The organism is Peribacillus frigoritolerans (genome assembly GCF_030676415.1).
GTDB classification, from domain to species: domain Bacteria; phylum Bacillota; class Bacilli; order Bacillales; family DSM-1321; genus Peribacillus; species Peribacillus frigoritolerans_A.
Genome location: NZ_JAUUTW010000016.1, coordinates 57,672 through 115,342 on the forward strand (window position 1 = coordinate 57,672; position 57,671 = coordinate 115,342).

The window sequence follows — 57,671 nt, forward strand, 5'->3', positions numbered from 1 at the left end:
GAAAACAGTCGCCAAAGAACGAGTATTAAGCTTATTCAGTGACTTGAACGAAGAGCAAAAACAACTGCTGGATCCAGTCGATACCATTAAAGATTCCGCACAAGCCGAAGTCTTTCTCTTACAAGTAAAGCCATTTGTGATCCCATTTAAAGAAGTAACCGAAAAAACGATAAAAAAACTATTTCCTAAAGCAAAGAAATTAAAAACTCCTTTGTTGGAAAACATCGATTTGAGAGAGATTTCATACTTGGGATGGGATGATGTCGGATCTGGAAAGAAATTCATCATCGCACCCCATCATAATAAACTCACCGGATTGCATGGAACCATTAAACCTGCCAACAAAAAAGGGATCTGTGCCATATGCAGCCGCTTTGAAGAAGTAGGGATGTTTATGTCTGAAACAAAAGGAACCGTCCAAGGGACATTCATTAAAAAAGGGAATTATATTTGTCTGGACAGTATGAAATGCAACCAGAACATAACCACTTTGGATAAAATGACCGACCTAATCGAGCGGCTGAAATAATACGGAAAAGCAATCCTTCAATGGCGAAGGATTGCTTTTTGTTTGTTAAGCACCGAAGCCGTCAGTTAAAAAACTCTCATTTTGTCCTGCTTATAGAATTCCAGTATAATTAAAGAGATACATGAAAGAAGGAATGATATATTGAAAAGCAAAATGAAACAGTTGTTCAAAGACCAAAAGAGCGTTCATGTGCTGTATTCCTATAATGAAATGGAAAATTACATTAAACAAGTTTTGAATTTTATCCAAGATGGCATCGCGGCAGGAGATTATATCATTCTTATTGAAAATGACCGTATTTACCCCATTATTCATAAAGAACTGAGCACTCGGTTAACGAAAGATCCAATGGAGTTCATTCACTTTGTGAACAACTTCGATTTCTATTGCTCAAGCGGCAGTTATCATCCTCCTGCAATCGAAGAATACTTTAATAAAACGGTACAGCCCTATGTGGAAAATAAAATCTCTTTCCGATCATGGGCACATGTGGAATGGGCAACCATGGAAGAACCGCTGCATATCATAGAGGATTTTGAGAGAACAGTAGATGAAGCTGTAAATCTGCTGTCGTTTCCATTAATTTGTGCCTACAAAGGTGAGAGGATGCCAGAATACCTCAAAACCATATTGTCGGAAACACATCCTTATGTTCTAAAAGACGATGATATCATCATCTCGGAACAATACTTGCCATCTAGTTTGAAATAATGAACAACACGCTTAGGAATTCTCCTAAGCGTGTTGTTTTCGCCGTTGCATTATTGAATGATCATCATGAATCCCTCGTGTATTTATACGGCATTAATTAACCGGTTTTCACCTTGACCGTTTCCCCATTAACAGTCAGTAGGACAAAGCAGTCTTATGCATAATCCGAGATTAATTCCCGACACATCCCACACGGTCCAACCACTTTTATGATCCGAACCATTCATTGGATAGGTTTTGATGCTAGCACCTCCTCTTGTAAACTATTTGATCACTGGAAGAACTTTATTGTGAATTTTTAGTTAGTTACTTCTGAGTTTTGCTCTTTACTTATGAGTTTCGGGTGCTTTACTCATGAATTCGGTGCATTTACTCGTGAGTTTCGGGCGCTTTACTCGTGAATTCGGTGCATTTACTCGTGAGTTTTGGCGCTTTACTCGTGAATTCGGTGCATTTACTCGTGAGTTTTGGCGCTTTACTCGTGAATTCGGTGCATTTACTCGTGAGTTTTGGCGCTTTACTCGTGAATTCGGTGCATTTACTCGTGAGTTTTAAGCATTTACTCGTGAATTCCGACCATTTACTCGTGAGTACCACATTTCCCACCAAAAAAAAGAAGCGCCATAATAGCACTTCCTTTTTTTGCAATTAAGGCAATACCGTTGCGCCCATCAAGTAACGGTCCACTTCTCGCGCTACTTCACGGCCTTCATTGATTGCCCAAACGATGAGGCTTTGCCCTCTCCTTGCATCTCCGGCAGCGAAAACTCCTTCGACATTCGTTCTGTATTCGCCATAAACGGCATCAATTTTTTGATTGACTGTTTCTACGCCAAATTGAGTTAATAACGGCATTTCCGTTCCTTCAAATCCGATTGCGATGAAAACGAATTGGGCAGGCCATACTTTTTCAGTTCCGGGAACTTCCCTGAAAATGTACATTCCGTCATCGCCTTTGATTTTTTCCATTGAGATTGTGTGCAGTTCTTTAACGTTGCCATTTTCATCGGCTACGATTTTCTTTGTTTGAATTGAATATTGACGCGGATCTGCACCGAATTTCGCTTCCGCTTCTTCATACGCATAATCAAGGGAAAAAACATTCGGGTAGGCTGGCCACATATTATCAGATGTACGGGCCGTCGGAAGGATTGGGTGCTTCCCGAATTGTACGACGCTCTTACATTCCTGGCGAAGGGCAGTTGCGACACAGTCAGCTCCTGTATCCCCGCCGCCGATGACGATGACGTCCTTCCCCTTTGTATCTATAAACTTGCCGTCTTCAAAATTGGAGTCCAACAGGCTTTTAGTCGAAGTGGTCAAGTAATCCATTGCAAGGTGAATGCCAGTTGCATCACGTCCTTCAATTTTCAGGTCACGCTGCTTTTGGGCACCTGTGCAAAGGATGACTGCATCATATTGATCTTGCAGTTCTTCGGCAGAAATATCTTTGCCTACTTCCGTATTGGTAATGAAGTCGATGCCTTCCTGGGTCAATAATTTGATTCGGCGTGCAACGACATCTTTTTCAAGTTTCATGTTCGGGATGCCGTATGTCAACAGCCCGCCTGCACGGTCTGCGCGCTCATAAACCGTGACCGAATGACCTGCTTGATTCAACTGGTCGGCACTCGCCAATCCTGCCGGGCCTGAACCGATGATGGCAATTTTCTTGCCGGTCCTGCTTTCAGGGATGCGAGGCGTGATCCAGCCATTTTCAAATCCTTTATCGATGATGGTCCGTTCAATGTTCTTGATAGTAACGGCAGGATCGCTTATCGCTACCGTACAAGACCCTTCACAAGGGGCCGGGCAGACGCGCCCGGTGAATTCAGGGAAATTATTCGTTTTCGATAAACGGTCCAATGCTTCTTTCCATCTGCCGCGGTACACCAAATCATTCCACTCCGGAATCAGATTATGAATCGGACAGCCCGTCGTGACCCGGTTCAATTCCATGCCCATATGGCAGAAAGGGGTGGCGCAGTCCATACACCGCGCTCCCTGTGTACTTAACTTTTCATCAGAGAAAGGAGCTGTATATTCTCTCCAGTCGCTTAAACGAGTGAGAGGATTCCGGTCTTTTGGTTTTTCTCGCGGATAATCCATAAATCCTGTTGCTTTTCCCATCTTTCTCTCCCCTTCCTTACTGCATCACAGCTTGTTTAGTGATTTTTTTATCTTGAACGGCATTTGCTTGAAATGCACTCATGATCGCTTCTTCATCCGTTAGCCCTGCACGCTTCTGCTCATTGATGCTTTTGATCATCCGCTTGTAATCTTTCGGAATGACTTTTACGAATTTCTTAGCAAAATCCTCCCAGTTCTCCAGTACATACGATGCTTTGGCACTTTCTGTATAATGAAGGTGGCTGTAAAGCATTTCTTTTACCTCGTTTGCATCATCCAGATCATCAAGCGTCTCGAATTCTATCATTTCACCATTGCATAATGCCTTGAATTCTTCCGCATCATCGGCAAGTACATAAGCGATGCCGCCTGACATGCCTGCCGCAAAGTTTTTACCGACGTCGCCCAGGATGACCACGCGTCCGCCTGTCATATACTCACAGCCATGGTCTCCAATTCCTTCAACGACGACATTGACTCCACTGTTCCGTACTGCAAATCGTTCTCCAGCACGGCCATTAATGTAGGCCTCGCCGCTTGTTGCACCGTATAAAGCGATGTTTCCAGCAATTACATTGTCCCCAGCCTCAATCTGATTGCCAGCAGGTGCCGTGACAATGATCTTTCCGCCAGATAAGCCTTTCCCAACATAGTCATTGACATCACCTGTCAAATACATCGACATCCCTTTTGGAATGAACGCACCGAAGCTCTGGCCCGCCGATCCCGTAAAACGAAGTGTGATCGTATCTTCAGGCAACCCTTCTTCCCCATAGCGTTTGGATACTTCACTGCCGACAATCGTTCCGACCACACGATTCACGTTTGTAATCGGGAAGCTGACATCCACCTGGGTTTGATTATTTAAAGCAGGTTCCACAACTGGTAAAATCTCACGGATATCCAAGGATTCTTCAATTTTATGGTTTTGAGGAAGTTGATACGTACGTATCCCCTCCGGTTGGAAAAGAAGTGTCGTCAAGTCCAGATGCTTCGCTTTCCAATGGTTTTGTGCCCGCTCGCTCACTTGTAAAACATCAGTGCGGCCGACCATTTCTTCCAGTGTTCTAAAACCAAGCTCAGCCATCGTTTCCCGCACTTCCTCAGCGATGAAGCGCATGAAATTCACGACATGATCTGGATCTCCAGTGAATTTGCTGCGAAGCTCAGGGTTTTGAGTAGCTACCCCGACTGGACATGTATCCAAATGGCAAGCACGCATCATGACACAGCCAAGGACCACAAGCGGTGCTGTAGCAAAGCCGAATTCTTCCGCTCCAAGGATAGCTGCCATGACCACATCGCGTCCCGTCATTAACTTTCCATCCGTTTCAAGGACTACACGGCTGCGCAGGCCATTAAGCATCAATGTTTGGTGTGCTTCGGCAAGGCCCAGCTCCCAAGGAAGACCTGTATGTTTGATACTCGTTTTTGGTGATGCACCCGTACCGCCATCATACCCGCTGATAACGATGACATCCGCGGCTCCTTTGGCCACACCGGCTGCAATCGTGCCTACGCCTGCTTTTGACACAAGCTTGACGCTGATCCTGGCATCACGGTTCGCATTTTTCAAATCATGGATCAGCTGTGCCAGATCTTCAATCGAATAGATATCATGATGCGGTGGCGGTGAAATCAGGCCGACACCTGGTGTCGAACCACGGACCTCTGCGACCCAAGGATATACTTTGTTTCCGGGCAGCTGGCCGCCTTCACCCGGCTTTGCACCTTGCGCCATTTTGATTTGAAGTTCATCGGCATTAACGAGGTAATGGCTTTTCACTCCAAAACGACCGGACGCAATTTGTTTAATTCCGCTGCGGCGGTCATCGCCGTTTTCATCCAGTTGGTAACGGCTAGGGTGCTCCCCGCCTTCACCGCTATTGCTTTTTCCGCCTAAACGGTTCATCGCAATCGCTAATGTTTCATGTGCTTCCTGACTCAATGAACCGAATGACATCGCGCCCGTTTTGAATCGGCTGACGATGGATTCCACGGATTCCACTTCGTCTATTGAAATGCTTTGACGTTTTTGATCGAACGAGAATAAATTCCGTAAAAACCCGAGTCTCTCTTCATTCGCCAAGTTTGAATATTGCTTAAATAAATTATAATCGCCTTTCCGGCAGGCCCATTGCAGTGTATGGATCGTTTTAGGATTGAAAGCATGATGTTCCCCTGTTTTTCGCCATTGAAAATCACTTCCGCTTTCAAGAGTTTGGTCAAGGGAATCTGCTGCAGCTTTCCTATGGCGAATCAACGCTTCATCTGCGATCGTTTCCAAATCGATCCCACTAAGCTGTGATGCCGTACCGCTGAAATAGCGTTCGATCACATCAGCACCGATTCCGACCGCTTCGAAAATTTGTGCGCCTCGATAACTTTGAACCGTTGAAATCCCCATTTTAGACATCACTTTTACGATGCCTTCTGTCACCGAGCGTACATATTTCCTTACCGTTTCTTCGTAGCTGTTGGCCAAACTGCCTTCCAATACCGCCTGCTTATATGTTTCATAAGCAAGGTACGGGTAAATCGCATCCACTCCATACCCGATTAGGGACGCATAATGATGGACTTCCCTTGCTTCCCCTGATTCAACGATAATGCTCACTTTCGTACGGTTCCCATGACGGATCAGCTCTTGATGAAGGGCGCTGGCAGCCAGCAGGGAAGGAATCGCAGCTCTTTCTTTGCTCATATCCTTGTCAGATAATATCAAAAGGCTGACACCATCAGCGATCGCTTGTTCCGCTTCACGGCAGATGCGGTGGAGTCCACTCTCTAAATCTTCTGAAAATAAAGTGTGAATGACTTTGCTCCTGAATTCAGGATAGGCATTTTCTTTCAACTGCTGCATTTGACCTGGCGTCAAAACAGGTGAATCCAATTGAATGCGGCGGCTGTTCGTTTCATCCGGTTTCAGCAAATCTCCTTCTGCACCCAGAAATGTCATCGTTGACGTGACGATCTGTTCGCGAAGCGAATCGATCGGTGGGTTGGTTACCTGTGCAAAGGATTGTTTGAAATAGTTGAAAAGCGATTGCGGGCGATCTGATAAGACCGCTAACGGAATGTCATTCCCCATGCTGCCCAGTGGATCTTTGCCTTCGTTAATGACCGGCAGTAAATATTTTTGGACATCTTCATACGTGTATCCGAACGCTTTTTGCCTGAATAACAAATCACTCAATGGCTCCCCTTCGAGCACAGGTTCTTCGTCACTTAATTGAACAAGCTGTTCGTCCAGCCATTGCTGGTATGGATTTTCCTGAGCCATTTCCGTCTTGATCTCTTCATCGGAAACAATACGGCCTTCCTCTAAATCTATTAAAAGCATTCTGCCTGGGCTTAAACGATCTTTATATAATACATTCTCCGGATCCACATCGATCACGCCGACTTCAGAGGAGAAAATGATGTAATCATCTTTTGTCACATAATACCTTGCTGGCCTTAAACCATTTCGATCCAGGATGGCACCGATTTGCTTCCCATTCGTAAATGATATGGCCGTCGGACCATCCCATGGCTCCATGAGCATGCTGTGATATTCGTAAAATGCCTTCTTTTCCTTCGTCATATGCGGATTTTCCGTCCACGGTTCAGGAATGAGCATCATCGCCGCATGTGCCGGTTTACGCCCTGCAAGCACGAAGAATTCAAGTGCATTATCTAGAATCGAGGAATCACTGCCGTCTATATCCAGAATAGGCAGGACCTTTTGCAGGTCATCCCCGAATGCTTCCGAAACAAACTGCTGCTCACGAGCTTTCATCCAATTCACATTACCTCTAAGCGTATTGATTTCTCCATTATGGATCAGGTAACGGTTTGGATGTGCCCGTTCCCAACTAGGAAAAGTATTCGTGCTGAAGCGGGAATGCACTAAAGCGAATGCAGAAACAAAAGACTCCTGTTGAAGGTCAAGATAAAAAGCATCCACCTGCTCTGGCGTCAACAATCCTTTGTATACGATCGTAGCACTTGAAAGGCTGGCAAAATAAAAACGATTGCCGCGTTCACGAGCCCAGTTTTCAGCTTGTTTTCTGATAATGAACAATTTACGCTCAAAAGCTAAATCATCGGTCATCCCATCGCTGGCCCCGATGAATACTTGGCGGATCGTCGGACATGTCTCCTTGCCGACCTCCCCGATTTTCGTTGCATCAACAGGAACCGTTCTCCAGCCTAATAACGTTTGGCCCTCTTGTTCGATAAATGCATTCAAACGAGCTTCGATTTCATTCCGTTCATCATCATTGTTAGAGAAAAAGAGCATGCCTACACCATAGCGTCCTTTTGCCGGCAAGTTCATTTCCGGGCATGCCAGCCTGAAGTATTCATCAGGAATCTGCACCATTAACCCTGCGCCATCTCCTGTAAGGGGATCGCTGCCTTGTCCGCCGCGATGATCTAATTGGCACAGCATATTCAGTCCTTGTTTGACGATGTCATGTGTAGCAAGCCCTTTTAAATGAGCGTATAAACCGATCCCACATGCATCATGTTCAAATTCAGGATGGTAGAGCCCTTGTGCTTTTGGTATTTGATTGTATGTCATATTAATCGCCCCCATCGTATTCTTACACCGGTATGTCACTTACATTTATTCTAGGTTTTCAAATCGATATAAACAATATATAATTCTAATAGAATCTATCTCAATTTGAGATGAATGGCAGGAGGATGAATAAATGGAACTACGACAATTACGTTATTTTGTTGAAGTCGCCGAGAGAGAACACGTCTCTGAAGCCGCAGAGCACCTGCATATCGCACAATCAGCAATCAGCCGGCAAATCTCCAGACTGGAAGATGAGCTTGGCGTTCTTTTATTCGAGAAAATCGGCCGGAATATCCAGTTAACTCCAATTGGTAAAATTTTCTTGATCCATGCCAAAACGGCGATACAAGCGATAGAATATGCCAAATATCAAATTGAGGAGTTTTTGGACCCTGAACACGGAAGCATTAAAATCGGGTTCCCGACCAGCCTTTCCACCCATTTACTGCCTACCGTCATTTCCGCTTTTAAAGATGAGCAGCCGAATATCGGCTTCCACTTAAGACAGGGATCTTATTCCTCTTTAAAGGAAGCTGTCAAAAATCGCGAAATCGGGTTAGCCTTCCTTGGACCGATTCCGACAAACGATCCAGATATCGAAGGTCATATCCTGTTCACGGAAAACATTTCCGCTTTACTGCCCATAACTCACCCATTAGCTGAAAGGAAGAGTCTGCGTCTAAGTGACTTACGAAATGATCCCTTCGTCTTGTTTCCAAAAGGATACATCTTTCACACTATCGCTCTCGAAGCGTGCAAAGCAGCCGGTTTCGCACCGAACATCGCATCGGAAGGTGAAGACATGGATTCCATAAAGGGCCTCGTATCTGCCGGAATCGGAGTCAGTCTGCTCCCTGACAGTACCTTTTATGAAGTCATTCCAAGACTGACTGTCAAGATCCCGATCGATACACCCGAAGTCAAACGGACTGTCGGCATCATCACTCCCAAAAACAGGGACTTGGCTCCATCAGAAAAACTTTTTTACCAATTTGCCAAAAAGTTCTTCTCTGTTCTCGAGCAATATCAATAAAACATGGCTATTTCTAAACTGTGAATGTGAAAATTAAGACGGGACAGCTCTTCCCATAAATGATTTCACTAGACAACTTACAAATAGCCCACTGTTCGAATAACGTATCAAGATTATTCGTTCAGGAGGAATTTAAATGAAACCCACCCATTCACATCTTGCTTGGCATGAAACACTCGAGCTTCATGAATTGGTCGCCGCCCAGTCCAATGCCCTTATGAAATTTAAAAAAGCTTACCCAAAAATAAAAGACCCCATTTTAAAAACGATATATAGGCAAACGATCGATACCCTTACCCAAAACATCATGGAGCTGCTGCAATTTTATCCATTGACGCCTAAGACGGGCCGGGATGACGATGAATTAAGGGATGACGCATCGGCCGCCGCTGCTGGGGAATTGCTGGGCTTTGCCAAATCATCTATCAAAAGTTATGCACTTGCCATTACTGAAACAGCCACCCCTTCTCTTCGAAAAGTATTTAAGAAACATTTAAATGGAGCCATCGATACCCATGCCAAGATTTTCAACTACCTTTATGAAAGAAACCTCTATCCTGCTTACGACTTGAACCAATTGCTTCAAAATGACGTCGATGTTGCCAATAAGGCTCTTTCCCAACCATTCTAAATGCAAAAAAGGCAAGCATACGATTGCTTGCCTTTTTTCCGCGTTCCGATTCCGTTTTTTATTATAATGTTATAATATATAAGAATTGGTTTTAATTGGTTTGAAAGTTTAAGGAGATGAAAATCATGAAAAAGATCTTTTTATCCATCTCCCTATCCCTGCTCTCACTTTCTTTAGTCGCCTGTAAGGCTGATGATCCAAAATCCGAGAATAACCTTTCAGTTCCTGAGCTGACAGCAAGGGAAAAGGCCATCTTGGAGAATACAGCTGAACATTCCTTTCTTATCGATATCAATGTTGATGATACATACAAGGAGATGTCCGTCTGGGTCGAAAAATATGAATTTGGCAAACTTGTCGAACCTGAAATGGGACGCATGACAACTGCCGTCAAAGATAATGGGACGATCATCTTTACGACTTCCAAAACGGTTGCTGACCAAAAACTATCGATGTTCAACATCAGCATTCAAAACGATGATGGTACGGATACAGTTACTTATCCTGAAACCATTGATAAAATGGATTCCAGCGTATGGGGCAATGCTGGGAAACTCAAAATAAACAGCACAAAAAAGCTTGCATTGGCGAGTATTTGTTACTCAAGCGGAAATGGAGGCATACGTTCACTTTCCACTGACTTTTATGGTGATATGGATAGCCATATGGACGAGTTGAAGGAATTCGATGTTGTCTATCTCCTGAGAATTGAATTCACTAAATGAGCTGTCAAGTGCAGGGGCAAGTTGAACCGGACTTGCCCCTGCCTATTTTGTTTTAGCACGATAATACTGCAAAACTCTATGATAGGAAATAAATGAGGCATTTGTAGATTCAAAAAAGGGGGGTTCCCATCAAATTAGTGAAGTGAAAAAGTCCAAGCAAATGCTGATTTTGCTCATGCGATATATGAGCAAGTCCAAATTATGGGTATGGAAAAGTTTAAATGAAGTGAATTTTTTGCATTTTAAAAAGGGGTTGAAGGAAGAGGTATTTGGGTGTAATCTTTAAAAATAAAAAACGGAAAGAAGATATTAAATTGAAGAAAATCATCATCCTCTTTGCAGCAGTAGTCATTGCGAGCTCTCTCGGACATCAAATAAACGGCGGATATAATGACCCTCGAAAATCCCGCCCTAGGCATATACATTTAAAATAAGGAATCCGTTATATAAGATTGATTCCTTATAATGCATAAAACAGGTAACGTTAACATTTTAAGAAACGATCATGGGATCTGAATCTATGCATAAAGACAATATTGGTTGATAGGATATCAAACTTATCACTCAAATAAGCTAGTATTAAATCCCCTTAAATGACTCACTATCCTCATTATTTCTCTCCAATATCAGATCACCCTCATTTGATATAAAGCCATCTTTTCCCGTTTTATCGATATACACGTTATATCCATTTTTCAGTTCAATTTCGATTGGCTTTTTTACTTTTTCATCAATTTCCCATTGAATGGTTTGCAAACTTTCGGTTTCCGTTTTATCCTTTATATCGACAAACACTCGGATTGTATGAGATGTCTTGGATAGTACATAATTCCCTTCTTGTATTTCTGTACCAACTTCATAATAACCGGGATCTTTAATGATGTATTTTTGACCCTTTTTCTCTTTTTTTTCAAATTCTGAAGGCTTGAATTCTACTCTCCCTTTAATAGACAAATTCCCATTCATATGAATGGGCACTGCATGTAAAACTGCATTATCGTGCATTTTGTCACCAAAAAATTCTGCTTCATTATCGAGAGCTTTGATATCATAATAGCCTGGATCGATATCTTTACCGACAATGATTTTTTGTGACTCTACAACCTTATAGGAGGCTGTATTATTTTCAGTATTTCTGGTATCTTCACTATCCGATGAAGAAACAAAGAACACTTTATATATAAGGAATCCGCCTACTAATACTAGTAAGCTAAACGCTGCTATTCTTTTATTTAGAGTCAAGAACGATTCCTCCATTATCCATCTTCATATATTCATCCGCTAATGCTTCTAAATCATGTTTATGATGACTTGTCAAAATGATGAGTGCCCCTCGCTCTTTTTCTTCTTTCAAGATTTGATAAACTTGAATGACACCTTCTTCATCGATTGCATTTGTTGGTTCATCCAATAATAAAATATCCGGTTTTTCAAATATAGCTTGGGCGACACTTAAACGCTGTTTCATTCCTAACGAAAACTTTCCTACCTTCATTTTTGAATCGAGATCAAGACCGACTCTTTTTAACGCCAATTTAATATCCTCATCAGTGGTGATGTTCTTGATTTTTGATAATATTTTTAGATTTGTGTAGGCATCATATTGATGCAACAGGGAAGTGTTTTCAATAATGACACTAATATTAGAAGGAAATGACATATCCTGATGAAGTATTTTTCCATCTATCGAAATTTCTCCTGAGCTTGGCATGATTAACCCTGCAATCGCTCTAAGCAGCATCGTTTTACCAGAGCCATTTCTTCCATACAAACCATAAATTTTCCCGCCGCAAAACTCATAATTAATATCATGTAAGAGAGTCTTCTTCTTCATCCGTTTATTTAAAGAGCTAATTCTTATTTTTGTCATTGTGCACCTCATTAAGTTAAATCCATTTTCTTTAATCGTATAAATGATAAAACACTTAAAATGATTGTTATTATGGTTAAAACAATATAAGCAATTACCGGCGATAATCCACCTGATTCAGGTAGATCCACCCTTACATACATTCCGAAATTGGGAATCAAAAAATATAAAATCCACATCAGCTTTTGTACTGATAAAAGAACTCCCCCTAAAGTGACTGAAAAAAGCACATAAATATTTATCACCAATAAAGATACTTCCTCCGTAAAATGAAGTTCGAGTGCCATTTGAATAAAAATAAGGACAAAATTGGACATAATATAAAGTCCTGCTATACAAATGAATGATTGGAAATCATGATAAAAAAAGGCCTGATCCACATTATTTATATAAGCGAATACGATTGAGAAAAGTAGTTGGATTAAAGATAACCCAGATATAAGGATCATTAATTTCATGATTCTGCTAATCCCTAGTTTCACCCTGCTTTTTTCCCTGATCATCAGGTAAATTCCATAACCGGAAATATATTGCCTCAAATAACCTAACGACAAAAAACTCAACATGGAAAAGAAAATATACCATGTTCCGAATATGACTAATTTGCTATTAAAAAGGACTCCACTAACGATCATGAATCCCGTAAGATCGGCTTTAGAGCCATCAAAGTAATTAAATAACAAAATTTGCAAAGTGATTACCAACAACATGGTTAAGAAGATTCGTTTAGTCATTTGAAACCTCAATAATGAAATCTTTTTTCTCGATGGCAAATTGCCCAAGTAATATCATTACAATAGATAGCAATAATTCTTTTCCAATCATGATCAACGATTGATGCCCTGATATTCCGCTGCTTAAAAAAGGATCTATAACATTTAATGCACTAGCTGGTGTCCAAGAAATATTCAGATAACTATTCAACATATATAAGAGAAAACATATACAAAAGGTCCCTGCCATCGCAATGATTAAATGGGAAATATCAAAAATGAAATAATAAAGCATTCCAATCGAGAAATAAATACACGTTAATAATGCTAGATTAAGAAGGCATATGACCCAATAATTTGAGGATATAAAATGATATCTATCGAAAATGAAAACACCTGCGAAATTAACCGATAAAATGCTGAATGCATATATAAATGAACTTTTAAAAACTTGGATTGTCCTTCTCCGGTATAAATGCATTCTTGATTTTAATCTGACAATTGTTTGTGGATGCTCATCTTCAATAAAAAAGCGATAAAATAATAATAAAGGAATAATATAAGTCATCAGTAAATTTTTAATCGAGAGATAGCCATCTACACTCGCACTTACATCAATGATCAATGGATACGATGGGTCTATTTGCTTTATTTTTAGATAATGAATATTATAGATCATCCATAAACATCCAAATAAAAGTAAAAGCAGCATTGATAAATATACTTTTTTTTGATTAGACTTCATCACTTTTCACCTTATAAATGAACCCGACCGTGATTATCGCTAAAAAAAGGATTGTAGATTTAAAGAAAATAAAAATGAAATCTTCTAAGTTCACTTCGTTAAAAGGTTGGATAATCAATACTAATGAATGATGTAATCCTAAAACTTGTGAGAACCAGATAACAAAGCTTAATGGATAGGTATACTTTAAATCAGGGAAACACCAACTAAGGACGGTAGCCATCCCTGCGCATAAACTAGTAAAAAAACCAAAAAGGATGATATAAATCATATTACTAATAGTAGGCATTGCATGGGCAAGTGTATATAAAGGATTTTCAGGGAACAGGTCTGGTGACAAACCCTGGTCAAATTCACCATTCATAAACACCAAATATGTAATAAACATGTTGAATAACAAGCAACAAACAATGACTAAAAAGGAAAATGACATATTTCCGAATAACATGGTCTTATAATAAGCACATCGCCCTTTTTTTGTCGCCACGATATATCGGTATCCTGTTCTGTAGTCTTGGATATAACTATCAGCACACATAATTAATAGAAAAATGGGCAAAAACCATATTAGGATTATTTGCATCATATGGCCTAATGAACTTCCCGCTAAAAAAGTGGCTAAATGGGGTGCTAACGATTCTGATGAATACAGTGTTGATGAAAAATTCCCCATCAGAATAAATATATCAATAATTACAATTGCCAATATACATAACACTATGAACTTTGTTTTTCTATATTTTGTTAATCTATAATAATAACTATTCATTTTTTCTCCCTTTATAAAACCATCTTGAATAAAGAGCCATCCAAGATGGCTTCACAATGATCATCCTTTTTTTATTTATTATACTCAGTGGTGTAATAAGTATTATATTGTGAAGGTAATATTCTCCCCGTCTCCTCATCCCAGTACCCTTTTACCGAATAGCTGTTAGAACTATAATTATTATTTTCTGCTGTTAATCTTACTTCAGTGGCATTGGCACCTGAATTGCCTTTAATATAATGGTTGCGCCCACTATTTTCACCGCCGCTACCAGCTTTAACTTTCACTGCAGGGGATACATTTGTACCATTACTTTTTTCTAACCAATAAGTAGTTAAAGTATTAGTTCCTTCTGTTGATTTATACATTCTCACTTTCCATGTATTCCGTTCCGTAGTCGTTTGGCGATACTCTGTACCTGTGTACGAGTTAGCTTGCTCTTTCTTAATCGTAAATGAATATCCCGATTTGTCATTTCCAGCCTCAACTGAAAGCGTTCCTAACCCAATTGAGCAAGCTAAAATAGTACCCAATGCTATTACTCTTACTTTTTTCATTTTATTCCCCCTGAATATTTATTTTCCAGGTTAACAATACCACTTTATACCTATTTTTCCAATGATATTTTTGATAAAAAAGTACTATTTTGGATAAATTTATTATTATATCCTCAATTATCCTGTATATACTTAAAGTAGTTATTTTATAAAACAAGACTTATGTTACGAAAAAAGGACCATTGGCAAGTCAAAAATAGTCGCACAAAAAAAAGCCGTTTAACATGAGAGTTAAACGGCCTTCACCTGTTACTATTTAGACTTTTTAACCGTTACTTTGGCTGCTTTTCCTGTATTGCCCGCTTTGTCTTTTGCTGAGACATATAATGCGGATCCTGCTTTTTTCTTGCTGATTTTGATGGAGAAATTCCCCTTACTATCAGCTTTTGCTGTTCCGATGTTTTTATTGTTGTATTTCACGGTAACGGTTGAACCGATTTCCGCTTTACCAGTTACTTTTGTTGTTTTGTCGTTTACTTCATTCACTTTCGGTGCACCTGGAGCGGTTTTATCTTTAACCGTTACTTTGGCTGCTTTTCCTGTATTGCCCGCTTTGTCTTTTGCAGTGGCATATAATGCGGATCCTGCTTTTTTCTTGCTGATCTTAATGGAGAAGTTCCCCTTTTTATCAGCTGTTGCCGTTCCGATATTTTTATTGTTGTACTTCAAGGTAACGGTTGAACCAATTTCCGTTTTACCTGTTACTGAGGTAGCTTTATCGCTTACTTCATTCACTTTCGGTGCATCTGGGGCTGTTTTATCCAGAACAGTCACAGTTGCCGCCTTGCTTTCACGTTTTGCTAAGTCCGTAGCTGTGACTGAAAGTTTAGTGCCAGCCTTTTGCTTGCTGATTTTCACTTTGAAATTCCCTTTGCTGTCCGTGTTACCTGAACCAATCACTTTTTTTGCGTTATTTTTGATCGTGATTTTCATGTCCGCTTGTGATTGACCCGATACATACGTATCTTTGTCACTTAAAGCTTTAACAGTAGGCTTGTTAGGGGTTGCACCCTTATTCACGAATACTTTGATTGAAGAAACTGCTAGTTTGGAAGAATCAGAGATATTCACAGTAAGCTGCTGCTGAGCTTTTTGGACCGGAATAGTAACAGTGAACGTTCCGTTAGCTGCCGCCGTTCCTTTACCGAGCGTTTTGTTTCCGCTTTTCACTTCGATTACTGAACCTTTTTTAGCTGAACCAGTCAGTTTTGTTTGCGTATCCATCACAATATTGACTTTAGCTTGTAAATCCACTGCACTAAGTGCACTGTACGCATTCAGCCTTCCATATCCAGAGACTAAATCTTTTCCGACAGGCAGTTCTTCTTCCGGGATTATGATTTCTCCATCTTCTGGTAGATAGTCCTCATCAGGAACTGCATTATCTTCTTCTTCAAAAGCGACATATTCCGATGTCCCATGAAGGATTTCCCTTACTTCATTCACTTTCAACCCAGGGTTTCCGGATAATAACAAGGCTGTAGCTGCCGCAACATGCGGAGCTGCCATTGATGTACCATCCATGTAGGTAACATTCCCATTAGGTACAAGACTCGGGATGCCTGTCCCTGGAGCGACCATGTCCAATTCCGATCCATAATTGGAATAATCGGAAACTAAATCAAGGGCATTGGTTGCACCGACGGAAATGGCGTATTTAGATGATGCAGGATAAGAAAGACCTTCCATCCCATCATTACCGCTTGCTACGACAACCATTACATTCTTGGCAGCGGCATGTTTCAAGGCATATTCAATCGTCCTGCTATATCCTCCGCCCAGGCTAAGGTTTATGACCTTGGCACCATGGTCCACGGCATATTTAATGCCTAGTGCAACTTTCTCCATGTCTCCAGATCCTGAAGAATCCAAGACCTTTACAGGCATGATTTTAGCTACTGGATTGATTCCTTGCATGGAATATCCATTATCGGCTTTGGCAGCGATGATTCCGGATACATGTGTACCATGGCCATTGTCATCCACTGCATCTACTTTCTTATCAATGAAATTCTTGCCTAAGTCCATGCGGACCGTATCTTTCAAATCCGCCAGTGAATCATCGACACCTGTGTCGATAACCGCTACCAATGTATCTTTTAAATTACGTTTCTTAATAAGGTTCTGCAGTTTTTCGTTATCGATATCCGCTCCCTTTATGCCCTCTTCTCCACCAGCGTTATCTAAAGACCATTGATACGGTGATTGAATATCGGCTGAAAGTGCTTTGTACGTTTTTACCGCTTCGATATATTCCACTTCTGGAAGTTTCTCGATACTGGATAGAGCTGCTGTGCTCATTTCTGCTTGATTCTTTAACTCTACAACATACATACCATCATACAGAACCTCTTGTTGCTTAGGTGCCGATAATGTTCCATATCCCTTTCCACTTACCTTGGATTGGACAGAGCTTAATGACTTCCCAGGTTTAAGTTTGACGATATATTTGTTCTTTATATTTTTCGAAGTTGGAAGTTCGATTCCCGCTTTGCTTGCGATATCGACGATTCTCTCGCCAGCAAGCTTTTCAAGATCGATTTTCTTTGCAATGCCGTTCATATCCTTTTTCAATCCAGCTGGAGCGACGCCTGCCGCCTTGTTGAATAAAGCTTTAATCGCTTCTTGCTGCTTGTTACTAATGACCGCCGTACTGCTTGCTCCATTTTCATTAAGATCCTCAATAAGCGGCTTAATCTCGACTAAGTGATTATAGACAGCTTCCCTTGCCGTTTTATTACCAGCAAGATGAAGGGCAAGGAATGGCGAAGCCTTATAGTATAAAGAAGAAAGGGTGCGTCCCTCGGATGACTTCGTGAGAACTTCATCCCTAAACACACGGAGTGTTTTCAACATCGATTCTCCCGTTTTCTTATCGTTGACACTTAGTTCAACCGGGCATGATTCGAGGTCCTCCCCTTCGTCCCCAGAAGATGGCGGCAATGTCACTGAATGCGCATTGATGGAGTATTCAGCTACATTTTCCGCATCCGGGATGGGATTTCCCTCATCATCCGTATCGCCGAAATATTCAACTTTAACATAATACGTGCCTTCCCAAGCATATGGGAAATCGACTACTGCCTTTTCATCAGGATAAGAAGAGACAAAATAATTGCTCTCATCTTTTTCTGCTTTTTCTTTATCTTGATATACGGAGATATTCAAGATTTTGTCCGAATTGACTTCGAACTCAATATGGGAGAACTTTTGTATTTCTTCTGTTGATGGGCTGATTTGGTACCATTGAACATCCGGTTTTTCAAACTTCCCGTCCAGAGTGTCCCCATTTTTAATCGTTTTTACATTTTCAATGGGTGTTGCTGCTGCAGCTTGAGAATTTAGCGGAACCATCAAGCTGAAAATCAGTGCAAAAATTAGTACACACGCCGTAATTCGACTTACATTCTTAAATTTCACGGTTTTCCCTCCAATAATTGGTTAAAAAATAACAGTACTATACCAAACTATCACACTGTAAAATTTTATCAACCAATTTTTTCCCTTTTTTATGTCAAATGCTTGATTTATTTGGCCACCGAGCCGAAAAATGATTCTCATGTACCAATTAAGCTATATTTTTGAGTTCCGATGGTCATCTCATGACGATAGCCAATGCCAACATTCGGTAGATTCATGTTAATAGATTTAAATCGGTTAAAATCCTAACATGACCTATTTCCTATGGTCAGCCAATGCCACACAAAAAAAAAGCTGCCCCAGCAGTAAAAATATGCGGGACAGCTTCCAATCATTTTTATTTAGTTTGCGACGATATTGACTAATTTGCCTGGTACGGCAATCACTTTACGAATGGTTTTCCCATCGATTTGTTCTTTGATGGAATCATCACCCATCGCGATTTCTTCCAGTTTTTCTTTTGTTGTGTCCGTCGGCACCATTAATTTCGCTTTGACTTTTCCGTTGATTTGGATGACGATTTCGACTTCGTTATCCACTAACTTCGCTTCGTCGAAAGCCGGCCACGTTCCGTACGTGATGCTCTCGGAATGGCCCAGTTTAGACCAAAGTTCCTCGGCAATGTGCGGTGCAACTGGTGCAAGCAGCTTTACGAAGCCTTCGATATACACTTTAGGAAGCGAATCCGCTTTATAAGCATCATTAATGAATACCATCAATTGTGAAATCGCCGTATTGAATTTCAATTCCTCATAGTTCTCGGTCACTTTTTTAACAGTTTGATGATAGACTTTTTCGAGCTTGCCCGTGTCATCCGTCTCTGTCATCTTATCTGTGATCGTACCGTCATCGCTGACTAATAAACGCCAGATACGGTCAAGGAATCTGCGAGAACCGTCCAATCCGTTTGTAGACCAGGCAATCGAAGCATCCAATGGCCCCATGAACATTTCGTACATGCGAAGCGTATCGGCACCATGGCTTTCAACGATATCATCCGGGTTCACGACATTCCCTTTGGATTTACTCATTTTTTCATTATTCTCGCCAAGGATCATTCCTTGGTTAAATAGGTTTTGGAATGGTTCCTTCGTTGGCACGACACCGATATCGTACAGGAATTTATGCCAGAAACGAGCATAAAGCAAGTGAAGCACCGCATGCTCAGCGCCGCCAATATAAATGTCGACTGGCATCCATTCTTTTAATTTTTCAGGATCTGCAAGTGCTTCCTTGTTGTCAGGATCGATATAACGAAGGAAGTACCAGCTGCTGCCTGCCCACTGTGGCATCGTATTTGTCTCACGGCGCCCTTTTCGTCCGTTTTCATCCGTCACATTCACCCATTCCGATATGTTCGCAAGTGGTGATTCGCCTGTACCTGAAGGCTTGATGTCCGTAGCTTTCGGTAAAATCAATGGAAGATCTTCTTCCTTCACTGCAGACATCGTGCCATCTTCCCAATGGATGATTGGAATCGGTTCACCCCAGTAACGCTGACGGCTGAATAACCAGTCGCGAAGGCGGTATGTTATTTTCTTCGTGCCGATTTCTTTTTCTTCCAGCCATTTGATCATCGTCGAAATGGCTTCTTCCTTATTCAACCCATCAAGGAATTCCGAATTCACATGAAGTCCATCGCCTGTATATGCTTCACTTGTCACGTCTCCGCCAGCTACGACTTCCTTGATCGGCAAGTCGAACTTGACTGCAAATTCATAATCACGCTCATCATGGGCAGGAACGGCCATGATCGCACCTGTTCCGTAGCTGATCAACACGTAATCGGCAATCCAAATCGGCATTTTTTCGCCGTTAACCGGATTAATGGCATAAGCCCCCGTGAACACGCCTGATTTATCCTTTGCCAAGTCTGTTCTTTCCAAGTCGCTTTTATGTTTCACTTCATCTAAATAGGCTTCAACTGCCGCCCTTTGATCAGCCGTCGTAATTTTATCGACAAACTGATGTTCAGGTGCCAATACGGCATATGTTGCACCGAATAACGTATCCGGACGAGTCGTGAACACCGTGAATGTATCATCAAAGCCATCGATATTGAATGTAACTTCCGCTCCCTCGGAACGGCCAATCCAATTACGCTGCATATCCTTGATGTTTTCCGGCCAATCCACATCATTCAGGTCGTCGATTAAGCGGTCTGCATACGCCGTGATACGAAGCATCCACTGTTTCATCGGGCGGCGCTCAACCGGATGGCCCCCACGCTCACTTTTCCCATCGATGACTTCTTCATTAGCCAATACCGTGCCAAGTGCCGGACACCAGTTAACGGCCACTTCATCAATATATGCAAGGCCCTTTTCATATAATTTCAAGAAGATCCATTGCGTCCATTTGTAATAGTCGGGGTCTGTCGTGTTTATTTCGCGATCCCAGTCATAAGAAAAACCAAGGGCTTTGATTTGGCGGCGGAACGTGTTGATGTTGTGCTCCGTGAATTCAGCTGGATCATTTCCGGTATCGATTGCATATTGCTCTGCCGGAAGTCCAAAAGCGTCCCAGCCGATCGGATGCAATACATTATACCCCTGCGCCCGTTTCATCCTTGCTAGGATATCGCTTGCCGTATAACCTTCCGGGTGCCCTACATGAAGACCGGCCCCTGAAGGATATGGGAACATATCCAGCGCGTAGAATTTGCGTTTGCCGCTTTCTTCACCCGTTTTGAATGTCTTATTGCCTTCCCAATACTTTTGCCATTTCGTTTCTATGCTTCTATGGTCAAAACTCATACGATTTCCTCCTAATTTCCGTATAAAAAACAATAAAAAACCCCTCATCCCAAAATAGGGACGAGAGGATTATGTATATCTTCCCGCGGTACCACCCACATTGGCGATAGCTAAAATCCGCCCAGCTTAAAACATCCGTAACATGGATTAAAACGCCAGGCATTACTTTCACCTTCACACCCGGGACTCCAAGGCGAGTTCACGACCATCCCAGGTTGACTTGCACCACCCGTCAACTCTCTTTACTGGTTTAAACCGCTACTATTCCTTATCATAGTCTTTATAAGAATATTGGATTTTATTACATTCTAGTCAATTTCACCGATAATTGCAATAGCCGTACATAAACATTATCGACAGGTTTTTCATTATATATGCGAATTCAAGAAAAATCGTGCAAAAAAGGGAGCTATTCATTCATAGCTCCCTTGCTTCCATTTAATGTCGCAGTAAAATCATTTCATTCCTCAATTGATTCAACTGCTGCTTCATCCGCGAAAGCATTTCCCGTTGCTGATCATTCGAACTGGCATACAATCGTTCCATATCCGTCAAAGCCTCTTCGATATACCTTTGCGAATTTTGAAATTGCTCATCATCATAATGCTCCTGCCGTGAGGCCTCGTTAAATTCAAACTCTGCAAAATGGAGAGCCCCTTCACATTGCTCTAAAAAATGATCGACGGATTGTCTGGTTGCCATTTCAAACCCTCTCCTTCGCGTCTCATTTGGATGATTCGGAATCATCTTTTCTAGTTTGAGCAAATAACGGGTAGATTATCATTTTTTTTGAGCAATCAACCCTTATCCCAAAACTTCTCACCTTGATGGGAAATGAACCGCTCGATCCATTCGGCAAAGTCCATATGGAGCTTCTCGCCTTCTTCAAAATCATCGATATGGCCTTTTACCATTAAATACTCCTTATCGCCTTTAGCGACGGCTTCCCCATCGATGACGATATTATCTTGATAAATGCAGGCAACTTTATAACATCCCTCATAGGAATTTTCATATGTGTAATTAATAATATCATCCAAGCTGTATAAATCATTTTCCCCGCCCGATTCCACATTGTCGAACAGACGGCATCCATTGGTTATTTTTAAAAACTCCTTATAATCCTCGGGCAGAAGCAGTCCGGTTTTCTTTTCAAAGGAATGAATTTGTTCATCCGAAGCAGGTGAATTGAAGGTGCAAGTGGCTTTGTATGTGAACCCATCTTCATTTACTTCGATCACCTGATTATTTTCGGCTAATTTCTTTTTCATTTGATTAATCGCTTCTTCAACTTGACCGGTCATGTCCATCAGCTCCCGATTGGATATAGTCATTCAAAGATATACTGGAAATAGCAGCAAAATGTTTAGCCTTCAAGTATACAGTATACGCTTATTTTTCAAAAAAAGACCTAGCTGTGAGAATGTTGTATAATATATGTTGCGCTTTATTTTATTTAGGAGGTTGCTGATTTGAATCAAGCAAACCCGTTTATATATGCAACGGATAACAAACGATATCATACATGGAATTACCACCTGAGAGAACATTTTGGACATAAGGTCTTTAAAGTTGCCCTGGATGGCGGTTTTGACTGTCCGAACCGTGATGGCACCGTCGCACATGGCGGCTGTACCTTCTGCAGTGCCTCAGGCTCTGGTGACTTTGCGGGCAACAGGGTTGAACCCCTCGACGTCCAGTTTAAGAAGATCAGCGAACGGATGCATCATAAATGGAAAGATGGAAAATATATGGCCTATTTCCAAGCGTTCACGAATACGCATGCACCCTTGGCAGAGCTTCGCGAGAAATATGAAAGTGTATTGACCCAGGAAGGTGTCGTCGGACTCTCGATCGCGACACGCCCTGATTGCCTTCCAGATGATGTAGTCGAGTATTTAGCGGAATTGAACGAACGCACTTACCTTTGGGTGGAGCTGGGTCTCCAGACGGTTCATGAAAAGACCGCGACGATGATCAATCGTGCCCATGACTTCGATTGCTACAAAGAAGGCGTCGATAAACTGCGCAAACACGGCATCCGCGTATGCTCCCATATCATCAATGGCCTTCCTCAGGAAGATTACGGCATGATGATGGAAACAGCCCGTGAAGTCGCCAAACTAGATGTCCAGGGGATAAAGATCCATTTACTTCATCTATTAAAAGGGACACCGATGGTCAAACAATATGAAAAAGGCCTGCTCGAGTTTCTTGACCGTGACGGTTATGTCAGCCTGGTATGTGACCAGCTGGAAATAATCCCTCCAGAAATGATCGTTCACCGCATTACGGGTGACGGTCCGATCGATTTGATGATCGGTCCAATGTGGAGCGTCAATAAATGGGATGTCTTGAATGCCATTGATGCCGAATTGAAACGCCGCAACAGCTGGCAGGGGAAAAATCATCAAACGGAGGTACAATCATGAAGCTAGATCGAATTTTGCCATTCGCCAGGATTCTGCTGGAAAAAGCGGTCCACCCCGGGGATATAACCATAGATGGCACGATGGGTAACGGCTTTGATACAGTCTTTCTTGCAGGACTTACAGGTGTAAACGGACATGTCTATAGTTTTGATATTCAGAAAGAAGCGATCCAAACCACAACGGCGAAACTGAACGCCGAGAATTTACAAGAGCGCTGCACCCTCATTCATGATGGGCATGAACATTTAAGCAAATACATCAGGAAAGAACATTCCGGAAAGATCACAGGTGCCATATTCAACCTAGGCTACCTTCCTGGCGGAGACAAATCGATCATCACCCAAGCCGATACGACGATATCATCCATTGAACAGCTGTTCGAAATGCTGGCGCCTGAAGGCATCATCATCCTCGTCATTTACCATGGTCATCCAGGGGGATCGGCAGAACGGGATGCATTGATGGATTATGTACAGAACTTCCCTCAACAGGAAGCCCATATCCTGAAATACGGGTTCATCAACCAAGCAAACAATCCGCCATTCATTGTCGCGATTGAAAAGAGATGATAAAACTGACACCGTTCTATACGAACGGTGTCAGTTTGTAGACAAAGGGGGTTCTATCTAAATTTCACAAAGTTGATTGGAACAGGTGTGCGAGACTCCTGCGGAGATGTTCAGGGGAGACCCCGCAGGCGCATAGGTGCCGCGGGCGGACCGCCCTCGGAAAGCAGATGCCTGGAGGCAAACGTTCAAATTGTACAAGCCCTTAACAGGCTGCAGACAAACTCACAGGCAGCAGAATTACCAATCATAACTTTTTGAATTTTCCGTCTATAATGATTATAATGATAGAAAATAGATAAGAGGGTGCAGAAAATGGAACATTTGCCTACTTCATTACTGACGGATATATTGACTGAAAAAATCAAAAGGGATTCAAGTGAACAATACGGGGATTTTGTCAGCTCGCTTAACTCGTTGACAGCAAAACAAAAAACCATGGAGGACCTCAAACAATTCGATCATCATTTAGATAAGTTCCTGCCACAGCTCGATTTAATGATTCCCACTCAAAACCATGAAGCGATCATGAATATGAAAGCGACGCTTTTGGATCTATTCGCCAATGACTTGACCTTCAAATCCATTTATCTTCTATCCACCGCATTATCCAATAAAAAAGAACTTACACACTTGAACCAATTTATGTACCCGGTTACTTTTTGGGCACCGGTCATCAAGTCGAACGAATTGCTTAAAAAAGCAGGCTGATTTATTCAAACAAAGCTGCTCAAAATCACCAGCAGCACATTAGAAAACAAAAGCAACAGAGACTCCCTTCATTAGGAAGTCTCTGTTGCTTTTTCACCAAGTAGATATCATTAGCTTTCTTGAATCGCTTGTGCAATCCATTTTTATAGTTTTTACCAACTATATTAACTTGCTTCATATGAAAATAATCTCTTTCGTTGCTCGATACTCACTTGGTGAAAGCCCCACTACCTTTTTAAAAATTGTACTGAAATAGTTGGGCGTATTAAAACCTTGTTCAAAAGCAATTTTTTCTATCGTTTGATCGGTGTGTCGCAAGAGCCAGACTGCCTTTTGGATACGAACAAATGTTAAATAGGAAATGAAACTATGACCAGTTTCTTTTTTAAATATCCTACTAAAATATGTAGGACTAAAATTAACTTCATTTGCCGCTTGTTGAATCGTCAAGTTTTCCGCGAAGTGTTCAGTAATATAATCTATGCTCGTTTGTACAGATAGATTCGTTGGAATTTCATCGAAATGGCGTAGGGATAATCGGATGTCTTGGCGGACTCCTCCTAGCCGTTCTTGCTTCTTGATAAGACTTTTTTAAACCTGATAACTCTCGATGGATAGAGCCCACACCTATATATAATTGAATGCCATATTGATGCTTCAAGTGATCTAACAGTTCAACAATTGTCTTTTCTCCTTCCTCCCAATAACACGGAGCAGAAATACCTTTAGGAATTTTCAGGGTAAACACTAAATGCTTCCTAAAGGGAAGAAAGTAGACATCATGTTCAATAGTGGCGAACGCTTTCATTAACTTTCTTTGAATTACGCTCGAAGCCTGCCACCCCTCGTTCTCCTCCCTCTTTGGCGAAAGCACCAAACCTTGAATGAAGTACACCACATTCGGGATCATCCCTTTTATTAAAAGGGTTTTCATTTGCTCAAGAGCTACTTCTTCTCTAAGAATACTTTGTAAAAACAGTTCATCGATTGGATAATCTTCTTCCTGTTCAAATGTAACCATGTTTCTAATAGATGAATCCAGTACTTTTTTTATATTCCGATAAAATAAATGCTTACTAATCGGTTTGATGAATAACGATGGTAGCTGAAGTTCAATCGCAATAGGGGCCGTTTGTAACATCGAGGCGTCAATCAATGGAAACAAAAGTAAATTTGAATGCTTTTTGAGCAATCTTCTCACCTTTAACCAATCAAATGGCGTATTGATTTCCATTATTATTATAATAATTTCATCGTTACAGAATGTCTCTAAGTCATCTCGGAGCATTAGTTTTTCAAAAAAAGGATGAGCTAGCCAAGTTTCAATTTTTTCTTTTTCCATTAAGTCGTTCACTAATATTTTTACACAATACGCCATGTTCCCCCCTATTTTGACAGAAAATTCTTTTTATTAACCATTATACTATTTCCCCCTGGATACTGAGCATAATTATGTAAAAATCAAACAAAATTTTGAAAGGTACCTCGTTTGATTTTCAAGTACAATAAAAAATAATGAAAGGTTTTACACGCACTAAATGAAAGCCCTTTCATTAAACGAAAGGAGTTGTAAGAAAATGGCTGGTGAGTTCAATGAAGATTACGAATACGTAGCAGCAGAAAAAGTGGACATTAAAGATTTAGCTCCACTTGATGCCGAAACAAGCAGAGTCATGAAACAAGAATTTGGAACAGGTTTTAAACTAACGATTTTTTACTACATCTTTATCTTTTCCATTCCAATTTTAAATTGGTATATGCCTGAATTTTTCTTTTCTAAATTTTTTGGAGGCATGACGTATTCATGGTTTTTCACTAGTGTCATTGCGATGGCATTAGCTTTCATTATTGCTTATGTTCACACCTCACTTTATGAGAAGCGACTTAAAGAGTACGAAGATAAGAATGCTGGCAGTACCGAGAGGAGGAACATTAATTGATTAAAACATTGCTGGAGCCAAAAATGTTACTAACAATTATATTGATGGGAACAATTGTCTATATAACATATTTAACAAAACGAAATTCAAACGCAAGTGATTTCTTTGTTGGAGGACGTAGCTTCGGTTGGTTTACGAACGGGTCAGCAATAGGCGGCGACTATTTAAGTGCAGCCACCTTCCTTGGAATCGCCGGCCTAACTTTCCAATTAGGATATGACGGAGCCTATTATGCGTTTTGTTTCTCCATCGGTTTAACTTTGCTTGCTATTTTTGTGGCTGGTCCACTACGCCGATTCGGTGCTTTTACAGTGGCAGACTTCCTCGCCTATCGCTTCCATAGTCAACGTGCCCGACTGACAGCTGTTGTTGTCGTCTTAGCAATTTCAGGATTTTATGCAGCACCTCAGTTACTTGGTGCAGCACAATATTAAGTATGTTCTTTGGAACAAGTTATGAATTTGGAATTATTTTCACTTGTACCATTATGGTGTTCTATGTTGGAGTCGGTGGCATGAAAGGAACCACGGTGAATCAAGCCCTTGAACTATGGATCCGCCTTGCTGCATTTATCGCAATGACTATCGCTGCTGTTTATGCCGGATTTCATTACCATACCATTTTAGCGAATATAAATGATTTTACTGGTTCAATTATGAACACCGCTCAATACACAATTGATGGCAAAGATTTTGTTGTCGATGGTGAATCTTGGTCCGGTACAGGTAACTACTTCCCCACATTCTGGCAAACAATTTCGATGACGATCGGTCTTTCCCTTGGTACAATTGGTCTCCCTCATCTATTATTACGTTTCTATACAAACCCCAGTGCAAAAGCAGCTAGACGTTCTGCATTAATGGCGATCGGTATTGCCAGCGTATTCTTCTTATTCGCTGTTTATCTTGGAGTAGTTGGCCGCGCAATCTTCATCAAAGGTGAGGCTTCTTCACAAGTTATGAGTGACCTTATTACGGGTGGGAACAACATGGTTGTTCCATCTACAGCTCAAGCACTAGGTGGCGAATGGATGCTAGGTCTTGTTATCGCTGGTGCCTTTGCCGCCATCTTTTCAAATTTGTCAGGTCTGTTCATCGCAAGCTCTGGAGCACTTGCTCATGATGTATATGCTACGTTTTTCAAGAAAGACATTACTCAAAAGCAACGTGTTATTGCAGGTAAAGTAGCTATTCTCATTCTTGGTATTTTATACGGGGTACTTGGATTACTTGTTAAAGAGGCTTCAATTGGTCATCTTGTTGCCCTTGCATTCACTGTTGCCGCAAGTACATTCACCCCCATTTTCATCTTGGGAATATGGTGGCGAGGCATGACAGAAAAAGGGGCAATTGCCGGACTTCTTCTTGGACTTGCTTCATCGATGTATATGATTTTCTTAAAAGACACACTACCTAACTTCCTACAATTCAATGTTCCAGGGCTAATTACCGTTCCGATTGGCTTCCTTAGCGTATATGTCGTTTCTAAATTAGACGGTAAGGTTCCTAGTGATGTCAATAAGTTTATGCAAAAAGTTCACGCGAAGGAGTCTGAGGTTGCTTAAATACAGGTACACTAACTTACAATGAATAAAATCTCTAAATTATGAAACAGGGGTTTTTCTCAGGCCCATTTAAATAAAAAAACTGCCGAAGGTCTAACTTCGGCAGTTTTTTATTTATCCTGAAGTATGTACGGATCAAACCACATACCCTAATATCTTTAAACGGTTTTCAACAAAACTCAGCGCATATTGAAATACATCATCACGCTCTGGTTCATTGAAGATTTCATGATAAAGCTTCGGCCATTCCTTATATTGCTTTTCACTGGCCAAGTTATAATTAAACCACTCTCGAACCGCCTTCTTATTCACGATTCGGTCATCTCCGCCCTGCATGACCAAAAGCGGCACATCCTGAAATTCAGGAATCTCTTCAAAAGCATCCTTCATAGCCTGTGCAAGCTCGCGATACCAGCGAATCGAAACCTTTGTGATATATAATGTATCGTTTCTATCGGATTCACGAATTTCCGCACTTCTCGTCGCCATTTCAGGTGTCAATCCGGAATCCACCCTGAACTTAGGCATCACGATGTTCAAACCATGCGAGATGGTTGTCAGGATCTTCCGCGGCTTCGTCACGAGGCCCAAGCATGGAGAAGAAAGAATCACCCCTGCAATGTCCCATTCCTCTTCCTGAAGAAGGCGTATCGATATCAAACCGCCCATGCTGTGTCCAAGTAAAAAGACCGGCAACGAATATTCGTAAGCCTCTTCTATCCAGCTTTTCACTTCGTCCAAATACTCATCAAAGGAATCGATATGTCCCCGGTAGGCGCGAGTTGTCATACCCTGCCCAGGAAGGTCGCCCATGACGACATGGTATCCAGCTGAAAGCCACATTTGTGTTACCCACTTATAACGTCCGTGATGTTCCATTGCCCCATGAATGATGACAATGACGCCCTTTGCGTCTCCTTCTGTCTCCCATTTCCACATTCGAAATCCCCCTTTCACTTTTCACTTGTTGTGTACGATCCATGATAGTTAAAATAATATATATAAATTATAACCATATTCGTGATTTTCGACAAAAAAGAAATCTAACAAGTTGTACATTGCTATTATAAATAGCCAAGTGTATTTGCATACGGTATATTAAAATAATACATAAAAACATTCACTTCGGAAAGGAAATGATTGAAAATGATTATTTATCCGTATAAAGACAAAGAACCTGAAATTGCTGAAAGCGCTTATATTGCTGAAAATGCTGTCGTGACAGGTGATGTCAAAATTGGCGACGAAACATCAATTTGGTTCAATTCCGTCATTCGCGGTGATGTATCCCCAACCATCATTGGGAAAAAAGTCAGTATACAGGATAACAGCGTCCTGCATCAAAGCCCAAATAATCCATTGATCATCGAGGATGAAGTAACCATTGGCCATCAAGTCATTTTACATAGCTGTAAAATCCGCAAAGGAGCTTTGATCGGCATGGGATCGATTGTACTTGATGAAGCCGAAATCGGCGAAGGGGCCTTCATCGGTGCCGGCAGCCTCGTTCCCCAAGGTAAAGTCATTCCACCGAACATGTTGGCATTCGGACGTCCAGCTAAAGTCATTCGTGAAATCAACGAAGAAGATCGTCAGGATATGGAACGCATCGTACGCGAATACACCGAAAAAGGACAATACTATAAAACGGCTGAACGAATAAAGTAACACTCGAGTAATTGACTGAAAGTTACGAGTATTTTACTCAAACTCACGAGTAATTGTTCCAAACTCACGAGTAAACTGCCCTAACTCACGAGTAAACTGCTCTAACTCACGAGTAAACGCTCTAAATTCACGAGTATTGCACCAACTTACGAGTAATTGTTCCAAACTCACGAGTAAACTGCCCTAACTCACGAGTAAACTGCTCTAACTCACGAGTAAACTGCTCTAACTCACGAGTAAGCGCTACAAACTTACGAGTAATTGCTTCAAATTCACGAGTATACGACCCTAACTCACGAGTATTGCACCAACTTACGAGTAATTGTTCCAAACTCACGAGTAATTGTTCCAAACTCACGAGTAAACTGCTCTAACTCACGAGTAAACTGCTCTAACTCACGAGTAAACTGCCCTAACTCACGAGTAAACTGCTCTAACTCACGAGTAAGCGCTACAAACTTACGAGTAATTGCTTCAAATTCACGAGTAAACTGCTCTAACTCACGGGTCATTGCTCCAAACTCACGAGTAAACTGCCCTAACTCACGAGTAAACTGCTCTAACTCACGAGTAAACGCTCTAAATTCACGAGTATTGCACCAACTTACGAGTAATTGTTCCAAACTCACGAGTAATTGTTCCAAACTCACGAGTAAACTGCTCTAACTCACGGGTCATTGCTCCAAACTCACGAGTAAAACGAGTAAACTGCTCTAATTCACGAGTAAACGCTCTAAATTCACGAGTATTGCACCAACTTACGAGTAATTGTTCCAAACTCACGAGTAAACTGCTCTAACTCACGAGTAAGTGCTACAAACTTACGAGTAATTGCTTCAAATTCACGAGTATACGACCCTAACTCACGAGTATTGCACGTAATTTTACAATTTCTTTGGGATTTCTTGAATTATTCCCGCAGACGGCAAAATTAATCCATAAAAAAGGTGCCCCGCTAATTGCGGGACACCTTTTTTATGTGATTACGCTTGTGCTTTTAATGTTTCTGCTTTGTCCGTGCGTTCCCATGGAAGATCGACATCTGTACGGCCGAAGTGTCCGTAGGCAGCTGTTTGTTTGTAGATTGGGCGACGAAGGTCAAGCATTTTGATGATACCAGCTGGACGAAGGTCGAAGTTAGCGCGAACTAGGTCAACAAGGACTTCTTCGCTAACTGTACCAGTTCCGAAAGTATCAATAGAGATCGATACGGGCTCTGCCACACCAATGGCGTATGCCAATTGAACTTCCGCTTTGTCGGCAAGGCCGGCTGCCACGATGTTTTTCGCAACGTAACGAGCAGCGTATGCAGCCGAACGGTCAACTTTAGTAGCATCCTTACCAGAGAATGCACCGCCGCCGTGACGAGCGTATCCGCCGTAAGTATCAACGATGATTTTACGTCCAGTAAGACCAGCATCCCCTTGAGGTCCGCCAATTACGAAACGGCCAGTCGGGTTGATGAAGTACTTAGTTTCAGCATCGATCAATTCAGCTGGAACGACTGCTTTGATCACATGTTCTTTCAAATCGGCTTGAATTTGTTCAAGCGTAATTTCTGCATCATGCTGTGTAGAGATAACGATCGTATCTACACGTACAGGAAGGTTATTCTCATCATATTCCACAGTTACCTGTGTTTTACCATCAGGGCGTAAGTAAGCAAGAGTTTCATCTTTACGAACTTGAGCCAATCGGAATGAAAGTTTATGCGCCAATGAAATCGGAAGCGGCATAAGCTCTTCTGTTTCATTACAAGCAAATCCGAACATAAGACCTTGGTCCCCTGCACCGATTGCATCGATTTCTTCCTCTGACATGTTCCCTTCACGAGCTTCCAATGCTTTATCGACGCCAGCTGCGATATCGGCAGACTGCTCATCAATGGAACTCAACACGGCACAAGTTTCAGCATCGAAACCGTATTTCGCACGTGTGTAGCCAATTCCTTTAATCGTATCACGAACGATACGCGGAATGTCCACGTAAGCGGACGTTGTAATTTCACCGGCAACAAGTACAAGACCTGTTGTTACACTAGTTTCACACGCAACACGTGCATTTGCATCCTTAGCAAGGATAGCATCTAAAATGGAATCTGAAATCTGATCACAAATTTTGTCCGGATGGCCCTCTGTAACAGATTCAGAAGTAAATAGACGTTTCTTTGACATCATATTTCCTCCTTGGAAGTTAGTATGTTGTAGGCATAAGCCTGATTTTTACGGAACTCGTTTCCCTCATTAGTTTCAACTATAGACACAGAATTACTTATAAAAAACGCAAAAACCTTCCCTGGCAAATGAGGAAAGGTTTAAAATTCTGTCTTCTATCCTTTCACTCTTATCGTTCAAGGGTTTTTTACCTTGCTCAGGTTAGCACCATCACCACTATTCCTTGAAGACCTTCGCTTTATTTTCGGCGATCGATCTTGGAGTCAAGTTCAATATGGCAGGTTGCTGGGTTTCAAAGGGCCTGTCCCTCCACCAACTCGGGATAAGAGAATCCGTACAATTTAAGATATTATCGTATCTGGCTGGAATTTGTCAATGCTTTTCTTAAAATAACATTTCCACCCAGAATGGCGTTCATTTGAAAAAACATGCTGATACAACGTCCTAGAAGGGTTTACTATGAAAAATACGAATAGAAATGCGGTAAATTGCCATTAATAATAAAGTATTGAGCATACGAAAAGGAACGACATCCTGACTTTCCCAATAGACATATATTGCTTACTTACTTCCTATTAAAATAAAATTTTCTTCATGAAAGTATATGCGATAATCCTGACTCGGTTCCAGACGGATTAAAATGATTAACGCGACCAGCTGAAAATAATCACAAATTAAAAGAAATAGTATAGACTAATTAAATGAATGTGTTATACTAATTGTAATCTAAAAACTTAAACAAAGGAAGGTACCTCATATATGAATTCTGTAGATGTTTCTAATGAGTTACACCAATTATTAACAGGAAACAACGTGCAAACTCAACTATCAGTTCCTCAATTGGTCGAAAAAGTATTAAGCAGAAATGAAGGAGTTTTAACATCCACCGGCGCAGTAAAAGCTGAAACTGGCAAATATACTGGTCGTTCACCTAAAGATAAATATATCGTGGAAGAAGCATCAGTTAAAGATAAAATCGATTGGGGTTCAGTGAACCAGCCAATTTCCGAAGATGTCTTCAATAAACTATATAATAAAGTAGTTGACTACCTAAAAGCAAAAGAAGAGATTTTTGTTTTTAAAGGTTTCGCTGGTGCAGACGAAACATCACGTCTTCCCATCCGTGTTGTTAATGAATATGCTTGGCATAACCTTTTCGCCCATACTTTGTTCATCCGTCCGAACGAAGAGGAACTGAGAGGTCACGAAGCTGAATTCACGATCCTTTCTGCACCTAACTTCAAAGCAGACCCAGAAGTGGACGGAACTACATCCGAAACTTTCATCATCGTTTCATTTGAACGCCGTACCATCCTGATCGGCGGTACGGAATATGCAGGAGAAATGAAAAAATCGATCTTCTCGATCATGAACTACTTACTTCCAGAGGCTGGAATCCTTCCAATGCATTGCTCTGCTAACGTAGGACGTGAAGGGGACGTCGCTTTATTCTTCGGACTGTCCGGTACAGGCAAAACAACTTTATCAGCAGACACTAGCCGTAAACTGATTGGCGATGACGAGCACGGCTGGTCTTCTAACGGTGTATTCAACATCGAAGGCGGCTGCTATGCGAAAACGATCAACCTTTCACGTGAAAAAGAACCACAAATTTTCGATGCGATCCGTTTCGGTGCCGTACTGGAAAATGTTGTTGTTGACCCGGATACACGTGAAGCGAACTATGATGACAGTTCATTGACTGAAAACACTCGTGCTGCTTACCAAATGCAAGCGATCGATAACATCGTGAACCCAAGTATTGCAGGACACCCAAATACAATCATTTTCTTAACAGCTGATGCTTCAGGCGTTCTGCCTCCAATCAGCAAGCTTTCCAAAGAACAGGCAATGTTCCACTTCCTAAGTGGATACACTAGTAAATTAGCTGGTACTGAAAGAGGCGTAACTTCACCGGAAGCTACATTCTCCACTTGCTTCGGTTCACCATTCTTACCGCTTCCAGCTACACGTTATGCTGAGATGCTTGGTGATAAAATTGACGAGCACAATGCAAAGGTATACCTTGTCAACACCGGATGGACTGGCGGAGCATACGGAACTGGAAGCCGTATGAAACTTGCTTACACTCGTGCAATGGTACAAGCGGCACTTGAAGGTGAATTAGCGAACATCGAAACGACAAAAGATGATATCTTCGGTTTGGATATCCCGCTTCATGTTCCTGGTGTTCCAGATGAAGTGCTTCAACCAATCAAAACTTGGGCAGATCCTGCCGCTTATAAAGAAGCAGCAACAGACCTAGCCGCACAATTCCGTGCAAACTTCAAGAAATTCAAAAGCGTTCCAAGTGAAATCGAAGAACTTGGCGGACCGACAGCTTAATAAATTGTACACAAAAGGACCAAGCTCTTGCTTGGTCCTTTCAGTTTGTCGACAAGTACTGTCTCTTCCCGAACCATGATTTTAAAACAAGACTAGGTTATCCTTCATGGTTGACCTTTTTAGTGCCGGGTAGGTCGAAAAACGGCGTGAACGATCCAATAAAGTTCCGGGTAGGGCGAAAAAGGCGTCAACGGTCGAATAAAATGCCATGTAGGTCGAAAACGCCAACGGTCGAAATTAAGTGCGGACCAAAATTCAAAAAAAGACTAGGTAACCTTCATGGTTTATTTTTTTATGGATGGAACGCTTCCTTTCCGCCAAGCCTCCTCGCCGCAAGCATCTAGCGGGGTTTCGGCTAGCCAGTTATTCGGCAGAAGTGTCGCAAATATCTTCAATCCAATGAGCGGATTTCTAAAACCAACTGGAATGTTTCTACAGTTTGAAAGGAACAGCTTTGCATGGTCCTTTTCTTCATTGGAAAAGGGCACTGTCATAGTCAGCGCCCCCCTTAATCCTTATTCCATTATCGATGTTTGTCCAAGTTTTTAGATGATCGCTTTATTTCTGGCTTTTTTCATGGACATCGTTTTGTATTGATATATATTGCCCAGGTTGGCCACCGGGACATCTGTTTTAGTTGCATCAATGCAATTGCGTGTATCCAAAATCAATTTATTGCTCATGAGATTCGATAGCTTGTTATAATCCATCTGTTTAAATTCATCATGGTCAGTCAGGACAAGTATCAAGTCGGCATCATTTACAGCGTCTTCCACTGATACGACTGGCATCTTTCCGGATTGGACATGGGGGTCATGCAAGGCTACATCCATGTTTTCCATCCCCATCAAGATATTGACGACATCAATGGCGGGACTTTCACGAATATCATCTACATTTCCTTTGTATGCAAGACCGAAAACAGCTACTTTGGGCTTCCGGATCCCCTCTAGCATCATCCTTACGGAATTAACGATGTAATAAGGCATCGATACGTTGGTATCACGGGCCAATTTAATGATTCTCGCTTGCTCTGGTGCCTTTGCAACGACGAAATATGGATCGACCGCTAAACAATGGCCGCCAACTCCAGGTCCTGGTTGGTGAATATTGACACGAGGGTGTTTGTTTGCCATCGATATGACATCCAAAACATTGATATCCAGCTCGAAACAGATTTTCGTCAGCTCATTCGCAAGGGCGATATTGACATCCCTGAAGGTGTTTTCCATCAGTTTGGACATTTCAGCCGTTTTCGCATCCGTCTGAATGATCTCCCCTTGAACGAAGGTTTTATAAACAAGACTTCCTTTATATGAGCATGTTTCCGTGATGCCCCCGACGATACGGTTATTATGAACCAACTCTTCAAGAATCCTTCCAGGTAAAACGCGTTCCGGACAATGAACGAGGAAAATGTCTTTTCCAATGGTAAGGCCCGTCCTCTCGATCATCGGTCTAATATGATCATCCATGCTTCTTGGCGCTATTGTCGATTCGATAATGATGACATTCCCTTTTTTGATAAAAGGAAGAATGTTTGAGGTAGCATCCATGACATGAGTTAAATCACAGGATTGATGCATGTCCTTTTTATTTGGAGTAGGCACCGCGATAATGTAAACATCCGCATGTTCCGGGCTTAACTCAGCTCGGAACTTATTGGAAGTGAGCACTTCTTGCAATACCTCCTCCAATCCAGGTTCTTCGATATGGAGCCTGCCGCTATTCAAATTGGAAATAATCTCAGGATGGATATCCACGCCGACAACATCGACACCGTGTTTCGCAAACATTAAAGAAGTCGGAAGTCCTATATAACCAAGTCCGATTGTACAAAGTTTCATAAAAACCACTCCTATCTATTTTTCTGCTACACTCAAATTTGTTAGGCTGTTTGATAGATTTCGATAAAGATTTCCTTCTCTTGTTTCCAATTGTATTTTTGTCGCGCGTTCAGGCAGTTATTGCTCATTTCCGCCCTTTTTTCAGGATGTTTCAATAAGTAATTGACGCCTTCGGCAATTGATTTTGGATCATGTGAATCGACACATACACCGATTTTTTCCGTATCGACAACCTTTTGAATTTCAGGAAAGCTGCAGGCAACCACAGGCACACCGCTCATCATGTATTCAAACAATTTATTTGAAGATGCGGAGTAGTGATTAAAGCAGACATTATTCAATATCTGAAAACCTAAATACGCATTTTTTGTATAATGGAGCAGCTCGTCGACCGGAACCTTCGGCAGGAACTTCACACGATGCTCCAGATTCATGTCGCTTACTTTTTTCATTAATTCATCCTTGATCCTTCCATCCCCGATAAAAACTACCGTCCCGCCCTCGATCATCGGTACAGCATCAACCAATTGCTCTAACCCTCTTCCCATTTGAACGCCGCCTTGGTATAACAATATCGGTTCATTCTCTGGCAAATCGAGCAGCTCATGCAAATTCACGGCCGTACTTTCCTCGGGATTGGTTGGAATCGGGTAGTTATGGACCACATTGGGATACAGACCATATAAGTCTTCGTTATACTTAGCTCTCGTATGGTTTTCGGCAATCATTTCATCGACGAACATTAATAGGAATTTCTCCATCATCCCGTAAATTCGGCTATTATATCCCGTTCTGCTCGTTTGTACCTCATGCGAGTCATAAATCAGCTTTTTTCTTCTCAACCATTTACTGCTGATCGCTCCCTGCATGAGCGTATTCAAGTCATTTGAATGATAAAAATCATATTTCCTTTTCCGGCCATGATAGATCATTTGACCAAAAATGTAGCTCCTTGTTAATAGTGTCGGCAGCTTCGTTTTAGTGATGATCAGGGTGCCCATCGCAAGGAGTGCAAGGGAACCGAACAGTATTCCCGATCCCACCCAGCCGTTGATCAAGTTCAAGTTCCACAACGTATTCCAGACCAATAAGGCCAATAGAACGATTTCAAACTTCTTTTTCTTCAATTTTCCTACGATCCTGAGAATCCTATGAAGCCCCTCCCAGCGGTTATTCACCCTAGTGACAGAGAAACCATTTTGGTGTTTCTCCTTTTTGGGCAAATCCTTGATTTTCCAGTTATGAATGGCAATTAGATCGACTTCATAACCCGCTTCAGTAAGTGCTGTGCATTCTCTTAGAACCCTCGCATCGTTCGTAAAGTGATTCCACACGAACATACATACTTTCTTCGCCATGTTGTCCTCCACTTCCGGATTTTTCAGCCTGACGCTTCCATCACATTGATGAGACCTTTAATATTTTTAGACCATTGAAAATGTTGTTTAGCATACCGATGACCGTTTTCCCCCAGTTCTTCACGAAGGGCTGGGTCCGAGGCCATGGTCAAGATATGCTGACAGATTTCATCAACATTTCTGCTCTCTGCCACCAACCCGCATTTCGCCTCTGAGAGCATCTTCTTGGCCCTGCCGTCCACATCACCGACAATGGGTTTTCCGACACACATATAATCGATGATTTTACCAGGCAGCACCTTATTGAAGACTTCTTTTTCAACCAAGCTCACATAGGCAATATGGGACGTTGAAACTTCATGAAGAGTCACTCTTCGATTCATCGCATTAATCATCTTAATATTAGTCAGCCCTCTAGAGCTTATCTCCTTCTCCACTTCAGATATCCGATATCCATATCCAATCATCGAGAACTCGATTTGTTTATGTTCCCTTAGCTTTTCAGCTACGGCTATCAGTTTTTTCAAGTCCTGAGCCAGTCCGATATTCCCCGCATAAACGACCTTGATTACTTTTTCCGATACGGGTGTAAGCATATTCTTTAACGTCAGCTCATCCGCAGTAAGCGAATTAGGGATGTATTGGATGGCTTCTTCCTTGACTCCCTTTGCAACGATATAATCCCTGAAACCAGGACTATTGATGATAATAAAATCTGAATGCCGATATAGCTTCCTTTCCAGAAAGAAAGCTATTTTCAAAACCCACTTATTAGTAAATACGCCAACTCCTATCAACGATTCCGGCCATAAATCCCTGACATCGGTAATGAGTTTCGCCTTCATCTTTTTCTTGGCGATCAACGCCGCCAATGTCGGAAAGATCGGCGGGGTCGTGGCAAACACATAATCATATTTTTTTTCGAGACGGATGATTGTATAAATGAAAAGCCACATCGCTTCAAGATAATGAAGCAACCGCTTCCCCATATTGCTTGTATACCTCTTCACTTTGTCCGGTTTAATCCTGATGACATCTTCTTCAATGCTTTCTTCATCCCAAAACTTTGTATCTTGATATAAACTTTGATTAGGATAACTCGGCTTCAATGTGATGACCGTTACCTCAAATCCGTTTCTTTTCAAATGGAGATATATATTTTTCATTCTATTTCCCGCACTTCCGATTTCCGGATAAAAGTTTTGCACGATCATCAGGACGCTTTTCATATTCGCCTATCACCTCTATTCTGCTTAGCTATGCTTCCTGCTTTATATTGTAAATGCCAAATATTAACTGAAGGTTAAAGAAATATAAAGTCCTCATTAATATTGTAAAAATTCCGTTAATTATTGTTTCGTTTTTATATTTCCCATGAACTTCCCGTTATAATGAGGGAGACATTCAGAAGGGGAGGAAATGAGCATGCCTAAACAACGTATAAAGGTCATGACCGTATTTGGTACAAGACCAGAGGCTATCAAAATGGCACCAGTCGTTTTGGAACTGAAAAAGCATCAAGAAGAAATAGAAACCATCGTGGTGGTCACCGCCCAGCATAGGGAAATGCTCGACCAAGTCTTGCAATGTTTTCAAATAAAGCCAGATCACGATTTGGATATGATGAAGGATAGACAAACATTAGAAGAGATTACAACTCGAGGGCTTGAAAAATTGAGTTCGCTCATGAAAGATATAAAACCGGATATCGTCCTCGTACATGGGGATACAACGACAACCTTCATCGCAAGCTTGGCCGCTTTCTATAATAAGATACAGATTGGACACGTTGAGGCTGGTCTTCGAACCTGGAATAAGCATTCACCGTTCCCTGAAGAAATGAATCGACAGTTGACCGGAGTCTTGGCTGACTTGCACTTTGCGCCTACCAAGAGGGCTGCTGAAAATCTCCTATCGGAAAATAAAAACAATGATTATATCCATATTACCGGCAACACTGTCATCGATGCCTTGAAAACAACGATACAAAAAGACTACATGCATCCGATCATCTCCGGGTTGAATGGTGATAAAATGCTATTAATGACCGTACACCGCCGTGAAAATATCGGAAAACCCATGGAAGGAATATTCCGTTCCGTGAAACGGCTTCTGGATGAACACGGGGATATCCAAGTTGTTTTCCCCATTCATAAAAACCCAGTCGTTCGCGAAATCGCTCATGAGATTTTCAACGATACGGATAGGCTGCATATAATAGAACCTTTAGAGGTGATTGATTTCCATAATTTTGCGGCGCGATCACATCTTATCCTGACAGATTCCGGAGGGGTGCAGGAAGAAGCCCCATCACTGGGTGTTCCCGTTCTCGTGCTGCGCGATACAACAGAACGTCCGGAAGGAATCGACGCTGGTACTCTTTTATTGGCAGGGATTGATGAAGATCGAATTTTCCAATTGACCAATAATCTGCTTACAAGTGAAGAGGCCTATAGAAAAATGGCGACAGCTTCCAACCCATATGGAGATGGATTCGCTTCAAAACGGATAGTTGAAATCCTATTAACGCATTGCGGAATGAAATCCCCCCTTCCATTATGAAAAAAGCTCAAGAAAAATAAGATAATGAGAAAAAGCCTGTCACGTAAGCGGCAGGCTTTTTCTATTCAGTCAGTTTTTGAAACGGCTACTTCATATTTTCATTTGCTCTTTCATTAGCGCCAGATTTAAAGCAAAGAGTACATAACTAATACTAAATTGAATTTGAATATGTTAGATACCTATGTGATAGTTTGGGTAGATCAAGGCTCATTGAAGTCAATCAAATTAGATTGAAAATTTTTAAATTGCTGGAGGTGCTTAAGTGTTCGGGGAAGATCCTAAATTTGTTAAATGCGGTAAAGAAATCAAGGGGGATGAAGTCATTCTTGTGAAAATGCGTCATCCGAAGCGTAAAGGGATGACTGAAATAAAGGCCTATTTAAAAAATGAAGGAAGTTTCATCTGCGAAGCTTGTTTTGATAAGGAAATATGATTTTAATTTTTCTGATGGGGAACTGAACATGATTCACAATCTAAAATGCAGCTAAGCCATCGGTGCCTGCATGCTTTTCCCAGTGAATATAAAGGAGGATAAGATCTCGCTGTCGAATTGATAATCATGACACGAAACAGGAGGATTAGTATGAAAAATCAAGTTACCCCCTATTTAATCTTCGATGGACAAGCAAAGGACGCATTAGCCTTTTATGCGAAGGTATTTCATGCAGAGATTACCGAACTGCAAACCTACGGGGAAGCTGATTTCCCAACACCTGAAGAAGCGAATGACCTTGTTTTGCATGCCAAAATCAAAAATGGCGATATGCTGATCATGGTATCTGATACGTTTCCAGGCAATCCCTTTGAAGTCGGGAATAATGTTGCGTTGGTCCTCGAATGTGAAAGCGAATCGGAAATCCAGCATTTATATGATGTTATGTGTGAAAAAGGATTATCCTTAATGAAACTGCAAGATACCTTTTGGGGAGCTAAGTATGGTAAGGTCAAGGATCAATTTGGCATTCACTGGGACTTGAATTTCACAAAATGAATCTAAAAATGGCGAAAATGCGATTTGTATCCCCGGCCATTTTTACTAGGGATCATTCGCGGAAACCAGCCATCAAAACACACGAAAATAATTAAGGACATTTTTCCCATTAATAAAATCGTGACGCAAATGAATAATATACGTACATAGGAAGCACCTTTCTTAATGGCGAAGTTCGTTCCTACCAATGCTCCTGCAACCATTACCAGACCCATCGGAATTCCATAGGCAAAATTGACGGTCACCATAGATAAAAAAATAATAAGTGCGGCAATATTGCTTCCAAAATTCAATATTCTTGCATTCCCGGCAGCCTGGACAAAATCAAACCCAATGATCAGAAATGAAATAATAAAAAGGAACCTGTGCCTGGTCCAAGAAAACCATCATAAAAACCGATTGCAAATATTATGACTATCAAAAGAATCATTTTCTTCCTTTTCAGCCCTTGATACTTTGCATCTTTACCCCAATCCTTTTTTACCAACGTATAAATCGCAACAATGACCAGCAAAATCAAAATGAGGGGCTTAAGTATCTCTGCGGAAACGAAATGTACAACGTATGCTCCTAACGCCGCTCCAATTACAGTAATCGGAAACAGCTTGATGACGAATTTGAAATCCACTTTTCCAGCCCGAATGAATGAAATCGTACTCGTTAAAGATCCCATTGTACCCGCCAGATTGTTGGTGGCAAGTGCCGCTGAAGGCGAAATCCCCGTGAACAATAAAGCCGGAATGGAAATTAAACCGCCCCCGCCCACAACTGAATCGATGAATGCGGCAATAAAACCCGCAAGTACTAAAAATAGCAAAGTATAGAGATTGATTTCCTCCCTGTTTTCCCCTTCTTTCAAAAGCACTATCTAAATTGCCATTACTCATATTTCATCCAGATAATCGAATAACCTTTCCTCTGAAATGACCGTGAATCCATGCCGCTTAAGCAAAGCAGCGGTCACTCCATTCCCGACCTTCTTCTCCCCTTTGAACTCCCCATTATAAATCGTGGCACTCCCACAGGATGGACTATTTTCTTTTAAAACGACTAACGTCGCCCCTACCTCCTGGGCTTTCAATAACGTAAGATTCGCTCCCTTTATGTACAATTCCGTTACATCCCTGCCCGACTTTTCGATGATCTTCGCTTTTCCATCAAGGACATCCCCACCTTCACCGCCAACTATCTCAGCAGGTTCCCTCGGTGTCGAAAAACCGCCAAGCAACTCAGGACAAACCGCTATAGCCTTTTTCTCCCTCAATAATTCCATAACTCCATCATCCAAGCTGTGTGTACCATTGTATCTTACCTCAAGACCCGCTAAACAAGAACTCACCAAAATCACCAAATCACCCACCTCATGCGCTTTACACCATTTTACCACTCTTTTAGTGACGATTATTTCGAAGGTTGAATATCCAACTGGGATTTTGCGGTGATATGGTGTCGGTTATTGGATTATTGATTTGTGTGGGCGAGTTAGTTGGTGCGCAGGTCGAATTATGGGCGCACAGGCCGAATTTTTCGAGCGTTTGGTCGAATTATGCAACACATTCAAAAAAAAGCGCTTGCAGCGAAGACTATTCCCGGCAAGCGCTTGTCTATTTAATTAGTAGAGTTCAGTGATAGCAGTTGGTACGTAATGATGGTCTTTTCACTGGTCCATTCAATTTTTTGGATTATGGCTGTTCCGCTTGAGTCAGATTGAATCGTTTTGCGGACATCGATTGGAATATCGATAGGGTATAACCTGTAACCGGCTTTCGACAGCCGAAAAATGTTTTCTTCTTCACGGGTTTCGTTCCCTTTTGTAACAATCATGGTATTTAGCTCCATAGGCATGCCCATGTGTATCTCCTCCTCTTACCAATATACTTAGAATATACTTCATTCTATCATTATTCGGTTTTACTTTTCATCCAAGATGTTAAATCTTCGACTACTTTTCTGTTCACGGCCGGTGGGAAGTAATGCGTGAATTGAGGGAAATACCAGCTTTCTACCTCTTTGTCATGCATTTTCAACCTTTTTTCCAACCGGTACGCGTGTTCAATGGCGACATTGTCATCTTTTTCACCATGAATGATCAGGACGGGTACATTCAAATCTTCAATCGCAAACAATGGAGTACGGAACTCATATTGATCGGGGCATTTTTTAGGTGTTCCGCCTATGACCCTCTTCATCATCCGACGCATATCGACACGTTCGACATATGTTAAAAACATATCCGACACTCCTCCCCATGTGACGATCGAAGCTGCATTCCTGCAGTATATACCAGTCCAAAGTGCCATGATTCCGCCACGGGAAAATCCGAGGATATGAATGTGATCCTTGTTCACTCGGGGGTGCTGCTCAAGAAGATTGAATCCTGATATCGCATCGAATCTGTCTTCGCCTCCAAAATCCTCATCTCCCTCTCCGCCTTGATTTCCACGGTAAAAAGGGGCAAAAACGATGAAACCTTCTACGGCATACTGAACGATCCTTGCGGGCCTTACCTTGCCGACATTTTTAATCCCGCCGCGTAAATATAAGAAGGCATCATGTATTTCGCCATCAACCGGTTCAGCTAGCAACCCCTTTACCTTCAGGCCTTGTGATATGTACGTAACTGAATAAAGATGGATTTGTGGATGCGGTGATGGAAATCGCCGTTTTGAAATAATCGTTCCGTTCTCCAATTTCCACTCTCCTTTCTCTTTATTCTTATTGTAAAACATCCGCTTGTTTTTATCCCCTGAGAGGCATTCACATTTTTTTCTTCCGTTCATACGATAATGTAGGCAAAATACCTAGATATCAAGGAGGAAGGAATTTTGAAAAAATGGTGTAAAGCAGGTGTCGTATTTTTACTTCTGTGCATGCTGGTAATCCCGCTTGGAGCATGCGGCAACAAGGAACAGGAAACAACGAAGGTCAGGGTTGCCGAAGTAACCCGCTCCCTTTTCTATACACCGCAATATGTAGCGATTGAAAAAGGATTTTTTAAAGACGAGGGTCTAAGCATTGATTTGAAAACGACGGCAGGCGGCGACAAGACGATGACCTCACTTCTTTCAGATGGTGCGGATATTGCTCTAGTCGGCTCTGAAACATCGATTTACGTTCAGGCACAAGGTTCGAACGACCCCGTCATCAACTTCGCTCAATTAACACAGACGGATGGAACGTTTCTTGTTTCACGTGAAAAAATTGACAACTTCAATTGGGATATGCTGAAAAACTCTACATTCCTAGGCCAGCGAAAAGGCGGAATGCCGCAAATGGCCGGCGAGTTCGTATTGAAAAAACATAATATCGACCCGAAAAAAGATTTGAACCTCATCCAGAATATTGATTTTGCGAATGTCGCAACTGCCTTCGCTTCCGGGACCGGCGATTTTGTTCAACTGTTTGAACCAACGGCCAGCGTGTTTGAAAAAGAAGGAAAAGGCTATATCGTCGCTTCTTTCGGCACCGAGTCCGGGCATCTTCCCTATACGGTTTATATGGCTAAGGAAAGCTATTTGAAAGAAGACAAAGAGACTGTCGAAAAATTCACGAGGGCATTGAAAAAAGCACAGGATTGGGTTCAGGAAAATGATGCTGCCGAAATTGCCGAAGTCATTCAGCCGTATTTTGAAGATACCAATATCGATACGATGGAAACAGTTATCAACCGCTACAAAGAACAAGGATCCTTTGCCACCGACCCCATTCTAGATGAAGAAGAATGGAACAATCTGCAAAACATCATGGATGAAGCAGGCGAGCTGCCTTCACGTATAAGCCATGAAGAGCTGGTCAATACCGATTTTGCTGAAGAAGTCACAAAATAGCATAGATAAAGGTAAGGAGTATGTCCGATGAGCTTTTTAAAAATTCAAGACATTCACCATACTTATTTTTCAAATCTGACGGCAGCGACCGCACTAGCGGACATTTCCCTCGACATTGAAAAAGGTGAATTCGTCTCTTTTCTAGGTCCGAGCGGCTGCGGAAAAACCACCCTGCTTTCCATCATCGCCGGGCTATTTCCGCCCACTGCGGGAAAGATCCTACTCGAAAACAAACCGCTGAAAGCCAACAGTGACCTTTCAATCGGCTATATGCTGCAGCAGGATTATCTATTTCCATGGAAGACGATAGAAGAAAATATTTTATTAGGATTGAAACTGATTAAAAAGGATGAAGGGCTTGAGAGAATAAAAACGCTGAAGCTTTTAAGTGATGTTGGATTGGGAGGCACCGGAAAATTATATCCGCGCGAACTCTCTGGAGGAATGAGGCAAAGGGCTGCACTGGCACGGACACTGGCGGTCGACCCAAAAATCCTATTGCTTGATGAACCCTTCTCTGCACTTGATTACCAAACGAAGTTGAAGCTGGAAGACCTTGTTTTTGAAACCCTGAAATCCTTCGGAAAGACAGCCGTGCTCGTCACCCATGATATCGGTGAAGCCATTGCAATGAGTGACCGCATTTATCTGTTTTCCGCAAACCCAGGAAGCGTGCACAAAACATTCAAGGTGCCCGATGAACTGCGTGAACTCACGCCTTTCCATGCACGCAACCATCCACAGTATCAGATACTATTCCAAACGATCTGGAAGGAGCTTGAGAGCCTTGAATATTGAACAGCTTCATAACCAATATAAAACCTCATTAAAAAAAGAAAACAGGCTCATCCGCTTTTATCAGATCCTGATTTTCATCGTTTTTTTCAGCAGTTGGGAACTTTTATCCAGGATGGAATTGATCGATCCGCTCATCTTCAGCTCCCCAACTAAAGTATGGCATCTTTTCATACAGAAATTGGGTGATGGAACCCTGCTATCCCATTCCGGAGTGACGCTATTCGAGACCGTTCTCGGCTTTATCATAGGTACACTGCTTGGAACGATCCTGGCATCCCTGCTTTGGTGGTCACCAAGATTATCCAAAACACTTGACCCCTATCTCGTCATTTTAAATGCCATGCCGAAAGTGGCACTCGGCCCCATCATCATCGTAGCATTCGGCCCCGGCTTTCCATCCATCATCTCGATGGGGGCGATCATCTCCATCATCATCACCACCATCGTCGTCTACACCGCATTTCGCGAAGTGGACCCGAACTACCTGAAAGTACTCCAAACTTTTGGCGCCACAAGAACACAAGCTTTTCGGGAAGCCATATTACCCGCCTCCTTCCCAACGATCATCTCGACATTGAAAGTAAATGTCGGCCTCTCCTGGGTCGGCGTCATCGTCGGGGAATTCCTTGTTTCGGCGAAAGGACTCGGCTACCTAATCATTTATGGCTTTCAAGTCTTCAACTTCACCCTCGTAATGCTTGCCTTGATGATCATTGCCGTCTTTGCCACAATCATGTATCAACTGGTCGAACTGCTCGAGCGAAAATTAATCAAAGACTAACCAAACTGCCGATAACCCTCGGCAGTTTTTCATTCATGCTGAGATAAAACATGAATTTAGTTGAGTTTCAGGGTTTTCTCGTGAGTTTCGGCGTTTTACTCGTGAGTTCCAGCCATTTACTCGTGAGTTTCGGCGTTTTACTCGTGAGTTCCAGCCATTTACTCGTTTCTTAGCAAAATGCCATCATCCAGCCTTGATAAGCTCAACGGTACAATCTCATCTTTCATGATGAAGCTAAACTCCTCACCGAGTACATCCGGCAATGCTTCCAAAAAGATCGGGCCTTCCGTTTCCAGGTAATTCTGTTTCTTCTCTATTTCACGCAATGCAGCATAGTATATTGATTTAACGAATGGCTTCACTGGATCATGTACTTTATATTGTCCCAAAAATTGCAGCTGGCCCACCAAGCCTCCTGTTTCTTCATACACCTCCCGTATGGCCGTTTCTTCAATCGATTCCCCTGCTTCCCGCTTTCCTCCAGGGAACTCCAATCCCCGTTCTCTGTGTTTGGTCAATACCCACCTGCCCTTATATCTGCTAAGCACAAAAACATGCCAAGACTCTCCAAAGACAGGACTCTCGGAGAATTCCACCTTATATCCGTTCTTATCAAGAAAACGTTTCATTTTTCCCCTTCTCTCCGTATAAGAAATAATGCTATGTCCCTTCTTTCATTATATGGGTAAAAAAAACCACTATCCAGCCAGAATCTGCATCACATCAAAAAAACGATGGACCCTCAATACTCGAGGCCATCGTCAGTTGGTTTTGCCTGTAAAATCCCCATGCTTTCTATATGCCGTCTTCCTTCTTCAGTACCCAGAGCATAAATCATCTCGTAGATTTTTTGGAGAGTGATATCCTGTTTATCATTTTCACGGTCAAAATGATATTGAAGGTATGGGACATGTGCCCGGTAAAAATTTTCTTCCCCTGCTGAATAATTAGAATCAAATAATTCACGTAATTTGATTATTTCATTATCCGACGCCTCAATCTCAAAATTCCATGGAGAACTTTCCCTATCTTGTGTTATCTGCCCATTCGGAAGCCAAATGTAATATTTTTTCCTGTTTTCAGACACATTCATCCACCCTTTCCATATATCCTACGCTTATTTTTCACGTATTTCCCTACTTCATACAATGGAAAATTTTGTTTAAAGGAGAACAAAGATGTTAAATAATAGATTAAAGTATCTTTCAAAGGGTAAAACATATAATAAGCCCAAGCATCCCTTAAGATTTTTATATGCACCCAGAGGTTTTTTTGATAACCTACATATAAAGAGATAACGGATTTCTAATAAATGTGAGGTGAGAGTTTTGAAGTTAATTGAAGAATTATACAATATGTACCGTGATAAGATGACTGGTGATGAAGAAGATATTGATATGCTTACTTTTGCGGTTCTGGAACAGCTTGACCGCAAGGAAATTTTCGAATTGCTTCAAGAGATGGATGATCAAGAACTAACCAATTTAATGGGCCTTTACATTATTGAAACGTTAAAAGGGAAGTTCGCTCAAAATAGTATGAACGACACGAAACCTACACATTTTCCGCCTAGGAATATTCACTAATACATACCTTGTCAGGTGTCCCTCTTTTGATGGATGCCTTTTTTATTGTTTTGATTTTGTCCATAAAAAAAGCCCTACCGAAGTTGGGCTTTTCCTATATCTTAATGTCCTAAATACGCACGCAGCATCCAAGCATGTTTGTTTAAGCTTTTCTTCATGCCTGTCAGCATATCAGCCGTAACCGGATCTTCTTGTTCCGCAACTTCGATAATTTCCAAGAACTCTTCGGAAAGCTTCTCAAAATCACTGATGACGCTTTGAACCATATCTTCTGTATTTTCATTACCTGTCGCTTCTTCGATCGTCGTTAATTCCAGGTATTCTTTAAGAGTAGCAACGGGCTTTTCACCAATGGCCAATAACCTTTCAGCCAATTCGTCATAGTTGGTTGTCACTTCTTTATATAACTCTTCCAATTTTTGGTGAAGTTCAAAGAAGTGCGGTCCATTTACGAACCAGTGGTAATTATGAATTTTTGTATAAAGAACACTGAAGTTTGCAATTTCCTTATTCACTAAAGTTCCTAATTTGTTCTGAGCCATAAATATCTACCTCCGTAAGTTGGTTATACCTTTATAATTCCCTCTATTCGAAAATTGAAACATTATCTGACTCGGTTCTTATGCTAAAATGAATCTAAATTGTGAACGTTAGGAGCTGTAAAGTATGATTACGGTTTTAGTTATCTCCATTATTGTGATTCTGATTGTATTGGCACTATCCGTCCTAACTATCGGAAAAGGTTACAGCTACAAGCATACAGTGGATCCCATTGACCCTTTGCCAGAGGATGAGGGGAAAAAGGAAGAATCCGAAAAATAAAAAAGGTTCCTGTCAAAAAATGACGGGAACCTTTTTCATTATCCGAAAACTTTATGAAGTTCTTCTTTATCTTGTGCAAGCCAGAAATTCATTAATTTCTTTGCTCCTTCAAGATCATGCAATTTTGCTTGGCCGCATTGTTTTTCATTTGCAGCAGGAATTTCGGTAATTGTAACAGCATCCTTGAATGTATCTTCAAGAACATCGATGATTTCCGTAACTGTCGGCTCGCCGCTGACCACAAGGTAATATCCTGTTTGACAGCCCATTGGCGAAATATCGATTATATCAAAGTGATCGTAGCGCTCGGAATGCTTACGGATATTGAATGCAAGCAAGTGTTCCAGGGTATGGATCGTATCCGGCTTCATCGCTTGTTTATTCGGCTGGCAAAAACGGATATCAAATTTATTAACAACACCGTCTGTTCCTACCTTATGGACACCGCAATGTCTAACATATGGGGCTTTAACAGCATTATGATCTAATTCAAAGCTTTCAACTGAAGGCATTTAATTCACTCCTTAATTGTATGTCATCTCTATTTTACCTTGAATATCAATATATTTCATCCTTTAAAATTAATTCTCATTATATCAATCGGATTACCAATATGCTTATTCCTTTTTTACCCTTATTGGAAATGTAGAAGATATGCTATAATTGAGGGTAGTCAATTTACTCGAAAAGAGATGAAAGCATTGTGTTAAAAAAAATATTAATGGGAATCATCCGTTTTTACCAAGTTGCTCTTTCTCCATTAAAACCGCCTACCTGCCGTTTTTACCCAACTTGTTCCCATTATGGTTTGGAAGCGATCAATCGTTTCGGACCTATAAAAGGAAGCTGGTTAGCACTCATCCGGATTCTTAAATGTCATCCGTTTCATCCAGGAGGCATTGACCTTGTTCCTGAAAAAAAAGAAAAAAGTGAGGACTAATAGAAAAAAACCTTGCTTTCTTTTGCAATTTTTTGTATCATACAGAAGTCAAATCGTAATCATTTCGTTTTTATCACATAAAATTCAAATCGTAATCAATACGAATTATAAAGGAGCATTTCATATGAAAATTCGAGCATTGCTCTCACTTTTCCTTGTCACTGCGCTATTTCTGTCAGCCTGCGGCAACTCAAAGGGAGAATCGAGTAAAGAAGAAACCAAGGATGCCTTAGATATATATACAACGGTTTACCCTTTACAATACTTCACGGAAGCCATTGGCGGGGAGTATGTAAATGTCGAGTCGGTTTATCCTCCCGGTACGGATGAACACTCATTCGAACCCTCTCAAAAAGATATTGTAAAAATGGCTGAGTCAGACCTGTTTTTCTATATTGGCTATAATCTTGAAGGCTTTGTAACCAAGGCTGAACCAATTCTAAGCAAAGAAGGCGTCAGAACAATCGCGGTAGGCGAAACGGTTCATCTTGATGAAGATGAACATGCAAATGAAGACGAGCATGCACACGAAGAGGAACATCCAAATGAAGACGAACATGCTCATGAAGAAGACAGCCATGACCATGGGGGCGTCAATCCGCATTTGTGGTTAGATCCCATCTATTCCATTGATATGGCTAAAACCATCAAGGACGAATTAACGAAAAAAATGCCGGAACAGGAAGAATATTTCAACAGCCAATTCAACAAGCTTTCCGAAAAGCTTAAGGCACTTGATGAAAAATTCGCGACTACGATCGAGTCGGGCCGTACCAATAAGATCATCGTTTCCCATTCTGCATATGGTTATTGGGAGGAACGCTACGGATTGGAACAAATTGGCGTAACAGGGCTAACGTCTTCAAACGAACCTTCTCAAAAGGAACTGGGAAAAATCGTAACCATGGCTGAAGAAGAAGACTTGAACTACGTCATCTTTGAGCAGAATATCAGTTCTAAACTAACCGAGATCATCCAAAAGGAAATGGGAGCTAAATCACTTGAGCTCCATAACCTTTCCGTATTGACGGATAAAGATATCGAAGCCGGCGAAGATTACTTCAGTTTAATGGAAAAAAATATCAAGACACTGCAAACTGCATTGCAATAGGAAAAAAGCGGGCCCTTTGGGGTCCGCTCCTTTTTTGTCACCCATCATTTAATGAATGTTTTCGTTATTCCTTTAAGTGCTTCTCACGGATCTTTTCCATTTCCATCATCAATTCGGTTCCAATCGTTGATTCGAATTCCGGATAGATGACGCTCATCTCATCCATCCATTCTTTCTTTTCTTCATCTGAAAGTGTATAGATGTCGATATTCGATTTTTGCTGGATTTCCCAAAGCTGTTCCTGATTCAATTCATTTGATTTGATCCAAAGCCATTTCGTTGTATCATCCATCGCCCGTTGGATTTGCTGCTGAATGTCCAACGGGAGTTTGTTCCAAAACGGCTTGTTTATCATGACAACATACCCTAAATAGCCATGATCACTGATCGTTAAATATTTTTGCACCTCATATAATTTCTTGGAATAGATATTCGAAATCGTATTTTCCTGGCTGTCCGTTTCATTGATTTCAAGGCTTTTAAACGTGTCATTAAACTCCAGCTCAGAAGTTGTCGCCCCAAAATGCTTGAATTGGCTTTCCAGGACTGCACTTGGCATGATCCTAAAATTCTTTCCTGCAAAATCACTTGGATGCCGTATCGGTTTACTGCTTGTAATCTGTTTATAGTTATTCGACCAAAATGCGAGTCCCTCGATATCGATGGTATTCAGCTGCTTAAGCAGCTCTTCCCCCACTTCCCCATTCAACGCTTCCTGCAAGGCAGCGTCCGTCGGAAAGACGTAAGGGAGGTCCAATAGCATCCATTTCTTTGATATGCTCGTAATTTTAGATGTAGTTGGAGCAATCATCTGCACCTTGTTTTCTTGTAATGCTTCGATTTCTTCATGATCGCTATATAATGACTGATTAGGATAAACTTCAATTATGACACGATGATCTGTATATTCATCGACAAGTTGGGCAAATCGGTTCGCAGCAAGCCCTTTAGGTGTATTTTCGGCAACAACATGACTGAACTTAATCACGATTTGATCCTTCATCCCGACCTGTTCCTCATCCTTCGGCAAATTGAAACCGAAGCTTGTAAAGAACGATTGAAAGGATATATACACGGCTATCAACAGCCCCAAGCCAATTAATAAGAAGTACCCCCATAATGCACGCATACCGACAACTCCTCACCGCTCACTTCACATTATCACTATTCTATCACAGCTTTTTGCTGTCGTAATACAATGCGCGAAAAATAGCGAAAAGTGATAGAAATTCTGTTACTATAAAGTATAGAAGTAATGGAGGAAAAATAATGGATAAATCCTTTCATATGCCCATTCAATTTAAAATCACCCTTCTATCATTCGTAATCGTCGCTTTTTCGATACTAATAGGCGGGATTTTTATATTCGGAAATATCGTTTCGGTCAGGGAAGATGAAATCGGCAAACGATCCATGATTACTGCCCATACCATTGCCGAACTCCCTGAAGTACAAAAATTGGTCCGTGAGCCTGAAGGATGGACGCAGCTTAATCCGATTATTGAAAACTTAAGGAAAATCCATCAAGCGGATTATATAGTTGTACTCAACAATCAGCATATACGCTATTCCCACCCGGTGTTCAGCCAATTGGGAACCCCCTCGGACAGCAGCGATGAAAGCGCTGCGTTCGCTGAACACGAATACCTTTCAAAGGCGGCTGGCGAACTTGGCATTTCCGTCCGCGCATTTGTCCCGATCCTTGATAGAGATAGAGAGCAAATCGGCGTCGTACTGGTTGGAAATATCTTGCCTACGATACCGGAATTAATCAAGGACTTGAAAGGCGAAATCGCGATTATCCTGGTCCTTACACTCCTATTCGGGGTATGCGGCTCATGGCTCATGGCACGAAGGATAAAAAAAGAGACCTTCCAACTTGAACCACATGAAATTTCACGGATGTTGGTTGAAAGGACTGCCGCTTTCAATGCCATGCATGAAGGGGTCATCGCCATAGATAATAATCAGACAATCACGATTTTCAATGAAAAGGCTAAGCAAATATTCAATATCAACGGTGCGGTCATAGGCAAGAATATCAATGATATTATACATGATACCCGTCTCCCGGAAGTGCTCGACCGGACATCTCCCATCTTCAATCAGGAAATCTCCGTTCAAAACAGGAATATTGTAAGCAACCGGGTACCGATAAAGATTGCGGATAAAACGATCGGTGCCGTGGCGATTTTCCAGGATCGCACCGATGTGACGAAGCTAGCTGAAGAGTTGACTAGTGTCAAAGCATTCGTTGAAGCCCTGCGTGTCCAAAACCATGAACATATGAACAAACTTCATACGATAGCAGGATTGATCCAGCTAGGAAATCTTGACGAAGCTCTGCATTACATTTTTCAGATCACGGAAGAACAAGAGGAATTGACCAGGTTTTTAACGAAGCACATTCACGATGATAATTTAGTGGGGCTGATATTAAGTAAGATATCCTTGGGACGGGAACTCGGAATCGAGCTCATCATGGACAAGCACACGAAATTGGACCGCTTCCCCGCTGATTTGGATCATCACGATTTTGTTTTGATAATCGGAAACCTTATCGAAAACTCATTCGCAGCGCTAAAGCATTGTTCAGAGGAAACAAAACAGGTTTATCTATCCATCTACCAGGATGAACGTCATTGTCAAATCGTGCTTGAGGATAATGGACCCGGCATTCCCGAGGACATTCATAAAGATATATTCGAGTATGGTTTTACAACAAAAGGTGCGGAAGGATCAGGAATTGGTCTTTATCTAATAGACCAAATTGTAAAAAAAGCGAACGGCGAAATGAAATTCACGACACGCCCTAACGAAGGAACAAGCTTTTTTCTTTCTTTTCCGATGCACGATATAGAGGAGAACCAAAATGACTAACGAAATTCGTGTACTTTTAATTGAAGACGACCCAATGGTCCAAGAGGTCAACAAACAGTTCATCGAGCGCCTGCCTGCCTTTAAAGTCGTTGATACAGCTTCAAATGGGCTTGAAGGTCTGGAAAAAATCAGGCATTCTAAACCCGACCTTGTCATTTTGGACATCTTCATGCCGTCATTAAACGGGGTTGATACACTTTATCAAATCAGAAAAGAGCAAATTGATGTGGATGTCATTATCATTTCAGCGGCAAATGATCAGAAAACGATCAGAAAAATGATACAGAACGGGGCTTTTGACTATTTAATCAAGCCATTTAAATTCGATAGGCTAAAACATACGCTGGAACAATACTTTGCTTTTCGGATGGAGGTTGAACCTGACCATCAAATTTCTCAAAATCAGCTCGACCGAATTCTCTTTCAAAATAAAACACATTCTGAAGCGAGTCCGAAATATGATGTTCCCAAAGGATTGAATGGCGCGACTCTTGAGCAAGTGACGAAGTTCATACAGACCCAGCCTGGGTCACTATCTGCGGAAGAAGTGGCTGATGGGATTGGAATCGCCAGAGTTACAGCAAGGCGCTATCTTGAATACTTGCATGGCGAAGAAGTCCTTCAGCTTGACGTACAGTATGGCAGCATAGGCCGTCCAGTCAATAGGTATCGGCTTAAAAAAACTTAAAACGCATGGGGACCGGCTTGAAACGGTTCCCTTTTTTATTCTTTACGCACCTGTCTTCCGGTCATATTGGCCCCACTTTCTCTTCAAAAGAAATAGCTCGCACTCCTCCAAAGCCGTCACTTCTTTTATGACATAGTCAGGCATTCCTCTTCTTAGTAGAATTTCCGCAATAAGGTACGGTTTTTTCATACACTCTCCCCTCCCTTTCCCTTGGTTGCCATTCTTTTAATTTCATTATACAAAATAATCCAATAAAGAAAAAATAGACAAAGCCCCATTTTCTGAAAAAAATATGATTTATCCGGCCATTTAAATGATTTTTCTTCTCTAAAAACCCATTTTATAAAGCAATACTGGAGATAAAAAAGATTTGCAGACTTTAGACAAGTTAATAAAAATTCCAGGTTGATTTCAGATATCCGCTCCCTTTCCGCCGACTGGCTGCCAAGCCAGTTATTCGGCAGGAGTGTCGCAAATTTCATCAATCCAATGAAGGTTTTATAATAAGTAACCATGAAGGATGACCAAGTCTTGTTTTGAATTTTATGGTCCGCACTTTATTCGACCGTTCATGAACTTATTCGACACATACACTGCACTTTATTCGACCGTTCACGAACTTATTCGACCGAACACGAATTTTTTCGAACTTCACCGCAATTTATTCGGCCGTTGACGAATTTATTCAACCTCTCCAAGGTCTCGGCTAGCCAGTTATTCGGCAGGAGTAACCAAGTTTTCTTTTAAAATCATCGATCGAGATGATAGCAATCGAACCTCCCTTTTGTCTACAAACTGATATTTGTTAGTATCCTATTAAAATCATTTTCCAAAAGGGTGGGGTTCCGTCCAAAAAAATACCAAATGGGTGAGTTACATGGACCAGGGGAGTAAAAGGAGATAGAGGATTATCAATATTTGATCAAAAGAGGTGGGGAATGCACCTCCTTTGATGTTTTCACTTGTACAATTTACTATATGTAGTCAATTCCTTTAGCCGCTTTTCATTGATGGCAAAACCGATTCCAGCTTTATCGGGAACTTGGATCATGCCATTTTCGACAATGACTTCAGGATCGATTATATCTCCATCCCAATAACGGGATGAAGATGATATATCCCCGGGAATCGTGAACCCTTTTAATGTGGCAAGTGCAATATTATGTGCACGTGAAATGCCAAATTCAATCATACCGCCGCACCAAACGGGCACACCATTTCCCAGGCATAGATCATGGATCCTTACAGCTTCCATCCAGCCGCCGACTTTAGCCATTTTAATGTTGATCACCCCACAGCTCTGGAGCGACAGCGCACTTTTGGCATCATGAAATGAATTTATGCTTTCATCAAGGCAAATGGGTGTCTGCAGCTGTTTCTGTAAAAATGAATGCTCCACAATGTCGTCATGTCCCAACGGCTGTTCAATCATCATCAGCTTAAAGACATCAAGTTTCTGAAGATGTGGGATGTCATCAAGCGTGTACGCTGAATTGGCATCTGCCATTAGCGGGATATCGGGATAGGCCCGGCGTATTTCCGTTAAAAACTCCAGATCATTTTGAGGATTGATTTTTATTTTATAACGCTGATAATCAGATCCGGAAAAATCCTCGATCTGGCGCATCGCGTCTTCAATATCATTGGATGCAACGACTACACCAGCTGGCACTTCACTTCGTTCGCCGCCAAACAGCCGTCCGAGGTAGACTCCTTTCTGCTTCGCATATAAATCGAGGAGTGCCTGCTCTATAGCAGACTTGGCCATCGCATTCCGCCTGATTCCGCTCCATATGTTCGGCAGCTCATCAGGATGCCTAAACTGACTGGCCAATGTCAGCGGGATTAAGAAGTCATTCAACATATGAAAGCATGTTTTGATCGTTTCCTCGGTATACCAAGGACTTGTAAAAGGGACAGCTTCCCCGTATCCAACCAATCCGTCTTCATCCATGACTTCGACAATTATCACTTCCCGATCGATTACCGTTTCGAGATGCGTCTTGAAGGGCCGCTTTAAAGGGGCCTTAATGAGCTTTAGGGAAATGGAGGATAACTTCATTGCCATTCCCCCATTTCCTTCTTCAGTTCCCGTCTCAGAAGCTTGCTTGCGCCATTCCGGGGAAGCTCCTTACAAAAAATCACGTTCCGAGGAATTTTATAGGATGCCAAATACTCCCTGCAATATTCCAGCAGTTCGCTCTCATCAAGCTCTGAACCTTGATGCAAAACGACAAAAGCAAGTGGAACCTGGCCCCATTTTTCATCGTCAGTCCCCGTCACTCCCGCTTCGAAAACATCAGGGTGCTTACTAAGGACATTTTCAATCTCGGCCGGGTAGACATTTTCACCGCCGGAGATGATTAAATCCGAGCGTCGGTCAAGCACATATAAAAAGCCTTCCTCATCGAGATAACCAAGGTCCCCAGTATAAAGCCATCCATCGGTAATGGCCTGCTGTGTAGCGTCCATCCGATTAAAATAGCCTTTCGTCACATTCGGACCTGAAACCACGATTTCACCCACTGCATTCGGTTCACATATAGTACCGTCCTTCTCTATCCGTAACTGCGAAGGAAACAAAGGCTTTCCTGCTGAGCCGATTTTTGTCATGCTATACTCCGGTGCCAGTGTCACAATCTGTGAAGACGTTTCGGTCATCCCATATGATTGATAGACGGGAATCCCTTTCTCCTTACATACTTCAAGTAAATGGACGGGTGCAGGACCCCCGCCCAACAGGAAACAGCGAAAGGTTTCCGGATAGCTTGTTCCCTTCATATCCTGCACCATCCTATTCAGCATCGCCGTCACGACCGAAATGATCGTCACGCCATTTTCCTGAATGCTCCGGTTTGCTTCCCGTTCATCGAAACGTTCCGCCAAAACGACTTTCATGCCATAAATCACATTTTTCATC

Annotated in this window: 62 protein-coding genes, 1 pseudogene, 1 riboswitch and 1 other annotated feature (2 of these 65 cut by a window edge); of the genes and pseudogenes, 26 read left to right on the top strand and 37 right to left on the bottom strand. The window is 41.7% G+C overall.

What is annotated here, in order from left to right:
* The 3 genes from Q8G36_RS15875 to Q8G36_RS15890 form a co-directional block, all read left to right on the top strand.
* A protein-coding gene (locus tag Q8G36_RS15875; RefSeq protein WP_305160821.1) for a FusB/FusC family EF-G-binding protein crosses the window boundary here: on the top strand, positions 1–529 show its 3' portion. 107 nt of this gene lie to the left of the window's left edge; the window shows 529 of its 636 coding nt (coding positions 108–636); the start codon falls outside the window, past its left edge; it ends in the stop codon at positions 527–529.
* Between the two features lie 141 nt (positions 530–670).
* A complete protein-coding gene (locus Q8G36_RS15880; protein ID WP_305160822.1) occupies positions 671–1,240 on the top strand; it encodes an MEDS domain-containing protein in 570 nt (189 codons plus the stop codon).
* Between the two features lie 354 nt (positions 1,241–1,594).
* The gene (locus tag Q8G36_RS15890) at positions 1,595–1,795 is read left to right on the top strand and encodes a hypothetical protein (protein WP_305160823.1); all 201 of its coding nucleotides are present in this window, start codon (positions 1,595–1,597) and stop codon (positions 1,793–1,795) included.
* A gap of 93 nt (positions 1,796–1,888) precedes the next feature.
* Here the strand turns inward: Q8G36_RS15890 and Q8G36_RS15895 are convergent, their stop codons facing one another.
* Together Q8G36_RS15895 and gltB are read right to left on the bottom strand one after the other, a co-directional pair.
* Positions 1,889–3,370, bottom strand: coding sequence for a glutamate synthase subunit beta (locus tag Q8G36_RS15895; RefSeq protein WP_305160824.1), 1,482 nt, complete (start codon positions 3,368–3,370; stop codon positions 1,889–1,891).
* 16 nt (positions 3,371–3,386) lie between these two features.
* Positions 3,387–7,937 carry a glutamate synthase large subunit gene (gltB, locus tag Q8G36_RS15900; RefSeq protein WP_305160825.1) on the bottom strand — a complete coding sequence of 1,517 codons (4,551 nt, stop codon included), beginning with the start codon at positions 7,935–7,937 and terminating at the stop codon, positions 3,387–3,389.
* A gap of 133 nt (positions 7,938–8,070) precedes the next feature.
* Here gltB and Q8G36_RS15905 point away from each other — a divergent pair, with 133 nt between their 5' ends.
* From Q8G36_RS15905 to Q8G36_RS15920, 4 genes are all read left to right on the top strand, one after another.
* The gene (locus Q8G36_RS15905) at positions 8,071–8,973 is read left to right on the top strand and encodes a LysR family transcriptional regulator (protein WP_076370054.1); all 903 of its coding nucleotides are present in this window, start codon (positions 8,071–8,073) and stop codon (positions 8,971–8,973) included.
* Between the two features lie 136 nt (positions 8,974–9,109).
* A complete protein-coding gene (locus Q8G36_RS15910; protein ID WP_305160826.1) occupies positions 9,110–9,604 on the top strand; it encodes a spore coat protein in 495 nt (164 codons plus the stop codon).
* Positions 9,605–9,729: 125 nt separating this feature from the next.
* Positions 9,730–10,329, top strand: a complete 600-nt coding sequence (locus Q8G36_RS15915; protein WP_305160827.1) for a hypothetical protein — start codon at positions 9,730–9,732, stop codon at positions 10,327–10,329.
* A 269-nt stretch (positions 10,330–10,598) separates the two neighbouring features.
* The gene (locus Q8G36_RS15920; RefSeq protein WP_305160828.1) at positions 10,599–10,763 is read left to right on the top strand and encodes a hypothetical protein; all 165 of its coding nucleotides are present in this window, start codon (positions 10,599–10,601) and stop codon (positions 10,761–10,763) included.
* A 145-nt stretch (positions 10,764–10,908) separates the two neighbouring features.
* Here Q8G36_RS15920 and Q8G36_RS15925 read toward each other — a convergent pair whose 3' ends face one another.
* The 10 genes from Q8G36_RS15925 to Q8G36_RS15970 all read right to left on the bottom strand — a co-directional run bounded on the left by Q8G36_RS15925 (position 10,909) and on the right by Q8G36_RS15970 (position 22,463).
* Positions 10,909–11,571: a hypothetical protein gene (locus tag Q8G36_RS15925; RefSeq protein WP_305160829.1), complete on the bottom strand. Its 663-nt coding sequence runs from the start codon at positions 11,569–11,571 to the stop codon at positions 10,909–10,911.
* Entirely contained in the window at positions 11,558–12,199 is a 642-nt protein-coding gene (locus Q8G36_RS15930) for an ATP-binding cassette domain-containing protein (RefSeq protein ID WP_305160830.1), read from the bottom strand. Before Q8G36_RS15930 ends, Q8G36_RS15925 begins: the two co-directional genes overlap by 14 nt.
* An 11-nt stretch (positions 12,200–12,210) precedes the next feature.
* Positions 12,211–12,933: a DUF2705 family protein gene (locus tag Q8G36_RS15935; RefSeq protein WP_305160831.1), complete on the bottom strand. Its 723-nt coding sequence runs from the start codon at positions 12,931–12,933 to the stop codon at positions 12,211–12,213.
* Entirely contained in the window at positions 12,926–13,657 is a 732-nt protein-coding gene (locus Q8G36_RS15940; RefSeq protein WP_305160832.1) for a WxPxxD family membrane protein, read from the bottom strand. Before Q8G36_RS15940 ends, Q8G36_RS15935 begins: the two co-directional genes overlap by 8 nt.
* Positions 13,647–14,144 (bottom strand): hypothetical protein, encoded by a 498-nt coding sequence (locus Q8G36_RS15945; protein ID WP_305160833.1) that lies wholly within the window; start codon positions 14,142–14,144, stop codon positions 13,647–13,649. Before Q8G36_RS15945 ends, Q8G36_RS15940 begins: the two co-directional genes overlap by 11 nt.
* A 353-nt stretch (positions 14,145–14,497) precedes the next feature.
* Positions 14,498–14,983: a DUF2712 domain-containing protein gene (locus Q8G36_RS15950; RefSeq protein ID WP_305160834.1), complete on the bottom strand. Its 486-nt coding sequence runs from the start codon at positions 14,981–14,983 to the stop codon at positions 14,498–14,500.
* Between the two features lie 252 nt (positions 14,984–15,235).
* The gene (locus Q8G36_RS15955; protein ID WP_370694059.1) at positions 15,236–18,403 is read right to left on the bottom strand and encodes a S8 family peptidase; all 3,168 of its coding nucleotides are present in this window, start codon (positions 18,401–18,403) and stop codon (positions 15,236–15,238) included.
* 341 nt (positions 18,404–18,744) lie between these two features.
* Complete coding sequence (gene leuS, locus Q8G36_RS15960; RefSeq protein ID WP_305160835.1) at positions 18,745–21,159, bottom strand: leucine--tRNA ligase; 2,415 nt, start codon at positions 21,157–21,159, stop codon at positions 18,745–18,747.
* Between the two features lie 53 nt (positions 21,160–21,212).
* Positions 21,213–21,443, bottom strand: a binding site (T-box leader).
* 154 nt (positions 21,444–21,597) lie between these two features.
* Positions 21,598–21,861 carry a DUF2524 family protein gene (locus tag Q8G36_RS15965; RefSeq protein ID WP_252278845.1) on the bottom strand — a complete coding sequence of 88 codons (264 nt, stop codon included), beginning with the start codon at positions 21,859–21,861 and terminating at the stop codon, positions 21,598–21,600.
* Positions 21,862–21,956: 95 nt separating this feature from the next.
* Entirely contained in the window at positions 21,957–22,463 is a 507-nt protein-coding gene (locus Q8G36_RS15970; RefSeq protein ID WP_305160836.1) for an SMI1/KNR4 family protein, read from the bottom strand.
* Between the two features lie 168 nt (positions 22,464–22,631).
* On the opposite strand from Q8G36_RS15970, the gene Q8G36_RS15975 reads away from it, so the two are divergent.
* The 3 genes from Q8G36_RS15975 (at position 22,632) to Q8G36_RS15985 (ending at position 24,868) form a co-directional block, all read left to right on the top strand.
* Positions 22,632–23,591: a TIGR01212 family radical SAM protein gene (locus Q8G36_RS15975; protein ID WP_305160837.1), complete on the top strand. Its 960-nt coding sequence runs from the start codon at positions 22,632–22,634 to the stop codon at positions 23,589–23,591.
* A complete protein-coding gene (locus Q8G36_RS15980; RefSeq protein ID WP_305160838.1) occupies positions 23,588–24,160 on the top strand; it encodes a class I SAM-dependent methyltransferase in 573 nt (190 codons plus the stop codon). Before Q8G36_RS15975 ends, Q8G36_RS15980 begins: the two co-directional genes overlap by 4 nt.
* A gap of 312 nt (positions 24,161–24,472) precedes the next feature.
* Entirely contained in the window at positions 24,473–24,868 is a 396-nt protein-coding gene (locus Q8G36_RS15985) for a hypothetical protein (RefSeq protein ID WP_305160839.1), read from the top strand.
* Positions 24,869–25,042: 174 nt separating this feature from the next.
* Here the strand turns inward: Q8G36_RS15985 and Q8G36_RS15990 are convergent, their stop codons facing one another.
* On the bottom strand, positions 25,043–25,450 hold the full coding sequence (locus Q8G36_RS15990) for an AraC family transcriptional regulator (protein ID WP_336622970.1): 408 nt from the start codon (positions 25,448–25,450) through the stop codon (positions 25,043–25,045).
* Complete coding sequence (locus Q8G36_RS15995) at positions 25,383–26,246, bottom strand: hypothetical protein (RefSeq protein ID WP_305160840.1); 864 nt, start codon at positions 26,244–26,246, stop codon at positions 25,383–25,385. The genes Q8G36_RS15990 and Q8G36_RS15995 overlap by 68 nt, the downstream gene beginning before the upstream one ends.
* A gap of 199 nt (positions 26,247–26,445) precedes the next feature.
* Between Q8G36_RS15995 and Q8G36_RS16000 the strand changes: the two genes are divergently transcribed.
* Positions 26,446–26,808, top strand: coding sequence for a hypothetical protein (locus Q8G36_RS16000; RefSeq protein WP_305160841.1), 363 nt, complete (start codon positions 26,446–26,448; stop codon positions 26,806–26,808).
* Between the two features lie 44 nt (positions 26,809–26,852).
* Positions 26,853–28,372: pseudogene (locus tag Q8G36_RS16005) on the top strand (cation acetate symporter).
* 135 nt (positions 28,373–28,507) lie between these two features.
* Here the strand turns inward: Q8G36_RS16005 and Q8G36_RS16010 are convergent.
* Entirely contained in the window at positions 28,508–29,311 is an 804-nt protein-coding gene (locus Q8G36_RS16010) for an alpha/beta hydrolase (RefSeq protein WP_305160842.1), read from the bottom strand.
* Between the two features lie 210 nt (positions 29,312–29,521).
* Here Q8G36_RS16010 and Q8G36_RS16015 point away from each other — a divergent pair, with 210 nt between their 5' ends.
* On the top strand, positions 29,522–30,040 hold the full coding sequence (locus Q8G36_RS16015) for a gamma carbonic anhydrase family protein (RefSeq protein WP_305160882.1): 519 nt from the start codon (positions 29,522–29,524) through the stop codon (positions 30,038–30,040).
* Between the two features lie 33 nt (positions 30,041–30,073).
* Here Q8G36_RS16015 and Q8G36_RS16020 read toward each other — a convergent pair whose 3' ends face one another.
* From Q8G36_RS16020 to metK, 5 genes are all read right to left on the bottom strand, one after another.
* Positions 30,074–30,211: a hypothetical protein gene (locus Q8G36_RS16020; RefSeq protein ID WP_305160843.1), complete on the bottom strand. Its 138-nt coding sequence runs from the start codon at positions 30,209–30,211 to the stop codon at positions 30,074–30,076.
* Positions 30,168–30,377, bottom strand: a complete 210-nt coding sequence (locus Q8G36_RS16025; RefSeq protein ID WP_305160844.1) for a hypothetical protein — start codon at positions 30,375–30,377, stop codon at positions 30,168–30,170. The genes Q8G36_RS16020 and Q8G36_RS16025 overlap by 44 nt, the downstream gene beginning before the upstream one ends.
* Positions 30,334–30,690: a hypothetical protein gene (locus Q8G36_RS16030; RefSeq protein ID WP_305160845.1), complete on the bottom strand. Its 357-nt coding sequence runs from the start codon at positions 30,688–30,690 to the stop codon at positions 30,334–30,336. Before Q8G36_RS16030 ends, Q8G36_RS16025 begins: the two co-directional genes overlap by 44 nt.
* Positions 30,626–30,823 (bottom strand): hypothetical protein, encoded by a 198-nt coding sequence (locus Q8G36_RS16035; protein ID WP_305160846.1) that lies wholly within the window; start codon positions 30,821–30,823, stop codon positions 30,626–30,628. The genes Q8G36_RS16030 and Q8G36_RS16035 overlap by 65 nt, the downstream gene beginning before the upstream one ends.
* A 200-nt stretch (positions 30,824–31,023) precedes the next feature.
* Positions 31,024–32,217 (bottom strand): methionine adenosyltransferase, encoded by a 1,194-nt coding sequence (metK, locus tag Q8G36_RS16040; protein WP_305160847.1) that lies wholly within the window; start codon positions 32,215–32,217, stop codon positions 31,024–31,026.
* A 163-nt stretch (positions 32,218–32,380) separates the two neighbouring features.
* Positions 32,381–32,543: riboswitch (SAM riboswitch) on the bottom strand.
* Positions 32,544–32,973: 430 nt separating this feature from the next.
* Here metK and pckA point away from each other — a divergent pair.
* Positions 32,974–34,560 (top strand): phosphoenolpyruvate carboxykinase (ATP), encoded by a 1,587-nt coding sequence (pckA, locus tag Q8G36_RS16045; RefSeq protein ID WP_305160848.1) that lies wholly within the window; start codon positions 32,974–32,976, stop codon positions 34,558–34,560.
* Between the two features lie 284 nt (positions 34,561–34,844).
* Here the strand turns inward: pckA and Q8G36_RS16050 are convergent, their stop codons facing one another.
* From Q8G36_RS16050 to Q8G36_RS16065, 4 genes are read right to left on the bottom strand one after another with little or no spacing between them, the layout of a single operon-like run.
* On the bottom strand, positions 34,845–35,054 hold the full coding sequence (locus tag Q8G36_RS16050) for a hypothetical protein (protein ID WP_305160849.1): 210 nt from the start codon (positions 35,052–35,054) through the stop codon (positions 34,845–34,847).
* 51 nt (positions 35,055–35,105) lie between these two features.
* Entirely contained in the window at positions 35,106–36,407 is a 1,302-nt protein-coding gene (locus Q8G36_RS16055; RefSeq protein ID WP_305160850.1) for a nucleotide sugar dehydrogenase, read from the bottom strand.
* 41 nt (positions 36,408–36,448) lie between these two features.
* A complete protein-coding gene (locus Q8G36_RS16060) occupies positions 36,449–37,765 on the bottom strand; it encodes a glycosyltransferase (protein WP_305160851.1) in 1,317 nt (438 codons plus the stop codon).
* A gap of 23 nt (positions 37,766–37,788) precedes the next feature.
* The gene (locus Q8G36_RS16065; RefSeq protein ID WP_336622969.1) at positions 37,789–38,994 is read right to left on the bottom strand and encodes a glycosyltransferase family 4 protein; all 1,206 of its coding nucleotides are present in this window, start codon (positions 38,992–38,994) and stop codon (positions 37,789–37,791) included.
* Between the two features lie 196 nt (positions 38,995–39,190).
* On the opposite strand from Q8G36_RS16065, the gene wecB reads away from it, so the two are divergent.
* The 3 genes from wecB (at position 39,191) to Q8G36_RS16080 (ending at position 41,318) form a co-directional block, all read left to right on the top strand.
* On the top strand, positions 39,191–40,327 hold the full coding sequence (wecB, locus tag Q8G36_RS16070) for a non-hydrolyzing UDP-N-acetylglucosamine 2-epimerase (protein ID WP_370694060.1): 1,137 nt from the start codon (positions 39,191–39,193) through the stop codon (positions 40,325–40,327).
* A gap of 262 nt (positions 40,328–40,589) precedes the next feature.
* Complete coding sequence (locus tag Q8G36_RS16075; RefSeq protein ID WP_305160853.1) at positions 40,590–40,760, top strand: Fe3+ hydroxamate ABC transporter substrate-binding protein; 171 nt, start codon at positions 40,590–40,592, stop codon at positions 40,758–40,760.
* 150 nt (positions 40,761–40,910) lie between these two features.
* Positions 40,911–41,318 carry a VOC family protein gene (locus tag Q8G36_RS16080; RefSeq protein ID WP_305160854.1) on the top strand — a complete coding sequence of 136 codons (408 nt, stop codon included), beginning with the start codon at positions 40,911–40,913 and terminating at the stop codon, positions 41,316–41,318.
* Positions 41,319–41,320: 2 nt separating this feature from the next.
* Here the strand turns inward: Q8G36_RS16080 and Q8G36_RS29310 are convergent, their stop codons facing one another.
* The 5 genes from Q8G36_RS29310 to Q8G36_RS16100 form a co-directional block, all read right to left on the bottom strand.
* A complete protein-coding gene (locus Q8G36_RS29310) occupies positions 41,321–41,611 on the bottom strand; it encodes a hypothetical protein (RefSeq protein ID WP_370694061.1) in 291 nt (96 codons plus the stop codon).
* 44 nt (positions 41,612–41,655) lie between these two features.
* Entirely contained in the window at positions 41,656–42,183 is a 528-nt protein-coding gene (locus tag Q8G36_RS16085; protein WP_370694062.1) for a sulfite exporter TauE/SafE family protein, read from the bottom strand.
* 18 nt (positions 42,184–42,201) lie between these two features.
* Positions 42,202–42,666 carry a DUF523 domain-containing protein gene (locus Q8G36_RS16090; protein ID WP_305160855.1) on the bottom strand — a complete coding sequence of 155 codons (465 nt, stop codon included), beginning with the start codon at positions 42,664–42,666 and terminating at the stop codon, positions 42,202–42,204.
* A gap of 260 nt (positions 42,667–42,926) precedes the next feature.
* Entirely contained in the window at positions 42,927–43,169 is a 243-nt protein-coding gene (locus tag Q8G36_RS16095) for a DUF2584 domain-containing protein (protein ID WP_305160856.1), read from the bottom strand.
* 50 nt (positions 43,170–43,219) lie between these two features.
* Positions 43,220–44,008, bottom strand: coding sequence for an alpha/beta hydrolase family protein (locus Q8G36_RS16100; protein ID WP_305160857.1), 789 nt, complete (start codon positions 44,006–44,008; stop codon positions 43,220–43,222).
* Positions 44,009–44,188: 180 nt separating this feature from the next.
* Between Q8G36_RS16100 and Q8G36_RS16105 the strand changes: the two genes are divergently transcribed.
* From Q8G36_RS16105 to Q8G36_RS16115, 3 genes are read left to right on the top strand one after another with little or no spacing between them, the layout of a single operon-like run.
* A complete protein-coding gene (locus Q8G36_RS16105; protein ID WP_305160884.1) occupies positions 44,189–45,145 on the top strand; it encodes an ABC transporter substrate-binding protein in 957 nt (318 codons plus the stop codon).
* A gap of 27 nt (positions 45,146–45,172) precedes the next feature.
* The gene (locus Q8G36_RS16110; protein WP_305160858.1) at positions 45,173–45,943 is read left to right on the top strand and encodes an ABC transporter ATP-binding protein; all 771 of its coding nucleotides are present in this window, start codon (positions 45,173–45,175) and stop codon (positions 45,941–45,943) included.
* Positions 45,933–46,724 (top strand): ABC transporter permease, encoded by a 792-nt coding sequence (locus tag Q8G36_RS16115; protein ID WP_305160859.1) that lies wholly within the window; start codon positions 45,933–45,935, stop codon positions 46,722–46,724. The genes Q8G36_RS16110 and Q8G36_RS16115 overlap by 11 nt, the downstream gene beginning before the upstream one ends.
* 158 nt (positions 46,725–46,882) lie before the next feature.
* Here Q8G36_RS16115 and ytkD read toward each other — a convergent pair whose 3' ends face one another.
* Entirely contained in the window at positions 46,883–47,353 is a 471-nt protein-coding gene (gene ytkD / locus Q8G36_RS16120) for an RNA deprotection pyrophosphohydrolase (RefSeq protein ID WP_305160860.1), read from the bottom strand.
* Between the two features lie 113 nt (positions 47,354–47,466).
* Positions 47,467–47,817: a hydrolase gene (locus Q8G36_RS16125; RefSeq protein ID WP_305160861.1), complete on the bottom strand. Its 351-nt coding sequence runs from the start codon at positions 47,815–47,817 to the stop codon at positions 47,467–47,469.
* 226 nt (positions 47,818–48,043) lie between these two features.
* On the opposite strand from Q8G36_RS16125, the gene Q8G36_RS16130 reads away from it, so the two are divergent.
* Positions 48,044–48,310 carry a DUF6154 family protein gene (locus Q8G36_RS16130; protein ID WP_370694063.1) on the top strand — a complete coding sequence of 89 codons (267 nt, stop codon included), beginning with the start codon at positions 48,044–48,046 and terminating at the stop codon, positions 48,308–48,310.
* Positions 48,311–48,411: 101 nt separating this feature from the next.
* Here Q8G36_RS16130 and Q8G36_RS16135 read toward each other — a convergent pair whose 3' ends face one another.
* Positions 48,412–48,852 carry a Dps family protein gene (locus Q8G36_RS16135; protein ID WP_096341202.1) on the bottom strand — a complete coding sequence of 147 codons (441 nt, stop codon included), beginning with the start codon at positions 48,850–48,852 and terminating at the stop codon, positions 48,412–48,414.
* Positions 48,853–48,976: 124 nt separating this feature from the next.
* Here Q8G36_RS16135 and ytzI point away from each other — a divergent pair, with 124 nt between their 5' ends.
* On the top strand, positions 48,977–49,132 hold the full coding sequence (gene ytzI / locus Q8G36_RS16140) for a YtzI protein (RefSeq protein ID WP_305160862.1): 156 nt from the start codon (positions 48,977–48,979) through the stop codon (positions 49,130–49,132).
* A 38-nt stretch (positions 49,133–49,170) separates the two neighbouring features.
* Here ytzI and Q8G36_RS16145 read toward each other — a convergent pair whose 3' ends face one another.
* Entirely contained in the window at positions 49,171–49,644 is a 474-nt protein-coding gene (locus Q8G36_RS16145) for an S-ribosylhomocysteine lyase (RefSeq protein WP_305160863.1), read from the bottom strand.
* A gap of 191 nt (positions 49,645–49,835) precedes the next feature.
* Here Q8G36_RS16145 and yidD point away from each other — a divergent pair, with 191 nt between their 5' ends.
* Positions 49,836–50,072: a membrane protein insertion efficiency factor YidD gene (yidD, locus tag Q8G36_RS16150; protein WP_305160864.1), complete on the top strand. Its 237-nt coding sequence runs from the start codon at positions 49,836–49,838 to the stop codon at positions 50,070–50,072.
* 124 nt (positions 50,073–50,196) lie between these two features.
* Positions 50,197–51,183, top strand: coding sequence for a metal ABC transporter solute-binding protein, Zn/Mn family (locus tag Q8G36_RS16155; protein WP_305160865.1), 987 nt, complete (start codon positions 50,197–50,199; stop codon positions 51,181–51,183).
* A gap of 64 nt (positions 51,184–51,247) precedes the next feature.
* Here Q8G36_RS16155 and Q8G36_RS16160 read toward each other — a convergent pair whose 3' ends face one another.
* Entirely contained in the window at positions 51,248–52,312 is a 1,065-nt protein-coding gene (locus Q8G36_RS16160; protein ID WP_305160866.1) for a DctP family TRAP transporter solute-binding subunit, read from the bottom strand.
* Positions 52,313–52,452: 140 nt separating this feature from the next.
* Here Q8G36_RS16160 and Q8G36_RS16165 point away from each other — a divergent pair, with 140 nt between their 5' ends.
* Complete coding sequence (locus Q8G36_RS16165) at positions 52,453–54,063, top strand: ATP-binding protein (protein WP_305160867.1); 1,611 nt, start codon at positions 52,453–52,455, stop codon at positions 54,061–54,063.
* Entirely contained in the window at positions 54,056–54,751 is a 696-nt protein-coding gene (locus Q8G36_RS16170; protein WP_305160868.1) for a response regulator, read from the top strand. Before Q8G36_RS16165 ends, Q8G36_RS16170 begins: the two co-directional genes overlap by 8 nt.
* Positions 54,752–54,793: 42 nt before the next feature.
* Here the strand turns inward: Q8G36_RS16170 and Q8G36_RS16175 are convergent, their stop codons facing one another.
* The 3 genes from Q8G36_RS16175 to Q8G36_RS16185 form a co-directional block, all read right to left on the bottom strand.
* Positions 54,794–54,940, bottom strand: coding sequence for a hypothetical protein (locus Q8G36_RS16175; protein ID WP_264895834.1), 147 nt, complete (start codon positions 54,938–54,940; stop codon positions 54,794–54,796).
* 769 nt (positions 54,941–55,709) lie between these two features.
* Positions 55,710–56,813, bottom strand: coding sequence for an o-succinylbenzoate synthase (gene menC / locus Q8G36_RS16180; protein ID WP_305160885.1), 1,104 nt, complete (start codon positions 56,811–56,813; stop codon positions 55,710–55,712).
* A protein-coding gene (locus Q8G36_RS16185; RefSeq protein ID WP_305160869.1) for an o-succinylbenzoate--CoA ligase crosses the window boundary here: on the bottom strand, positions 56,810–57,671 show its 3' portion. The gene runs 620 nt beyond the window's last position; 862 of the gene's 1,482 nt are visible here — the last part of the coding sequence; the start codon falls outside the window, past its right edge — the gene reads right to left on this strand; it ends in the stop codon at positions 56,810–56,812. The genes menC and Q8G36_RS16185 overlap by 4 nt, the downstream gene beginning before the upstream one ends.

Bases quoted from the DNA above. Each gene is read 5' to 3' on its own strand.
- Q8G36_RS15890 (WP_305160823.1), top strand. From the start codon at position 1,595: ATGAATTCGGTGCATTTACTCGTGAGTTTCGGGCGCTTTACTCGTGAA.
- Q8G36_RS15895 (WP_305160824.1), bottom strand. From the start codon at position 3,370: ATGGGAAAAGCAACAGGATTTATGGATTATCCGCGAGAAAAACCAAAA.
- gltB (WP_305160825.1), bottom strand. From the start codon at position 7,937: ATGACATACAATCAAATACCAAAAGCACAAGGGCTCTACCATCCTGAA.
- Q8G36_RS15905 (WP_076370054.1), top strand. From the start codon at position 8,071: ATGGAACTACGACAATTACGTTATTTTGTTGAAGTCGCCGAGAGAGAA.
- Q8G36_RS15910 (WP_305160826.1), top strand. From the start codon at position 9,110: ATGAAACCCACCCATTCACATCTTGCTTGGCATGAAACACTCGAGCTT.
- Q8G36_RS15915 (WP_305160827.1), top strand. From the start codon at position 9,730: ATGAAAAAGATCTTTTTATCCATCTCCCTATCCCTGCTCTCACTTTCT.
- Q8G36_RS15930 (WP_305160830.1), bottom strand. From the start codon at position 12,199: ATGACAAAAATAAGAATTAGCTCTTTAAATAAACGGATGAAGAAGAAG.
- Q8G36_RS15935 (WP_305160831.1), bottom strand. From the start codon at position 12,933: ATGACTAAACGAATCTTCTTAACCATGTTGTTGGTAATCACTTTGCAA.
- Q8G36_RS15940 (WP_305160832.1), bottom strand. From the start codon at position 13,657: ATGAAGTCTAATCAAAAAAAAGTATATTTATCAATGCTGCTTTTACTT.
- Q8G36_RS15950 (WP_305160834.1), bottom strand. From the start codon at position 14,983: ATGAAAAAAGTAAGAGTAATAGCATTGGGTACTATTTTAGCTTGCTCA.
- leuS (WP_305160835.1), bottom strand. From the start codon at position 21,159: ATGAGTTTTGACCATAGAAGCATAGAAACGAAATGGCAAAAGTATTGG.
- Q8G36_RS15965 (WP_252278845.1), bottom strand. From the start codon at position 21,861: ATGGCAACCAGACAATCCGTCGATCATTTTTTAGAGCAATGTGAAGGG.
- Q8G36_RS15970 (WP_305160836.1), bottom strand. From the start codon at position 22,463: ATGACCGGTCAAGTTGAAGAAGCGATTAATCAAATGAAAAAGAAATTA.
- Q8G36_RS15980 (WP_305160838.1), top strand. From the start codon at position 23,588: ATGAAGCTAGATCGAATTTTGCCATTCGCCAGGATTCTGCTGGAAAAA.
- Q8G36_RS15985 (WP_305160839.1), top strand. From the start codon at position 24,473: ATGGAACATTTGCCTACTTCATTACTGACGGATATATTGACTGAAAAA.
- Q8G36_RS15995 (WP_305160840.1), bottom strand. From the start codon at position 26,246: ATGGCGTATTGTGTAAAAATATTAGTGAACGACTTAATGGAAAAAGAA.
- Q8G36_RS16000 (WP_305160841.1), top strand. From the start codon at position 26,446: ATGGCTGGTGAGTTCAATGAAGATTACGAATACGTAGCAGCAGAAAAA.
- Q8G36_RS16010 (WP_305160842.1), bottom strand. From the start codon at position 29,311: ATGTGGAAATGGGAGACAGAAGGAGACGCAAAGGGCGTCATTGTCATC.
- metK (WP_305160847.1), bottom strand. From the start codon at position 32,217: ATGATGTCAAAGAAACGTCTATTTACTTCTGAATCTGTTACAGAGGGC.
- pckA (WP_305160848.1), top strand. From the start codon at position 32,974: ATGAATTCTGTAGATGTTTCTAATGAGTTACACCAATTATTAACAGGA.
- Q8G36_RS16050 (WP_305160849.1), bottom strand. From the start codon at position 35,054: ATGACAGTGCCCTTTTCCAATGAAGAAAAGGACCATGCAAAGCTGTTC.
- Q8G36_RS16055 (WP_305160850.1), bottom strand. From the start codon at position 36,407: ATGAAACTTTGTACAATCGGACTTGGTTATATAGGACTTCCGACTTCT.
- Q8G36_RS16060 (WP_305160851.1), bottom strand. From the start codon at position 37,765: ATGGCGAAGAAAGTATGTATGTTCGTGTGGAATCACTTTACGAACGAT.
- Q8G36_RS16065 (WP_336622969.1), bottom strand. From the start codon at position 38,994: ATGAAAAGCGTCCTGATGATCGTGCAAAACTTTTATCCGGAAATCGGA.
- wecB (WP_370694060.1), top strand. From the start codon at position 39,191: ATGCCTAAACAACGTATAAAGGTCATGACCGTATTTGGTACAAGACCA.
- Q8G36_RS16080 (WP_305160854.1), top strand. From the start codon at position 40,911: ATGAAAAATCAAGTTACCCCCTATTTAATCTTCGATGGACAAGCAAAG.
- Q8G36_RS16095 (WP_305160856.1), bottom strand. From the start codon at position 43,169: ATGGGCATGCCTATGGAGCTAAATACCATGATTGTTACAAAAGGGAAC.
- Q8G36_RS16105 (WP_305160884.1), top strand. From the start codon at position 44,189: ATGCTGGTAATCCCGCTTGGAGCATGCGGCAACAAGGAACAGGAAACA.
- Q8G36_RS16110 (WP_305160858.1), top strand. From the start codon at position 45,173: ATGAGCTTTTTAAAAATTCAAGACATTCACCATACTTATTTTTCAAAT.
- ytkD (WP_305160860.1), bottom strand. From the start codon at position 47,353: ATGAAACGTTTTCTTGATAAGAACGGATATAAGGTGGAATTCTCCGAG.
- Q8G36_RS16125 (WP_305160861.1), bottom strand. From the start codon at position 47,817: ATGAATGTGTCTGAAAACAGGAAAAAATATTACATTTGGCTTCCGAAT.
- Q8G36_RS16135 (WP_096341202.1), bottom strand. From the start codon at position 48,852: ATGGCTCAGAACAAATTAGGAACTTTAGTGAATAAGGAAATTGCAAAC.
- ytzI (WP_305160862.1), top strand. From the start codon at position 48,977: ATGATTACGGTTTTAGTTATCTCCATTATTGTGATTCTGATTGTATTG.
- Q8G36_RS16145 (WP_305160863.1), bottom strand. From the start codon at position 49,644: ATGCCTTCAGTTGAAAGCTTTGAATTAGATCATAATGCTGTTAAAGCC.
- Q8G36_RS16155 (WP_305160865.1), top strand. From the start codon at position 50,197: ATGAAAATTCGAGCATTGCTCTCACTTTTCCTTGTCACTGCGCTATTT.
- Q8G36_RS16160 (WP_305160866.1), bottom strand. From the start codon at position 52,312: ATGCGTGCATTATGGGGGTACTTCTTATTAATTGGCTTGGGGCTGTTG.
- Q8G36_RS16165 (WP_305160867.1), top strand. From the start codon at position 52,453: ATGGATAAATCCTTTCATATGCCCATTCAATTTAAAATCACCCTTCTA.
- Q8G36_RS16170 (WP_305160868.1), top strand. From the start codon at position 54,056: ATGACTAACGAAATTCGTGTACTTTTAATTGAAGACGACCCAATGGTC.
- Q8G36_RS16175 (WP_264895834.1), bottom strand. From the start codon at position 54,940: ATGAAAAAACCGTACCTTATTGCGGAAATTCTACTAAGAAGAGGAATG.
- menC (WP_305160885.1), bottom strand. From the start codon at position 56,813: ATGAAGTTATCCTCCATTTCCCTAAAGCTCATTAAGGCCCCTTTAAAG.